The organism is Flavobacterium sp. DSR3-2, from assembly GCF_049896525.1.
GTDB lineage: Bacteria > Bacteroidota > Bacteroidia > Flavobacteriales > Flavobacteriaceae > Flavobacterium.
On sequence record NZ_JAFCUM010000002.1, the window covers coordinates 173,015 to 230,685 of the forward strand.

Annotated in this window: 40 protein-coding genes, 2 tRNA genes and 2 pseudogenes (2 of these 44 running past the window's edge); 17 read left to right on the plus strand and 27 right to left on the minus strand. The window is 35.2% G+C overall.

All coding sequences use genetic code 11. The features are described from left to right. The 5 genes from ACP7AV_RS04345 to ACP7AV_RS04365 form a co-directional block, all read right to left on the minus strand. Window positions 1-909: the 5' portion of an NAD(P)-dependent alcohol dehydrogenase gene (locus tag ACP7AV_RS04345; RefSeq protein ID WP_426090904.1), read on the minus strand. The gene continues 273 nt to the left of window position 1, outside the view; the window shows 909 of its 1,182 coding nt (coding positions 1-909); the start codon lies at window positions 907-909; its stop codon lies off the left edge, out of view. 251 nt (window positions 910-1,160) lie between these two features. Further along, entirely contained in the window at window positions 1,161-1,400 is a 240-nt protein-coding gene (locus tag ACP7AV_RS04350; protein WP_131477599.1) for a 4a-hydroxytetrahydrobiopterin dehydratase, read from the minus strand. A 104-nt stretch (window positions 1,401-1,504) separates the two neighbouring features. Beyond that, window positions 1,505-1,645, minus strand: coding sequence for a hypothetical protein (locus ACP7AV_RS04355; RefSeq protein WP_426090905.1), 141 nt, complete (start codon window positions 1,643-1,645; stop codon window positions 1,505-1,507). Window positions 1,646-1,849: 204 nt separating this feature from the next. Beyond that, window positions 1,850-2,041 carry a pyridoxamine 5'-phosphate oxidase family protein gene (locus ACP7AV_RS04360; RefSeq protein WP_426090906.1) on the minus strand — a complete coding sequence of 64 codons (192 nt, stop codon included), beginning with the start codon at window positions 2,039-2,041 and terminating at the stop codon, window positions 1,850-1,852. Between the two features lie 1,478 nt (window positions 2,042-3,519). Further along, window positions 3,520-5,037 carry a glycosyltransferase family 39 protein gene (locus ACP7AV_RS04365; RefSeq protein WP_426090907.1) on the minus strand — a complete coding sequence of 506 codons (1,518 nt, stop codon included), beginning with the start codon at window positions 5,035-5,037 and terminating at the stop codon, window positions 3,520-3,522. A 317-nt stretch (window positions 5,038-5,354) separates the two neighbouring features. Between ACP7AV_RS04365 and ACP7AV_RS04370 the strand changes: the two are divergent. Beyond that, window positions 5,355-5,925 (plus strand): annotated as a pseudogene (locus tag ACP7AV_RS04370) (IS91 family transposase); the annotation flags it as partial. A 223-nt stretch (window positions 5,926-6,148) separates the two neighbouring features. Here the strand turns inward: ACP7AV_RS04370 and ACP7AV_RS04375 are convergent. Further along, window positions 6,149-6,826 carry a CPBP family glutamic-type intramembrane protease gene (locus ACP7AV_RS04375; protein WP_426090908.1) on the minus strand — a complete coding sequence of 226 codons (678 nt, stop codon included), beginning with the start codon at window positions 6,824-6,826 and terminating at the stop codon, window positions 6,149-6,151. Window positions 6,827-7,227: 401 nt separating this feature from the next. On the opposite strand from ACP7AV_RS04375, the pseudogene ACP7AV_RS04380 reads away from it, so the two are divergent. Further along, window positions 7,228-7,827 (plus strand): annotated as a pseudogene (locus ACP7AV_RS04380) (IS91 family transposase); the annotation flags it as partial. Window positions 7,828-8,050: 223 nt separating this feature from the next. On the opposite strand, the gene ACP7AV_RS04385 reads toward ACP7AV_RS04380, so the two are convergent. The 3 genes from ACP7AV_RS04385 to ACP7AV_RS04395 all read right to left on the minus strand — a co-directional run bounded on the left by ACP7AV_RS04385 (window position 8,051) and on the right by ACP7AV_RS04395 (window position 10,470). After that, window positions 8,051-8,938, minus strand: coding sequence for an alpha/beta hydrolase family protein (locus ACP7AV_RS04385; protein ID WP_426090909.1), 888 nt, complete (start codon window positions 8,936-8,938; stop codon window positions 8,051-8,053). A gap of 964 nt (window positions 8,939-9,902) precedes the next feature. Continuing rightward, entirely contained in the window at window positions 9,903-10,250 is a 348-nt protein-coding gene (locus ACP7AV_RS04390) for a type II toxin-antitoxin system PemK/MazF family toxin (protein ID WP_426090910.1), read from the minus strand. Then, the gene (locus tag ACP7AV_RS04395) at window positions 10,240-10,470 is read right to left on the minus strand and encodes a hypothetical protein (protein WP_426090911.1); all 231 of its coding nucleotides are present in this window, start codon (window positions 10,468-10,470) and stop codon (window positions 10,240-10,242) included. Before ACP7AV_RS04395 ends, ACP7AV_RS04390 begins: the two co-directional genes overlap by 11 nt. Window positions 10,471-10,941: 471 nt before the next feature. On the opposite strand from ACP7AV_RS04395, the gene ACP7AV_RS04400 reads away from it, so the two are divergent. The 4 genes from ACP7AV_RS04400 to serB all read left to right on the plus strand — a co-directional run bounded on the left by ACP7AV_RS04400 (window position 10,942) and on the right by serB (window position 16,060). Next, window positions 10,942-12,267 carry a trigger factor gene (locus ACP7AV_RS04400; RefSeq protein ID WP_426090912.1) on the plus strand — a complete coding sequence of 442 codons (1,326 nt, stop codon included), beginning with the start codon at window positions 10,942-10,944 and terminating at the stop codon, window positions 12,265-12,267. 398 nt (window positions 12,268-12,665) lie between these two features. Further along, complete coding sequence (gene clpP, locus ACP7AV_RS04405; protein ID WP_091202765.1) at window positions 12,666-13,340, plus strand: ATP-dependent Clp endopeptidase proteolytic subunit ClpP; 675 nt, start codon at window positions 12,666-12,668, stop codon at window positions 13,338-13,340. An 86-nt stretch (window positions 13,341-13,426) separates the two neighbouring features. After that, complete coding sequence (clpX, locus tag ACP7AV_RS04410; protein WP_426063029.1) at window positions 13,427-14,659, plus strand: ATP-dependent Clp protease ATP-binding subunit ClpX; 1,233 nt, start codon at window positions 13,427-13,429, stop codon at window positions 14,657-14,659. 162 nt (window positions 14,660-14,821) lie between these two features. Next, window positions 14,822-16,060, plus strand: coding sequence for a phosphoserine phosphatase SerB (gene serB, locus ACP7AV_RS04415; RefSeq protein ID WP_426090913.1), 1,239 nt, complete (start codon window positions 14,822-14,824; stop codon window positions 16,058-16,060). Between the two features lie 278 nt (window positions 16,061-16,338). Here serB and ACP7AV_RS04420 read toward each other — a convergent pair whose 3' ends face one another. Beyond that, entirely contained in the window at window positions 16,339-16,539 is a 201-nt protein-coding gene (locus ACP7AV_RS04420; RefSeq protein ID WP_426090914.1) for a hypothetical protein, read from the minus strand. Between the two features lie 103 nt (window positions 16,540-16,642). After that, window positions 16,643-21,337, minus strand: a complete 4,695-nt coding sequence (locus tag ACP7AV_RS04425; RefSeq protein ID WP_426090915.1) for a LamG-like jellyroll fold domain-containing protein — start codon at window positions 21,335-21,337, stop codon at window positions 16,643-16,645. 483 nt (window positions 21,338-21,820) lie between these two features. Here ACP7AV_RS04425 and ACP7AV_RS04430 point away from each other — a divergent pair, with 483 nt between their 5' ends. Further along, the gene (locus ACP7AV_RS04430; RefSeq protein ID WP_426090916.1) at window positions 21,821-21,973 is read left to right on the plus strand and encodes a hypothetical protein; all 153 of its coding nucleotides are present in this window, start codon (window positions 21,821-21,823) and stop codon (window positions 21,971-21,973) included. Window positions 21,974-23,118: 1,145 nt separating this feature from the next. On the opposite strand, the gene ACP7AV_RS04435 is transcribed toward ACP7AV_RS04430, so the two are convergent. The 3 genes from ACP7AV_RS04435 to ACP7AV_RS04445 form a co-directional block, all read right to left on the minus strand. After that, the gene (locus tag ACP7AV_RS04435; RefSeq protein WP_426090917.1) at window positions 23,119-23,319 is read right to left on the minus strand and encodes a hypothetical protein; all 201 of its coding nucleotides are present in this window, start codon (window positions 23,317-23,319) and stop codon (window positions 23,119-23,121) included. 103 nt (window positions 23,320-23,422) lie between these two features. Beyond that, the gene (locus tag ACP7AV_RS04440) at window positions 23,423-28,108 is read right to left on the minus strand and encodes a LamG-like jellyroll fold domain-containing protein (RefSeq protein WP_426090918.1); all 4,686 of its coding nucleotides are present in this window, start codon (window positions 28,106-28,108) and stop codon (window positions 23,423-23,425) included. Between the two features lie 1,447 nt (window positions 28,109-29,555). After that, complete coding sequence (locus ACP7AV_RS04445) at window positions 29,556-31,079, minus strand: GH3 auxin-responsive promoter family protein (protein WP_426090919.1); 1,524 nt, start codon at window positions 31,077-31,079, stop codon at window positions 29,556-29,558. 95 nt (window positions 31,080-31,174) lie between these two features. Between ACP7AV_RS04445 and ACP7AV_RS04450 the strand changes: the two genes are divergently transcribed. Next, a complete protein-coding gene (locus ACP7AV_RS04450) occupies window positions 31,175-31,969 on the plus strand; it encodes a DUF2797 domain-containing protein (protein WP_426090920.1) in 795 nt (264 codons plus the stop codon). Window positions 31,970-32,213: 244 nt separating this feature from the next. Here ACP7AV_RS04450 and ACP7AV_RS04455 read toward each other — a convergent pair whose 3' ends face one another. Together ACP7AV_RS04455 and sppA are read right to left on the minus strand one after the other, a co-directional pair. After that, window positions 32,214-34,829, minus strand: coding sequence for an AsmA-like C-terminal region-containing protein (locus ACP7AV_RS04455; RefSeq protein ID WP_426090921.1), 2,616 nt, complete (start codon window positions 34,827-34,829; stop codon window positions 32,214-32,216). Window positions 34,830-35,023: 194 nt separating this feature from the next. After that, a complete protein-coding gene (gene sppA / locus ACP7AV_RS04460; protein WP_426090922.1) occupies window positions 35,024-36,784 on the minus strand; it encodes a signal peptide peptidase SppA in 1,761 nt (586 codons plus the stop codon). A gap of 138 nt (window positions 36,785-36,922) precedes the next feature. Between sppA and folK the strand changes: the two genes are divergently transcribed. Then, on the plus strand, window positions 36,923-38,059 hold the full coding sequence (folK, locus tag ACP7AV_RS04465; protein ID WP_426090923.1) for a 2-amino-4-hydroxy-6-hydroxymethyldihydropteridine diphosphokinase: 1,137 nt from the start codon (window positions 36,923-36,925) through the stop codon (window positions 38,057-38,059). Window positions 38,060-38,077: 18 nt separating this feature from the next. Here folK and ACP7AV_RS04470 read toward each other — a convergent pair whose 3' ends face one another. The 3 genes from ACP7AV_RS04470 to ACP7AV_RS04480 form a co-directional block, all read right to left on the minus strand. Continuing rightward, window positions 38,078-40,237, minus strand: a complete 2,160-nt coding sequence (locus tag ACP7AV_RS04470; RefSeq protein WP_426090924.1) for a T9SS type B sorting domain-containing protein — start codon at window positions 40,235-40,237, stop codon at window positions 38,078-38,080. 39 nt (window positions 40,238-40,276) lie between these two features. Then, window positions 40,277-40,813 (minus strand): RNA methyltransferase, encoded by a 537-nt coding sequence (locus ACP7AV_RS04475; protein ID WP_426090925.1) that lies wholly within the window; start codon window positions 40,811-40,813, stop codon window positions 40,277-40,279. A gap of 69 nt (window positions 40,814-40,882) precedes the next feature. Beyond that, window positions 40,883-41,332: a DUF1573 domain-containing protein gene (locus tag ACP7AV_RS04480; RefSeq protein WP_426063044.1), complete on the minus strand. Its 450-nt coding sequence runs from the start codon at window positions 41,330-41,332 to the stop codon at window positions 40,883-40,885. 160 nt (window positions 41,333-41,492) lie between these two features. Here ACP7AV_RS04480 and mutS point away from each other — a divergent pair, with 160 nt between their 5' ends. The 4 genes from mutS to ACP7AV_RS04500 all read left to right on the plus strand — a co-directional run bounded on the left by mutS (window position 41,493) and on the right by ACP7AV_RS04500 (window position 44,967). After that, window positions 41,493-44,129 carry a DNA mismatch repair protein MutS gene (gene mutS, locus ACP7AV_RS04485; protein WP_426090926.1) on the plus strand — a complete coding sequence of 879 codons (2,637 nt, stop codon included), beginning with the start codon at window positions 41,493-41,495 and terminating at the stop codon, window positions 44,127-44,129. A 148-nt stretch (window positions 44,130-44,277) separates the two neighbouring features. Then, window positions 44,278-44,350, plus strand: a tRNA-Gly gene (locus tag ACP7AV_RS04490). A gap of 15 nt (window positions 44,351-44,365) precedes the next feature. Continuing rightward, window positions 44,366-44,451 (plus strand) — tRNA-Leu (locus ACP7AV_RS04495). A gap of 168 nt (window positions 44,452-44,619) precedes the next feature. Then, window positions 44,620-44,967, plus strand: a complete 348-nt coding sequence (locus ACP7AV_RS04500) for a DUF1508 domain-containing protein (protein ID WP_426090927.1) — start codon at window positions 44,620-44,622, stop codon at window positions 44,965-44,967. A gap of 159 nt (window positions 44,968-45,126) precedes the next feature. Here the strand turns inward: ACP7AV_RS04500 and ACP7AV_RS04505 are convergent, their stop codons facing one another. The 4 genes from ACP7AV_RS04505 to ACP7AV_RS04520 all read right to left on the minus strand — a co-directional run bounded on the left by ACP7AV_RS04505 (window position 45,127) and on the right by ACP7AV_RS04520 (window position 49,426). Beyond that, window positions 45,127-45,360, minus strand: a complete 234-nt coding sequence (locus ACP7AV_RS04505) for a PG1828 family lipoprotein (RefSeq protein ID WP_091202735.1) — start codon at window positions 45,358-45,360, stop codon at window positions 45,127-45,129. A 193-nt stretch (window positions 45,361-45,553) separates the two neighbouring features. Then, the gene (locus tag ACP7AV_RS04510; protein WP_426090928.1) at window positions 45,554-47,728 is read right to left on the minus strand and encodes a S46 family peptidase; all 2,175 of its coding nucleotides are present in this window, start codon (window positions 47,726-47,728) and stop codon (window positions 45,554-45,556) included. 23 nt (window positions 47,729-47,751) lie between these two features. Then, on the minus strand, window positions 47,752-48,198 hold the full coding sequence (locus ACP7AV_RS04515; RefSeq protein ID WP_426090929.1) for a GNAT family N-acetyltransferase: 447 nt from the start codon (window positions 48,196-48,198) through the stop codon (window positions 47,752-47,754). Further along, window positions 48,191-49,426 carry a 3-deoxy-D-manno-octulosonic acid transferase gene (locus tag ACP7AV_RS04520; RefSeq protein WP_426091107.1) on the minus strand — a complete coding sequence of 412 codons (1,236 nt, stop codon included), beginning with the start codon at window positions 49,424-49,426 and terminating at the stop codon, window positions 48,191-48,193. The genes ACP7AV_RS04515 and ACP7AV_RS04520 overlap by 8 nt, the downstream gene beginning before the upstream one ends. Before the next feature lie 230 nt (window positions 49,427-49,656). On the opposite strand from ACP7AV_RS04520, the gene ACP7AV_RS04525 reads away from it, so the two are divergent. Then, window positions 49,657-50,787 (plus strand): DegT/DnrJ/EryC1/StrS family aminotransferase, encoded by a 1,131-nt coding sequence (locus ACP7AV_RS04525; RefSeq protein ID WP_426090930.1) that lies wholly within the window; start codon window positions 49,657-49,659, stop codon window positions 50,785-50,787. 81 nt (window positions 50,788-50,868) lie between these two features. Then, the gene (galE, locus tag ACP7AV_RS04530) at window positions 50,869-51,882 is read left to right on the plus strand and encodes a UDP-glucose 4-epimerase GalE (protein WP_091202726.1); all 1,014 of its coding nucleotides are present in this window, start codon (window positions 50,869-50,871) and stop codon (window positions 51,880-51,882) included. A 103-nt stretch (window positions 51,883-51,985) separates the two neighbouring features. Here the strand turns inward: galE and fabD are convergent, their stop codons facing one another. Next, on the minus strand, window positions 51,986-52,861 hold the full coding sequence (gene fabD / locus ACP7AV_RS04535) for an ACP S-malonyltransferase (protein WP_426090932.1): 876 nt from the start codon (window positions 52,859-52,861) through the stop codon (window positions 51,986-51,988). Between the two features lie 184 nt (window positions 52,862-53,045). On the opposite strand from fabD, the gene ACP7AV_RS04540 reads away from it, so the two are divergent. Continuing rightward, window positions 53,046-54,689 (plus strand): hypothetical protein, encoded by a 1,644-nt coding sequence (locus ACP7AV_RS04540; RefSeq protein ID WP_426090933.1) that lies wholly within the window; start codon window positions 53,046-53,048, stop codon window positions 54,687-54,689. Between the two features lie 40 nt (window positions 54,690-54,729). Here ACP7AV_RS04540 and ACP7AV_RS04545 read toward each other — a convergent pair whose 3' ends face one another. Further along, a complete protein-coding gene (locus tag ACP7AV_RS04545; protein ID WP_426090935.1) occupies window positions 54,730-55,053 on the minus strand; it encodes a DUF6370 family protein in 324 nt (107 codons plus the stop codon). A gap of 40 nt (window positions 55,054-55,093) precedes the next feature. Then, on the minus strand, window positions 55,094-55,456 hold the full coding sequence (locus ACP7AV_RS04550) for a DUF983 domain-containing protein (RefSeq protein ID WP_426090936.1): 363 nt from the start codon (window positions 55,454-55,456) through the stop codon (window positions 55,094-55,096). 92 nt (window positions 55,457-55,548) lie between these two features. On the opposite strand from ACP7AV_RS04550, the gene ACP7AV_RS04555 reads away from it, so the two are divergent. After that, complete coding sequence (locus ACP7AV_RS04555) at window positions 55,549-56,412, plus strand: AraC family transcriptional regulator (RefSeq protein ID WP_426090937.1); 864 nt, start codon at window positions 55,549-55,551, stop codon at window positions 56,410-56,412. Between the two features lie 94 nt (window positions 56,413-56,506). Here the strand turns inward: ACP7AV_RS04555 and purT are convergent, their stop codons facing one another. Continuing rightward, window positions 56,507-57,671 carry the 3' portion of a formate-dependent phosphoribosylglycinamide formyltransferase gene (purT, locus tag ACP7AV_RS04560; protein WP_426091108.1) on the minus strand. The gene runs 26 nt beyond the window's last position, so the window shows 1,165 of its 1,191 coding nt (coding positions 27-1,191); the start codon falls outside the window, past its right edge; it ends in the stop codon at window positions 56,507-56,509.

The window sequence follows — 57,671 nt, forward strand, 5'->3', positions numbered from 1 at the left end:
GCATGAAATATAATCTGACATCTCATAGGCATAAGGTACGGTTGAAATCATAAAATCCATTTTTCCAAACCATGGTTTTAATTTATCTGCCGAGTCCACAACAATAACTTCTCTTGCACCAAAACCTTTGATATCATTTACTTTTGAAGGCGAGGTTGTAAAAGCATACACTTCCGCACCTTTTGAAACAGCTAATTTAATTGCGATGTGTCCTAAACCTCCGATGCCTATTACACCAATTTTATCTCCTTTTTTGAATTTCGCTTTCATTAATGGTGAATAAGTAGTAATTCCTGCGCAAAGCAAAGGTGCTGCATATTGCAATTCTATGTTCTTAGGGATTTTGATAGCAAAATGTTCGATTACCACAATATTGGTGGAGTATCCGCCTTGTGTAATTCCTGTTGGTGATGATTTTTCGGGCGTGCCGTAAGTGCCTACCATGCCTGTGGTTTCACAATGTTGCTCTTCACCATTTTTACAACTTTCACAGTTCATGCAACTGTTTACCATGCAACCCACACCCGCTTGGTCTCCCACCTTAAACTTAGTTACATTTTTTCCGACTTCTGACACTATTCCTGCAATTTCATGTCCTGGAACTTGTGGATATCGCTGCTTTCCCCAATGTCCTTTTATGGTATGAATGTCCGAGTGGCAAATTCCGCAGAACTTGACGTCAATCATTATATCATTGTCGCCAACTGGTCTTCGTTCAAAATTCCAAGAAATTAATTTTCCCTGTTCATCTTTGCCGGCGTAACCTTTAGATTTTATATTCTTGCTCATCTTGTTTATTTTATTTGTTTGTGAAAAAAGTTTAAGTGGATTTGCCAGCAACACACCTGCTCCTACAATGGAAGTTTGCTGAATAAATTTTCGTCTTGATTGATGGTTTTTGTCTTGCATACTCCTCTATTTTTGTTTTGTGCGTTTAATTTTGGAAATATTAAATTCTCCTTCTTTTACTTTTGAAATGATTTGTTGAAAGATGATGTCATTAATGTTTTTAAGATGCTTTCAAAAAGAGGAAAGTTAAGGGCTTTCAAATCAATTTACCTGCTTGTTTTCCTTAAAATAATTTTGAAAATAAAGCGATAAATCATTGCTTTTTCTCCCTTCTATAACGCTGGAAGAAACGATAGCAATGTGTCTCATAATTATTCTTTATCGAAAATTTTATCTATTTCTTTTGAAAGTTTTACATCTTTTTCGGTAATGCTATCTTTGGCATCATGTGTAAATAGCAAGATTTCTACCTTGTTGTATACATTACTCCAATTGGGATGATGGCCCATTTTTTCAGCTGCAAAAGCAACCTTGGTCATAAAAGTAAAAGCTTCTACAAAGTTTTTAAATTCAAAACTGCGTTTTAATTGATTGTTTTCTTCTTTCCACATAATAGTTTATTTTTTGAATTGATTTTATAACTTGAACGGCATTAAATGGCTGATAAATTTTAATTTGTTGTAGTAGGCTTTTTTCAAGGTAGGTTTAACTTTTGTTATGTTTCCTTACCCCAATTTTTTTTCATATCATCATAAGCTTTTTTACTTACGGTTGATTTCCTTTTAGACTTAGAAGTACCTTCTTTCTTTTTCTTATTGATATTGTTTACCAAAGAATTTTTTTTTGCTGTCGCCATTGGTTTAAATTTTTATATCGTGATAGTTTCTTGAGTGCCCGTAACTAAATTATTTCCTGTGACAACCTATGCGACGATCTTAAAAGAGTTTATCATTCTGTTTAGTCCGGTATCCCAGCAGTAATCTTTGGTTGGAATTACTTTAATGATGGAAATATTGGGGTCTTCTTTATCTTTTTTGAACCAAATTTTTGCAATGAATGTCTATAATTCTTTAATTTTTTCTCTGTCTAAAATTATTTCTGCTTCACCGTTTACCACTAAGTAATTGGTTTCTGCAGGATGCGCAAAAAAGAGCTGTACATTTTTATCTGCAGCAATTGCTTTATTTTTATCACTGCTCTTTTTACCAAAGAACCAGATATTTCCCTGATTACAAACTTTGATTACTAACATAATTTGTCAAGTAGATCCATCATCTATTTGTAAATCGGTACAGAATAGACAAATAAATATATTATCAACTAAACTTTTTAGTTTATTAATGCTACTTTTTTGCTAAGATTTTCAATGTTACTTTTTTTTTATTAATTAATAATTACATTTTTATTATCTAATTAAAGAATGATTAAGGTTTGTGCGGACTGCAGAAGTAGTTGCACTCGCCCTTGTTTTCATGGTAATATCATCACCTTTTAGAACTACTTTCTCAAATAATGCAAGTACATGTTTGTGTCTGCTAACCGAAATATCGTGGTTTGTTTTTTAATATTTATTTCCTGATTTTTAATTTAGATTTCTCAAAGATAAATATAGGGGTAATTGGTAATCAGATTATTACGTAATTTATTAAATGAATTTCATAATTCACACGTTTTAAATGAGGAATGAGTTCATTGGTTTATAAACCACAATAGAATTAAAAATGGCAAACTATTACAGCTTCATTTTTCAGGACTGTTTACGTTTTTTTGTTTTATCGGGTGGCAAAAACACTCTTTAATTTTTTTTATCCAGTTTTGTGTAATGACAAAAAAAATGAAGATGTGTTTTATTTGTTGAAGATGATGGGCTTTTTTACAAATTTCATTGATACGTTTTTTACGGTAGCGCATAACGTCAGTTCGTTTAAAAACCATCAAATGAAGTCATTTTAGTTAATCAGTAAGTAAATATATATGATTTAAGCTACGATTAAAATTTTTTTTAAAAAAAAGAATTCTTCATTCTTAAAACAAAACAATCCGTAAAAAGCTTTAAAAACTGGTACTGGAACCCCAAAAACAAAGCCAATACTTTTAGATATTGTTTTTATAGATTTTGGTCTATTAAATTAAATATTCGACGCAGGTTGTAGGCTAAAAAATTAATCCAACATTAGCTGAGGCACGTTTGATGGTTTTCTTAGTTATGATATAATAAAAATCCCATTGGCGTTTTATTACTCTGTAGGGATGTTCCACGATGGCTTGCCTTCTGCCTTACACTTCATAATTATTTCCGATTCTAACCTTGTTTTGATAAATCAAATGGGCGAGTTGGGAGCGTTTAATGAGTCTGCCTTTGGCATTTTTAGTGCATTTTGTGAAGAGTTTGCAATTTGCACCGAATAAAGGTTTTTGAACAACGTGATCCTTCTTTAAGTTTTTTGGCGGCAGCCAAAACGCAATTTCCTAAGAAGACTTATTTTATGGGTTAGGGAACTTGTGTTTAAAAGTGAAGGGAAACACTTCACCAAACCTAAAATAGTTCATAAAAAAAAAGAAAACGAAATCCTCTTATAATCCCCTTTCACAATTTTACGAAAACTTTTTAGTGTTAACGGACGTACAATCGGTTCTCCCGTAAAAACGGGACAGGCTGTTTAACAGGAGTTTTATTGTTCGTGCTGCTAACGTAACGAAACTTTAGCTGTTAGGAAATAGTGCTTTTATTTATTCAAATATTCGATGTTTAAATAAATCTTTCATTTTTTCAAAATTCTGTTTTGGGTTTTTACAAATGTATATTCTCTGATACAGTTCTTCTTCGTTGTCTGCGTATGGATTATATATACTTTTGACAAGAGTTACTTTTTCAAAATATGGATTGAAAAATTCGCCAACTTGATAACTCAATGCAATTGCAGTATTTGGCATTTCTCCACCTGGTGTCCAACTATAATAACTTCCGTGATATGAAAATGCTTTTGGTAAGTTGTATTCTTTCCCAAATAAATTAACTGCTCCTGCTTGAGCATAATGTTTGCCCCAAATTTCACAATTTTGCTTTTCATTTTCTGGTAAACTATCAAAAACTTTTTTTAATTCGCTCATTGTTTTTTTCCATTTTTCCTGCGTATAATATTCATCATATTTCACACCATATTTTCCTCCAATAATATCTTTCTTTTCATATTTGTAAATGGAATGCAAATAATGATTGAAGGTATAAACGGGCATTCCGAATGAAATTAATATAGAACCTAAAAACAAAAGAAATGTTACGGGAAACATAACCCATTTATGATTTTGAATTACTTTTTGTTCCCAAAATATTGCTCCAAAGGGCAAAATTGTTAAAATGATTGGAAAGAAATAATACGATTTCCCATTATAGAATATCAATAAAAGAAAGGATAAAGTAATTGAAAATGCTAATGGTTTATAAAGTTCAGCTTTGTTAGATTTGAACATGTAAAATATTGCAGGAAAAATCAAAATTAGTGAAATGGGATTGGCTGCAAGAATTAAATTTTTCAAATTATCAATTCTCGAAATTTTATCTAATTGCGTTTCGTATAATCGGCTAAACATTTGCAATACTGGAAAATTGTTTACGTATTGCCAATAAATATTTGGCGAAACAATTAAAAGAGCAATTGCAATATGTAGCACAATATTTTGTTTCAAAATTGTTTCTCTTGTTCTTTTGAAAAAGAATAATGAAGATAAACCAAAAATAAAAAACAGAATATCATACTTGAATAAAAAACCGATTAATGCAAAAAATGTTAAATAGGTTAAATATTTTTGGTCAAGGTATTTTGTGTAACGAACTAATTGATAAAAACCTAAAGTCCAAAATAGTTGTCCAAAAACAACAGGTTGAAAAAGTTGTTGCGTACGTCCAAATGCTGGCGCAATGATTATGCATAATAAAGTTAAAAATAATGCTTTGTTTTTACCACCTAATTCAATTGTGATTTTTGCAACATAAATAACTATTAAAATGCAAGAAATATGAGAAAATAAATGATGAATATATAGAGAGTTGGAATTAAAAATATTTTGAATAAATGCTAACACTCCTATTAATGGTGGGAATTCCATATAACCAAATGCCAAATGTTTTCCGGTTTCGATATGTAATAATTCGTCACCTTGAAAACCCGAATGATAATCAGCAATTAAATGAAGGGTTAGTTTTATTATGCAAAAAAATGCAATTATTAGTTTATTCTGTTTTGTCATTTTTTGTTTTTGATTTTCTTTTTTTTCCACGTCAATCTCGCATTTCCTATGTTTTCAGTTCGTCTAAAAACCTTCGAACGAACTCATTTTAGTTAATCATTGAGTAAATATATATGATTTAAACTACAATTGAAATTCTTTTTGGAAAAAGGCATTCTTCATCTTTAAAATAAAACAATCCGTAAAAAGCTGTAATAAATGGTGTTAGAACCCCAAAAAGCAAAGCCAATACTTTTAAATATTGTTTTAATAGATTTTGGTCTATTAAATTAAAGATTCGGTGCAGGTTGTAGGCTGAAAAAATCAAACCGACATCAGTCAAGGTTTTGTCGAAAGTTTTTCAGTGCTAAATATTTCGAATAACTCCAGACGAAATGGTCTACCCAATACGAACAAATCCAGCCGGAATTATGGCAAAAACCATGGGTAGTATTCGCTAAGAAACCTTTTGGAAGTCCGAAGGCGGTGGTGGAATATTTGGGAAGATACACTCATAAAATCGCCATCAGCAATAATAGAATCAAGAGCATTGACGAGCAAAACGTGACTTTCGACGACAAGGATTACCGAGTAGCGGGCTTTAAAAAACAAATGACACTTACGCATCAGGAATTTATCAGGCGGTTTTCGTTGCATATTTTGCCCAAACGGTTTGTCAAAATGCGTCATTATGGTTTTTTGAGCAGCACTTGGAAGCGTCAAAAGCTGAAACTTTTGCAGGAAAAACTTAAGGTAAAAGTTTTAGAAAAAGCAGAAAAGAAGCCCTTTTTACCCAAGTGTCCTTGTTGTAAAACAGGCAATTTACACCGAAAAGCAGTTTTTGACCAGCGCGGTCCGCCTGCTTGGTATCTTGGCGGTAGCCAAAACGTTATTGCTTGTGAAAACTAATTTTACGGGTAAGGGAATTTGTGTTCAAAAGTGAAGGAAAATATGAAAAAAACCAAGGTTAAAATTAATCCAAAAAAACAGAGGGCCAAATTCTCATATACTCCTCTCTCACAATTTTACGAAAACTCCATAGTGTTGACGGCAGGTAGTCGGTTCCGTTCAACGCGGGTTTCATTGTTGGTGCTGCGCACGTAACGAAATCCTAGCTGTTGGCGGTAGTTCTTTATTGAGATAAAATATAAATCATAACTAATATAAAAGGTATGGAGTTATTTAAAATATGAAAAAAATATGAATGCAAAATATTATATTTATGAGTGATATAGCAAAGGAATATTCCACTGATTATTTTCTCAAAAATACTTATCAAATTAATCCATTCAAAATTTTCAAAATTTGTCAAATGCATAATTCCAAAACATATTGACGAAATAAAAATTAAAATTTTTAAATTATTTGTAATAAAATTAATTAGTAACGGATACCAATTTTTAAATAATAGGAATAATAATCCAGTAATTATCATCACTATTACCATAATTGCTTTTATCGTGTAATTACTAACAAAAGTTATCAATAATATTATATAAGAAATCAAACTAATAATAAATATTAATTTTGATCTGAATTGTAAAAAACCTCTAAAAGCAAATTCTTCAATTAAAGGAATTAAGAAAATAATTGGAAAAATTTTTGAAAAAGTAAAATTAGGCAAGTCACTCGACTCTATAAATGGTTCTTTTGTGACTATTCCTTTTACAAATAAACCAAAAAAATTAAAAAATGTCAGTATTACGAATATTATAAAATCCTGTTTGAAATTACTATGAAAAACTTGATTAGGATTTTTTATAAAGCATATAAAATCTTTACTTAAAAGGTTCTTAAAATTTTTGTTCATTTATCACATTATATTTTTAAAACCGTAACCAAATCTTAATTAGTATTTTGTAAATTAGCATTTTTTTTTCTTATTGATTTCTTCTATTTTTCACTTTTCTGCAGTTAGATTGCCTATTTCGGGTGGTAGTTTGGAGGAATTACTCTTAACGTCAGTTCGTCTAAAAACCTTCAAACGAACTCATTTTAGTTGATCAGTAAGTAAATATATATGATTTAAACTACAATTAAAATTCTTTCTTGAAAAAAGCATTTTTTATTCTTAAAACAAAACAATCCGTAAAAAGCGTTAAAAACTGCTTTTAAAACCCCAAAATACAAAGCCAATGTTTTAATAGATTTTGGTCTATTAACTTAAATATTCGGCGCAGGTTGTAGGCTGAAAAAATCAAGCTGACATTAGTCAAGGTCTTGTCAAAAGTTTTTAGGGCTAAATATTGCGAAAAACTCAAAGCGAAATCGCCTACTCAATATGAATAAATCCGGCCGGAATTATTTCAAAAACCATGGGTGGTATTTGCCAAGAAACCTTTTGGAAGTCCAAAATCGGTGGTGGAATATTTGGGACGATAAAGCCATAAAATCGCCATCAGTAATAATAGAAGCGAGAGCATTAACGAGCAAAACGTGACTTTTGATTACAAGGATTACCGCGTAGCTACCGTTAAAAAATAAATGACTCTCCCGCACCGGGAGTTTATCAGGCGGTTTTCGTTGCATATTTTGCCCAAACGATTTACTTCGTCAGTTCGCCCTTTGGGCTCGGGTGTGAAAATCCGTCATTATGGTTTTTTGAGCAGCACTTGGAAGCGTCAAAAGCTGAAACTTTTACAGGAAAAACTTAAGGTAAAAGTTTTAGAAAAAGCAGAAAAGAAGCCCTTTTTACCCAAGTGTCCTTGTTGTAAAACAGGCAATTTACACCGAATAGCAGTTTTTGACCAGCGCGGTCCGCCTGCTTGGTATCTTGGCGGTAGCCAAAACGTTATTGCTTGTGAAAACTAATTTTACGGGTAAGGGAATTTATGTTCAAAAGTGAAGGAAAATATGAAAAAAACCAAGCTGAAACCACTACGCAAAAAAAGAGGAACAAAATCCTCTTGACAATACCGCTACAATCTTTACGATAACTCCATAGTGTTGATGGCAGGAAATCGGTTAGGTTCAACACGGGTTTCATTGTTGGTGGTTCGCACGCAACGAAATCCTAGCTGTTAGCGGTAATTCTTTATTTTGACACTTTAGACTTCTGAATGTTCACAGCTTTCTGTTTTATCCATTGAATTGAAATATCAACTGGTGCTGTAATATTGCCAGAAGAAGTATTGTGTCCTAATGTTGAAAACAAGGTATATTCGAAAGGTTTGCCTAAAGCTTTCAAAGTATTTAATTGCTCCATACACAACTTTACTGGAATCTGTATATCTTTCTCACCAAAAAGCCAAAGTCCTGGAATTGAAAGAGTATTCAGAGAAATTTTTGGGTCAGTCGCCACGAATTGATACCTGTCTGGGTCATCTTTCGTATGTTTACGAGCATCAGATTCTGTGTGATTTTCCCAAAAGTTATTTTTTTCATTAGTATAAAACTGAAATCGAAGTTGTTCCAGCGTAGTGATTGTAGGGCAACTAAATAAAACCATAAATTCTATTTGTGGATTTTTATTTGCAGCAATTGGGATTATCCATCCTGCTTGACTGAAGCCAACTAATCCAATTGGTGTTTTTTTATCTTTCAAATATGTTCGAAATGCATTTACTGCTGAACTTGCATCCTGAGATAATAAATTAAGATTAGTAGTGTCAATATTATTCGTGCCAACAGATGGTCCTACATATACACCGCCAGATTCTCCAACTCCACGTTTATCATATGTCAATACAGCAATACCTTCTTTGGCAAGACGTTTAGCGAACTCCATTTCTCTTTTTACAGGATCGGACCCATGAACAACCACAACTGCTGCAAGTGTTTTTTTAGGCGTTAAAATCGAGCCTGCTAGAGTGACGCCTTGACTTTCAAACTTTACATCGTGAATGGTAAAGTCGGCAGATTGAGAAAATACCATTTCTGGTAAGGTTATTAATAATGACCAAAGAAATAAGTTAATGTTCATTTTGGTATAAGTTGAAAATTGTTTTGAATTGTCTCGGTCTTCGTTAACATTACCTATAACGTCAGTTCGTCTAAAAACCTTCAAACGAACTCATTTTAGTTAATCAGTCAGTAAATATATGTGATTTAAACTACAATAGAAATTCTTTTTGGAAAAAGGCATTCTTCATCTTTAAAATAAAACAATCCGTAAAAAGCGGTAACAACTGGTGTTAGAACCCCAAAAAGCAAAGCCAATACTTTTTGATATTGCTTTAATAGATTTTGGTCAATCAGGTTGTAATTCGGCGTAGTTTGTCGAAGGTAAAAATCAATCCTACATCAAGTAGTTTGAATTTGCAATCCGTGCCCGTCAAAATAATCAATGATATTATGTTTTACTTTATCTGTTTGAAATTTCCAAATTGCGGATTTTATATGTCGATGCACAATGAGTACATGGATTATTAATGAGCTATCGTTACTTAAAAAATGATAGATGAGCACTTCGGGTATAATGCAATACCCGTAAATTTCCATTGCTTTATTTTTTCTGCAAAAGTCCAATGATTCTATGATATTGCCAAAATACGTTTCTCTTGTAAATACATCTATCCAGTTTACTGTGGCAAAGCTTACAAAAAAGCTCCTGTACTTTCTCCAAATTTATATTTTGTGCTCATAGATTTAGCTTTTTTTTCTAACTCTTGTTTGCGGGCACGAGCGGGACGCTCGCGCTAGCAGGGGAGGCAAAAAACGGGAGTTGGTTTCTATTGGTTCCGTTACTGAATTTCATACTTAAATGTACAAAAAATACAAGCAATCAAAAAGAAGGTTATTAAACATTTTGACGTTCGCGCGCCAGACTTAGTCGCGGCTTGGGAAATGAGTTTTCTCCATTAAGAGAAAACGAAAATAGGAAAAATAAACCAACAATGAACTGAAAACCAGCGATTTCATTTGACGGGTTTTGTGCTGTCGTGCTTCTAATCCAAATCAATTATTATGGAAATGTTTTCTTTGATTCTGTCAATTAATTCAATTGGCAAGTTTCCAACTTTTTTAATCAATCGTTTATTGTCAATTGCTCTAATCTGATCAATCATGACATCACAATTCTCATGTAAATTTGCCATTCCTTTTTTTAAATGAACTCTTAAAATATTAGAATCTTTTTGAACTTTCGTTGTAATTGGACAAACAACTGTTGACGGATGCGGAATCTTATTTAATAAGTTTGTCTGAACAACTAAAACTGGTATAGTTTTTCCAGTTTCAGTGCCTATTTGTGGATTTAAATTGGCAATCCAAATTTCATATTGATTAATCTGCATAGTCAATTTTTTCAAAATCCTTTAAAATATTCATTGAATCTTTTTTGACTAAGCTAGATTCAATCTCAAGTCTTTTCTCTAAAATTTGCCTTTTTTGTACTTTGTTATAGTATTCAATTGCTTCGTTAATATATCTATTTCTAGGTATACTGATACGAGAAAGTATTTTTTCAGTTTCTCCAAATATTGAATCGTCTATTTTTAATGATACTGTTTTCATATGCTTTTAAATAATATTACAAATGTATATCTTTTTAGTATATCATAATCTCTTTGTGCGGATTTTTTCCAACATGCGGTACAACTTGCATATGGCCGCTGCAAAGTATAGATTATAAACCCAATTTTGGTTGGCTTTGCGTTACTTGGTTTGATCTTAACTAATTTAAAATATATAAATAAATCATTACAAAATTTCAAAGCAACTTTATATTGTCGTATACCACAATTTGCGTGAAGGATGGCAGTGAAGCTCTTTTACAGGCTGCCTTTTTTTGGCAGGCGATAAAAAGCGGGAACGTACAGCCTGACCCGCAGTTTTTACGGAGGGACACGCCCAAATTATTTTTCTTTTCCAGCCTGTGATTTTGTCAAATAACTGCCTAAAATTCAAAATGGTAAAATACTTGTTTGGGTTGCAAAAATTTTATAATTTTGCAGTCCAATTTTATTATGTAAATTAAAGAAGAAGATGGATATCAAAAGAGTAGCAATAGACGCTGTGAATGAAACAATTGTAATGACTGTTGTTCACATGGATTACAAAGGACAAGTAGCAAAAAGAATAAACGAAAAAATGCCTTTGGCAACGGTTAAAGGATTTAGAAAAGGTGCGGTGCCTAAAGATCTTGTTGAAAAACAATATGGTAAAGCAATCAAACAAGAAGAAATTCAAAAAGTGGTTGACTTAGCTTTGGAGCGTTTTGTACAATCAGAAAGATTAAACCTTCTTGGAACGCCACTTCCTAAAGTAGACGAGCATTTTTCTTGGGATGCTGAAGAACTGGTTTTCGAATATGAAATTGGTTTGGTACCTAACTTCGAATTGGATTTAGAAGCTAAAAATGACATTGTAAAATATGTGGTTTCTGCGGATGATAAAATGATTGAAGGTCAGGTAGAACGTATTCAAAAACAATTTGGAACTGCGATTCCTCAAGAGGTTGTTGCTGCAGATTCAGATGTAACGGGAACTTTCACAAACGAAGAAAAAGAAATTAATAACGCGACGACTATTGCTGCTGATCTTTTTAAAGACAAAGCGACTTTTGATTTATTCATCGGTAAAAAAGTAGGAGATGTTGTGACTGTAAATACAAAAGATTTATTTGAAGACGTACATCAATTGATGGACGTGTTGAAAGTAAGTCATGAGGAAGTTCACGAATTGGCGGTTGACGTAAATTTTACAATCGAAGCGATCAACACTGCTGAATTGGCTGAATTGAACCAAGAATTATTCGACAAATTGTTTGGAGCCGGAACTGTTTCTTCACTTGGAGAATTGAAAGCAAAAATCAAAGAAGATGCTGAGACTCAATTTGCACAACAAGCGGATCAAAAATTATTAGGGGATGTAACGGAATTTTTAATCGAAAGTACAAAATTTGATTTACCGGCTGAATTCCTTAAAAAATGGTTGCAAACGGTTGGGGAGAAAAAATTGTCTCCTGAGGAAGCAGAAGTAGAATATGTACGTTCTGAAAAAGGACTGCGTTTTCAATTGATTGAAGGTAGAGCAATGGCTCAATCGGATATCAAAATCACTTTTGAAGACTTGAAAACGTTCACTACAAAAAACATCCGTCAACAAATGGCGCAATTCGGGCAAACAAATCCTACTGACGAAGAAGTTCAAGGAATTGTAGCCAGAGTTTTGTCAAACCAAGACGAAGTGAAAAGACTTTCGGACCAAGTTGTTGCTGAAAAATTATTGGAATTGTTCAAAGAAAAAGCAAATCCTACCACTAAAGAAGTAACGTACGACGAATTTATTGCTGCGTCTTACGGAGAATAAATAGGAGTTTGTACTGTCATAAAGTTGAAAGTCAAAAGCCTTGAGAACGCAAGTGATTATTAAAATTTTATGATTTTATTACAAATACGAAACAATAAAAAATAGTTATATTTGAGCGTCAGAAAAAATATTTTTTGGCGCTCTTTTGTTTCAATTAATTGCAGGAGCCAATCCAGCTGTACGTTACAAGTTTTTTCTTCCGTTTCAGTTTTTTAAATTCCTGCAAGAGCTTCTTTCAGTCGCTTTGCACGAATAGAAAAACTAAAAAACGGAATTCAAAAAGCTTTTTACTTCCATCGGGGCTAAAAATAAGACATATTGACATCATTTAGAAATAGGTATGACCTTTGCATTAACTCGAATCACAAGATATTACGTAAAACTTAGAACAAAAAAATATGAACTACGGTAAAGAATTTAAAAAATTTGCTACAAAGGACCACGGCGTAAACTCGATGTACTACGATAAAATCGTAGGCGCAATGACTCCTAAAAACATGACTCCATATATCATCGAAGAACGTCAGTTGAATATTTCACAATTAGACGTTTTTTCCAGGCTGATGATGGACAGAATTATATTCCTTGGAACAGGAATTGATGACCAAATTGCAAACATCGTTCAGGCACAGTTGTTGTTCCTTGAAAGCGCTGATGCTTCTAAAGATATTCAAATTTATTTGAACTCTCCTGGAGGAAGCGTTTACGCAGGATTAGGGATTTATGACACAATGCAATACATCAAACCAGACGTAGCAACGATTTGCACAGGAATGGCAGCTTCTATGGGAGCAGTGCTTCTATGTGCCGGAGCAGCAGGAAAACGTTCGGCATTACCACATTCAAGAGTAATGATTCACCAACCATCAGGTGGGGCGCAAGGAGTTGCAACAGATATGGAAATCAACTTACGTGAAATGTTGAAACTGAAAGATGAGTTGTACAAAATTATCTCTCAGCATTCCGGACAAACTTTCGATAAAGTTCATACGGATAGTGAACGTGATTATTGGATGATCGCTGAAGAAGCAAAAGCATATGGAATGATTGATGAAGTTTTAATAAGAGGATAAATTATTGGTCGAAAGTCAAAAGTCGGAAAGTCAAAAGCATTGCTCAGACTTTACGACTTTTGACTTTATGACATTAGACTATAAAAATGGCAAAAGTAGTATTAGAATGTTCGTTTTGTGGAAGAAAGAAGCCAGAAACCCAATTATTGATTGCTGGGATTAATGCTCATATCTGTGATAAATGTATTGAACAAGCGCACGGAATTGTTCTTGAAGAAATAAAATCCAGCGGAAGTTCAAAACTGGTTGGAGATTTGATTTTGAAGAAACCAAAAGAGATCAGAGCGTTTTTGGATCAATATGTGATTGGACAGGATCAAACTAAAAAAGTAATGTCGGTTGCGGTTTACAATCACTACAAACGTTTGATGCAACAGCAATTAGACGATGAGGTTGAGATTGAAAAAAGTAACATTATCATGGTGGGACAAACTGGAACAGGAAAAACATTGGTGGCTAAAACCATTGCGAAAATGTTGGATGTGCCTTTAGCGATTGTTGATGCGACAGTTCTTACTGAAGCAGGTTATGTGGGGGAAGATGTCGAAAGTATTTTGACGCGTCTTTTGCAAGCTGCCGATTATGATGTTGCCAAAGCAGAACGCGGAATTGTATTCATTGACGAAATAGATAAAATTGCGCGTAAAAGTGACAATCCGTCTATTACACGTGACGTTTCTGGTGAAGGTGTGCAACAAGCACTATTAAAATTATTAGAAGGAACAGTTGTAAATGTACCACCAAAAGGAGGACGCAAGCATCCAGACCAAAAATTTGTTGAGGTAAATACACAAAACATTTTGTTTATCGCCGGTGGTGCTTTTGATGGAATCGAAAGAATTATTTCGAAACGATTGAACCGTCAGGCGGTGGGTTATTCTACTTCAAAAAATGTGGACAATATCGACAAAGACAATTTGCTGCAATACATTATTCCAAAAGACATCAAAGATTTTGGATTGATTCCAGAGATTATTGGTCGTTTGCCAGTATTGACACACATGGATCCTTTAGACAGAGAAACCTTGCGTGCGATTTTGACACAACCAAAAAATGCGTTAATCAAACAATACGAGAAATTGTTTTTAATGGATGATGTTGAATTCACTATTACCAACGCAGCACTTGATTTTATTGTGGATAAAGCGTTAGAATACAAGTTAGGCGCTCGTGGATTACGTTCCTTATGCGAGGCCATTTTAACAGATGCGATGTATGAATTGCCGAGCTCTGATGATAAAACATTAGAAATTGATGTAGATTATGCCAAAGAGACGTTGAATAAAAATTTATTGAAACGTTTAGAGATTGCATCATAATAAATGCATTTTTCTTAAAAATACAAACCTGTTCATTCATTTGAACAGGTTTTTTTATGGGTAATTTACACTATTTGTTATTGTTTGATAAAAGGAAGATTATTTTTTTTTATCAACGTCAGATTGTCGATTTTTGTGCATTCTAAATTAAATAATTGTAGCATGCAAGTAGAAGAGATTGAGGTTATTTTATTAAAAGTTTCTGGTCAGGACAAACCTGGTGTAACTGCTGGTCTGACATCCATCTTGGCAAATTATGATGCCATCATTTTAGATATTGGTCAAGCAGATATTCATGACACGTTATCTTTAGGTATTTTATTTGAAATAAAAGCGGGCTCTTCTTCTGGACCTGTTTTGAAAGATTTGTTGTTTAAAGCCTATGAATTGGGTGTTAAAGTTAAATTTATTCCTATCTCGATTGCAGATTACGAAATGTGGGTAAAAGCACAACGCAAACAACGCTACACCATCAATGTATTGGGAGAAACACTGACCGCTGTTCAATTAGCGGCTGTAACCAAAATACTGTCCAACCAAAATTTAAATATTGATGCGATCAAAAGGTTAACGGGTAGGGTTTCTATTATTGAGAAAGAAGAATTTCCACGATCTTGCATACAATTATCAGTTACAGGTACAATTGTAGATAAATCGTTTATGACCGCCAGTTTTATGGAAATTTCCAGAACTTTGGATGTGGATATTTCTTTTCAAGAAGACAATATGTATCGAAGAAACAGGCGTTTGGTGTGTTTTGATATGGATTCGACGTTGATTCAAACGGAAGTAATTGATGAATTGGCTGAATTGGCTGGCGTCGGAGAGCAAGTAAAAGCCATCACAGAAGCAGCGATGAATGGTGAAATCGATTTTAGCGAAAGCTTCAAGCAACGTATGGCTTTGTTAGAAGGTTTGAGCGAAGAAGTTCTGCAAACTGTTGCTGAAAATCTGCCTATAACCAAAGGAGCGCATCGCCTGATGAAAGCCTTAAAATATTACGGCTATAAAACCGCTATTTTATCCGGAGGCTTTACCTTTTTTGGAAAATACCTTCAAAAAGAATTAGGTATTGATTATGTTCATGCCAATGAATTGGAAATTAAAGAAGGAAAATTGACAGGCAACTATATCGGAGAAATTGTCGATGGTAAAAAGAAAGCAGAATACCTTCAAGCCATAGCCGATAAAGAAGGCATTCACATCAATCAAACTATTGCCGTGGGCGATGGTGCCAATGATTTGCCAATGTTGAATTTAGCAGGTTTAGGAATTGCTTTTCATGCTAAACCTACGGTAAAAGAAAAAGCAGAAAGTTCTATTTCCAGCTTAGGTCTCGACGGTGTTTTATATCTCTTAGGCTACCACGACAGACATATTGATATGATGGAGGAGGAGTAAATAAGCGAGATACTTATTTACTTTTTATTTACTAAGTTACAATCATACTTAATTTTTAATACAGATAATTTTCTAATAATTACAATTATACAAAATATAAAAAACCTCGAAAATAGTGGTCAAAAAACGGCGTATAATATCTTGAATGCCCTAGTCAACAAAGTATCCATACTTTACTAAGTTTATATGACAATTTTATTTTTTAGGAGAGCAACATTCAAAGCTAAGTCGAAAAATAGACGCTCCTTATCGTGATAATCTGGCTAGAATATTTTCGATTATAAATTTTTTCTGTCATCAATAAAAAATAGTTCAATATGTTCGGCATTCAATTCTACGTTGTTAAATTGCATCATAAACATGGCTTTATGCAGTTTTTTTTCTCGAATTTCTTCTTTATACTTATCTATTCCTTTTTTAATAGTGTGCACTTTTTCTAAATAATCCTTTTCGCCTGTTTTTTCATACCGTTCATCCAATTGTCAATTCTCAAAAAAAATATCCGGCAAATCAAGATCCGGTTGATCCTATATCCAAACGTGTTGCCTTCTCATACAGTTTTTACTTTTTTTTATTATTTCTTTAGTTATGTATAATAATTTTTTTACTAAAATTTCCTTTAGTGGTTTGAATTTTTGCAATGTATACACCGGCACTTATTTTTTTAATAGGGAGCTGAATGTTGTGTTGTTCTTGATTTTCAATCTTCCAACTAGTGATTGATTGGCCAATTGTGTTAAATAATGAAACTTCTTTAACCATTACATCTAATATATTATTGTTGATTATTAAGCTGTTTGAGTTTTTTAAATAGGCGGTAATATCATTGTTATTAATGGTGTTGTCACCTATACCTAAGGTTTTATCTGTAAATCGTAATGAAAAACGAGTTTTGTTTTCTCCTTTTGTGAGGTTTGTTTCAAATGCTTCATTGCGGATATTGTGGTATAAACCTGTCATGTCATCATAAATATAAAAAGCCTGTTCCTTATCGAAGTTTTCTGAACTATCAATCATGAACTTTACTTTTCCTACAGTATCTGTTTTTACACCAATAGGGTAGGAGGCATTTGCATCAAAAAAACCTTCTCCTTCAATTACCAATTGTTCTTCTCCATTCAATAAATACATGTCGTTTGGAAAATCATCGTTGATATAGCCGTCATAGCCATCATCGATTCCACTTGTGGCTTTTTCATCCATGAAAGCTAATAAAACCTGTCGATGGTAATTATTATTGGAATCAAATCCCAATCGAATTCTTTTAAAAGTATCATTAATTGTTGGATCACTTTCATTTTCTGTTGACTTTTTGCTGTTTTTAACATTGGGGTTAATTTTAAATAGGGTATTGCTTTCAGGATTATTTTCTTTCGCCAATAGCCTTTGTCCGTTGTTAAAAACAACCTTTTTATTTTTACCAGAGCCAGTTTTTCCATATACAAAGAACCCTTGTCCAACAGGGATATAATATTTTGGTCTTTTCGTACTCAATCCTTTCCCCCTAATTACACTGGGTGCAACCGCTGCAATTCCTCCTGATAAATTTAGTACAGCAAAACCCCCTAGATAATTGGATAAAACATGTGAATTGTTGTCTGACGAATGTTCCCAAAAATATAAAGTCCCATCTACACCAACATCCTGTAATCGATCAATAGAATTTATATTATCGGCTATAAAAATTCTAGCGTCAATAGCGGATGGATACGGGTTTCCCACAAGTAATAATTGGTCCGCGCTGATGGTATTTGAATCTACTAATCCATTGTTAGGTTTTCCGACAAATGTAAAGTTTGTGGCCGCTCCACTTCCTTTTAAGGTGTATCCTTGACCTGCTCTAAGTTCACTGGTCTCTGTTATTTGTATCCAATTAGCATAGGCTTCAGTATTAGGTTCAAATTTATATAACCAATATCTAGCTAAACTTACTGGTGTCCCTGTGTCTCCGGATGTACCATCGTAACCGGAAACCCAGTTGATGTTTCTTGGCACAGCATTAAGACCATCTTTCATAACACCAGTAACAGTGTAGTTGGTATTATTGGCGGCTGGGTTGATTGGACTTACAGGAGAGCTCCAGTAATTATAATTGTATTTGTTAGACTGACCTTGCTGGTCTCTTTCTATTGATCCAGTGCTTAAATAATCTAAATCGCTTTCAATAGTTTGTAATAATTGTGACTTGCTCTGTAAATCTATTTTCCCATCTAATTTTAAGTACCAGTCATTTTGTAAATTGGAGTCATTCATCGTAATTTTTTTACCGGAATCAACAAGCATCCCCAAATCAACATTATCAAAGGGTTCGGTAATATCATTTTGTACTTTCACAATAGACCAATCATAATCCATAATATCAGCTCCTCTAATTTGTTTTGTTGGACTATCGACTGCTGTTGCAAAACCCCCGCTTCGTTCTGTTATGAAAGGCATAGGTGCTTGTTGCGCATAAATATTTTTATGATTAAAGATTTTCATTCCGGTTACCAAGTCGACGCTGGTTGTGGTTAAGTCATCTACAATATCGTCTTTATAAGTATCCATTTGGTAATAGCGAAGCAAATCAGTAAATGAGATTGCTGTTTCAGTCGATTTGGCAACAACTTTAGGGATTACTTTACCTCTTAATTGTGGACTTGTTTCGTCAATTTCCTGATAGACCATTCTTTGCAATTGGGAATCAGTTAGCGCAACATTAAACACGCGTACCTCATCTATTTTTCCTTTGAAATATTTGGTATTCGTGCTTGGATCTTTCCCTAAAGTGAAAAGAGAAGCATCATCATTGATTTTTCCAGATGCGGCAACTGTTTGTATTAACTTTCCATTCAAATACAATTTTAAAAAACCTCCGCCGTATACGACTGCAACATGATACCATTGTGAAAATGTTAAGGGAGTATTATTTACAGCTGTAATGCCATTTACCACTGCTTCTAATTTTTTAGCAGATGTAATCCGTATTTGAAAATTATTTTGTCCTACGATGACTCCGTCAGAAGAAAATGCTGAATTCAAATTGATCCATGCCATAAATGAAGCATTGGTTAATCTTCCTAGAATTGGTGTACTTTGTCCATAATCGTTTCTGCCGTCAAAATCCAGAAATAGTTTAGAACGAATATCCCTTGGAGAACCAAAATAAGCAGTATTAGTATCAAAGGCATCTAAAATGCCATCTTTGTCAATATCTGTGTTGTAGCCCGCAGCACCAATGATACCGTCATTATTGGTGTCTATATCTTTTGGTGCGTAAATTAATTTATTGTTGGCAATGTCTAAAGCGCCGCCGGATTGTGATGTAATATCTAAATAATCAGGGATTCCATCTGTATCTGAGTCTTTAAGATAGGTAGTGGCAGTTCCTTGGTTTAAATTTCCATATACTCCGGCCGAGTAATCAAAAATGTCTAATATACCGTCTCCAAAACCTTCGTAAATTCCATCTCCATTATTGTCTTTGTTTCTAATTTTTTCTGATTCCACTCCGTCTCCACTCCCGTCTCCATTTATGTCTCCATCCCCATTAACATAATTTGAGGCCGCATTGCTATTACCAGCTCCCGATTCATCCACATCAAAAAGACTGTCATTATCGCTGTCTAGATCAATATAATTAGGAATTGCATCATTATCAGAGTTTAATGCAGCTTGATTAGCTACAGAAGCTGCACTGTCAAATAATCCGTCTCCATCTCCGAATGCCACATCTAATTTCCCTTTTCCATTGCTTAAATTTCCAAGTCCAGCTTCAACAACATCAGGTATTCCATCATTATCACTGTCTAGATCAAAATAATTAGGTATTAAGTCCCCATCAGTATCCCCACAAATAGGAACAACAAATAGCTGAATTTTATCCATAAAATTCCCAGAGAACTGACTACCAGAAGCCGTTCCAAGCACCGTAAAAGTTAAACGGGTTGTGGTTTGACCTGCGGGTACAAGATATCTTCCAGTATATTCTGTCCAGGAAGCATCTGCTGCTGAAACAAAATCTCCCTGACTTGTTAAAATGCCAATTGGGTTCCCAATTAATAGTTGTGCTACATCTTCGTTGGCACTACCAGCATACCCTTTCCGTTTGCGATGTGCAAAGGACCATTGAAGTACATCTCCAGGAGTGGTTGCAATATCTTGATAAAAACCATCATCGCTGGAGGCGTTTATCTCGGCATATTGAATTCCTGAAAAAGCTTTACCATTTATGTCATCTACAGGATCATGAGAGTTATGCCATATTTCCAAATAATTGTTTGCAGCGTCAGCGCTTTTCCATGCGGGTATCAGACTCGCATCGCCTTTCCAAATGCCCATTGTACCACTACCTGTTTTATCTGTTGGACCATTATCTAAACCTGAGGTAATAATGTTTTTATCTTCAAAATCGGCATTTAACAATCGGGGCTTTACAAAGTCGGGGCATTCTGTTGTGTCTAAAATACCATCATTATCGTCATCAATATCCACATTATCACGAATACCATCACCGTCACTATCAAAAAATGCATCAGCGACCCACGTTACAATTACTTGGCCGCTATAGCCGTTACCACCTGTTCTTGGGGTACTACCAGAATTACTATTTTGACCGCCGCCACCGCCGCCACTGAGTGCTGTTGCCGCATTACCATTTCCACCTGTACTTGAATTTCTTCCTGAAGCACCATTTCCTCCTCCATAATTTCCGCCTAACCCTGCGGTGCCTTCTGAACTATTGAATCCAATGCTTCTGTATCCCGCACCGCCGCCGCCGCCGCCGCTCGTTCCAACAACAGTTGTTGTTGAATTCCCGGTACCTCCCGCACCTCCTATAAAGGTGTGGAACACGGATGTTGTTGCAGCTCCCGAACCATTAAGGGGACTGCTTCCTGTATTAACATTTCCGCCATTACCACCTCTTGCTGTTGCTATTGGTGTTGAGCTAAAAAATGAATTGCCTCCTGCATTTCCGTTAGCACCGGATACCCCAGTTCCACCGAGTCCAACAGTAACATTAATTACGGCCAAAGCAGTAACATTTACGTCAACAATTTTGTTGTAATTTCCGCCTCCGCCTCCGCCTCCGGTAGCAAAATTGATATTTGTACATCCACCACCAGCACCACCTCCGCCCCAAAGTTGGACAGTTACTTTGCTAACACCAGAGGGTACTTTGAAAGTGCCATTGCTTGTAAAAGTTCTGGATTGGGTCTGTGAATTCGCGATAAAACATGAAAGGATTAAAAACGAAGTAAGAGTGTACTTCTTAGTAAAGAGAGTAGTTTTTTTCATATGATTTGGGCAATATAATGAATAACTAATTTTTAATCTTTGATAAAAAATCAACTGTCATATGTAGGTAAATGGAGCAGTTGACTTGAATTGGTATTAATATGTAATCTATTCTTTATCAAATATATACATATTATTTTAACAAGAATTGTTTACCCGATTAAAAGCGTTTGGCATCGATAAAATGCAATTACGAACTAAATATGTAAGTTTTATTGTAGGAAAATTGAAGTTAATGTTTTTTTGCAGATGTAAATCTATTTTTATAGAGGGTTGTGAAGTATGCTGACGCCCAAAATTTGGACAATATATGCTGACTAATTTAGATGGGACTAAAAGCCTTAAATTAGCACTATTATATCCAGATTGAAAAGAACATTAGAGAAAAACTTCAAAGCCAAAGTTGTTTTGGAAGCCTTAAAAGAGAAAGATAAAATTGTGGTATTAGCAAAAAAATAAAAGTTGCTGACCAACTAAATTTCAATGTGTAAGACGGACGCCATACGGAATCTTTCTGCGGTTTTTTCTGCAGAAAAAACGGTCTTCGCCAAAGATGAAATTCCAATAGCGAAACGCTATGCTCAAATAGGTCAGCTAACTTTGGAAAATGACTTTTTAAAAAAAAGTCTGGGTTAGTACCCATCCGTGAGCGAGTGAAAATCGTCGATATTAAAAATAAATTGAGCATTGTCAAACAATGTCGATTATTAGAAATTCATCCTGGCGTCCTTTATTGCAAAGCAAAATAGGAAAGTTTAGAGAACTTGAAAACAATGCAATTACTAGATCAACAGTATTTTAATACTTCCTTTTATGGCTGCAGGAAATTGACGTTGTAGCTCAAGGATTTAGGTATTACAATGAATCGCAAACGGGTAAAACGATTGCTTTAAATCATCAATTGGCAAACCATTTATAGAGAACCTTAAACAACAATAAGTGATAAAGAACATAAGAAATACCCTTATTTACTCAAAGGTTTAAAGATTACCCGTAAAAATAAAGTGTGGGCAACAGGTATCACCTATATTCCTATGGCAAAAGGATTTATGTATTTTACTGCGAATATAAATTTGCATACAAGATTTATTTTGAACTGCAGTGTAAGCAACACAATGAGTGCCGATTGGTGCGCCTGAAATTTTCAATACAGACCAAGGAAGTCAATACACCAGTGAGGTTTGCACCAATGTGCTATTAAACAATGAAATAAAAATTTCTATGGACGGTAAAGGACGAGCTATTGACAAAATTTTATAGAAAGATTATGGAGTACAGTCAAATACGAGAATGTATATTTACAAGAATATGCTGACGGAATCAGTCTTTATAAAGGACTTAAAGGGTATTTTGAATTTTATAATACACGGCAACTTCATCAGTCATTAGACTATGGAAAGGCTTATGACAATTATTACAAAAAAAAAGCAGTGGCATAAAATTAAAATAACTTTTTTTGGCTTTTTATAATAGCCAAAAGTTGTCTCCGATTTTAACCAAGATAATAGAATATCAAACTACAAATCTATCTTAAATCGTGGAGATTTTTGTCTAAAAAATGGGTACGACGTAAAAAGACATATAAAAATTATACAAAATATAAAAAACCTTGAAAATAGTGGTCAAAAAACGGCGTATAATATTTTGAATGCCCTCGTCAACAAAGTATCCATACTTTACTAAGTTTATATGACAATTTTATTTTTTAGGAGAGCAACATTCAAAGCTAAGTCGAGAAATAAACGTTCCTTATCGCTATAATCTGGCTAGAATATTTTCAATTATAAATTTTTTCTGTCATCAATAAAAAATAGTTCAATATGTTCGGCATTCAATTCTACGTTGTTAAATTGCATCATAAACATGGCTTTATGCAGTTTTTTGTCTCGGATTTCTTCTTCATACGGATCTATTACTTTTTCAATAGTGTGCACTTTTTCTAAATAATCCTTTTCGCCTGTTTTTTCATACCGTTCATCCAATTGTCAATTCTCAAAAAAAATATCCGGCAAATCAAGATCCGGTTGATCTATACCCAAACGTGTTGCCTTCTCATACAGTTTTTACTTTTTTTATTTTATTTCTTTAGTTATGTATAATAATTTTTTTACTAAAATTTCCTTTAGTGGTTTGGATTTTTGCAATGTATACACCGGCACTTATTTTTTTAATGGGGAGCTGAATGTTGTGTTGTTCTTGATTTTCAATCTTCCAACTAGTGATTGATTGGCCAATTGTGTTAAATAATGAAACTTCTTTAACCATTGCGTCTAATATGTTATTGTTGATTAACAAGGTGTTTGAGTTTTTTAAATAGGCGGTAATGTCATTGTTATTAATGGTGTTGTCAGCTATACGTAAGGTTTTATCTGTAAATCGTAATGAAAAACGGGTTTTGTTTTCTCCTTTTGTAAGGTTTGTTTCAAATGCTTCGTTGCGGATATTGTGGTATAGACCGGTCATGTCATCATAAATATAAAAAGCCTGTTCCTTATCGAAGTTTTCTGAACTATCAATCATGAACTTTACGTTTCCTACAGTATCTGTTTTTACACCAATAGGGTAGGAGGCATTTGCATCAAAAAAACCTTCTCCTTCAATTACCAATTGTTCTTCTCCATTCAATAAATACATGTCATTTGGAAAATCATCGTTGATATAGCCGTCATAGCCATCATCGATTCCACTTGTGGCTTTATCATCCATGAAAGCTAATAAAACCTGTCGATGGTAATTATTATTGGAATCAAATCCCAAGCGAATTCTTTTGAAAGTATCATTAATTGTTGGATCACTTTCATTTTCTGTTAACTTTTTGCTGTTTTTAACATTGGGGTTAATTTTAAATAGGGTATTGCTTTCAGGATTATCTTCTGTTGCGAATATTCTTTGTCCGTTATTAAAAACAACCTTATTATTTAAACCTGAGTCAGTTTTTCCATATACAAAGAACCCTTGCCCAACAGGGATATACCATTTTGGTATTTTCGTACTCAATCCTTTGCCGCTAATTCCACTGGGTGCAACCGCTGCGACCCCTCCTGATAAATTTAGTACGGCAAAACCCCCTAGATAATTGGATAAAACATGTGAATTATTGTCTGATGAATGTTCCCAAAAATATAAAGTCCCATCTACACCAACATCTTGTAATCGATCAACAGAATTTATATTATCACTTATAAATTTTTTAGCATCAATAGCGGATGGATATGGGTTTCCCACAAGTAATAATTGGCCCGCGCTGATGGTATTTGATTCCACCAATCCATTGTTAGGTTTTCCGACAAATGTAAAGTTTGAGGCCGCTCCACTTCCTTTTAGGGTGTATCCTTGACCAGCTCGGAGTGGAGTGGTCTCTGTTATTTGTATCCAATTAGCATAGGCTTCAGTATTAGATTCAAATTTATATAACCAGTATCTAGCTAAACTTACCGGTGTTCCTGCGTTTCCGGACGAACCATCGTAACCGGAAACCCAGTTGATATTTCTTGGTACAACATTAAAACCGTCTTTCATGACACCATTGACGGTGTAGTCAGTATTATTGGCGGCGGCATTGATTGGACTTACAGGGGAACTCCAGTAGTTAAAATTGTATTTGTTAGACTGACCTTGCTGGTCTCTTTCAATTGATCCGGTAATGGTTGTTTCCAGATCGCTTTCAATAGTTTGTAACAATTGTGATTTGCCCTGTAAATCTATTTTACCATCCAATTTCAAGTACCAGTCGTTTTGCAATTTGAAGTCATTGCCAATTGTTATCTTTTTATCGGCATTGACAATCATTCCTAAATTAGTTAGAGCGGAGGTGGTGTTTACATCATGTTTAACAACGATAATGGAAAATCGACTGTCAACTGCATCCTGACCTCTAATTTGATCCAGTGTAGAACCAACAGCGGTAGCAATATCTCCTGTTTGCTGGGTTATAAATGGCATTGGTGCTTGTTGTATTTTTAGGTTTTTCACATTATAAATTTTAGCTCCGGTTGTCACGTCGATTGCTGCTGTTGTGTGATTATCGATTACATCGTTCTTGAAGTTGTCCATTTTGTAATAGCGTTTCAAATTTGCCCAAGGAAGTCCCGTGATGTCTTTTGGGATTATTTCACCCCTAATCTGTACACCGTTAGCCTTAATTTCCTGATATACCATTTTCTGTAATTGTGAATCAGTTAAGGCAGTGTCGAAAACACGAATTTCATCGATGCTTCCTTTAAAGAATTTGTCGTTTGCTGACGGGTTTTTTCCAATTGTCAAAAGCGAAATGTCCGCTGGCAAGGCACCTGATATGGCGGCGCTGTTTATCATTGTTCCGTTTATGTACAGTTTTAGTAAACTATTGCTGCTGTCATAAACCACGGCTGCGTGAATCCACTGCATAGTGGTAAGCGCAATTGGCGCCGCAATTGTTGTGGCACCAGCAACTGCTTGTAATATCTGTGAACTGTTTACTTTTAATTGGAACTTATCCTGCCCAACAATGATGCCTTCTGCAGAATAAAGACTGTTGAGGTTGATCCAGGCCATCAGGGTGGCATTGGGCAATCCGTTAATTACAGACATATCCTGACCGTAATCATTTCTTCCATCGAATTCAATAAATAATTTACGTTCTAAATCTCTTGGAGAACCAAAATAGGAAGTATTAGTATCAAAAGCATCCAATATGCCATCTTTGTCGATGTCTGTTGCGCCAGGTATTTTACCATTCCCATCATCAATAACTTTTGGAGCATATATTAATTTGTTATTTGCAATGTCAAAAGCGCCGCCGGGTTGTGATGTAATATCCAAATAATCGGGAGTCGCATCTCCATCACTATCTTTTAAGTAGGTAGGGTATGCAGTACCTTGCCCCAAATTGCCATATACTGCGGTGCCATAATCAAGAAGGTCTAATATACCGTCGCCAAAACCTTCGTAAATCCCATCTCCATTATTGTCCTTGTTTCTAATTTTTTCTGATTCCGGTCCGTCTCCCCGCCCGTCTCCATTTATGTCTCCATCCCCATTAACATAATTTATGGCCGCATTGCTGTTACCAGCGCCGGATTCATCCACATCAAAAAGGCTGTCATTGTCGCTGTCTAGATCAATATAATTAGGTGATGCATCATTATCAGAGTTTAATGCAGCTTGATTAGCTGTAGAAGCTGCACTGTCAAGTAATCCGTCTCCATCACCGGATGCCACATCTAATTTTCCTTTTCCATTGCTTAAATTTCCAAGCCCAACTTCAATAACATCTGGTATGCCATCATTATCACTGTCTAAATCAAAATAATTAGGTATTAAATCCCCATCAGTATCCCCACAAATTGGAACAACAAATAATTGAACATTGTCCACGAAATTACCAGAGCCTGCACCACCATTGGATGTAATAGCAGTAAAAGTTAAACGTGTTGTGGTTTGACCTAGTGGAACAAGATATCTCCCTGTATATTCTGTCCAGGAAGCATCTCCGGCTGAAACAAAATCTCCTTGATTTGATAAAGGCAATGCATTTGGATTCCCTATTAATAATTGCATTATATCTTCATTAGCACTTCCAGCAAAACCAGTTCGCTTACGATGGGCAAAAGACCATTGAAGTATATCTCCTGGTGTGGTTGCAATATCTTGATAAAAACCGTCATTAGTTAAGGCATTTATCTCGGCCCATTGAATTCCTGAAAAAGCTTTACCATTTATATCATCTGCAGGATCATGAGAATTATGCCATATCTCCACTTGGTTGTTAGGTGCGGCACTTTTCCAATTAGGGATGAAACTCGCATCACCTCTCCAGATTCCCACTGTACCAGGATTGCTTGTTTTATCTGTTGGACCTCCGTCTAATCCCGAAGTTAAAATATTAATATCTTCAAAATCGGCATTTAATAACCGGGACTTTACGAAGTCAGGGCATTCTGTTGTGTCTAAAATACCATCATTATCATCGTCGATATCAACATTGTCACGAATACCATCTCCGTCACTATCAAAAAATGCATCAGCGACCCACGTTACAATTACCTGGCCTCTATAACCAGCACCACCTGTTCTAGTGGTACTACCAGAACTACCATTTTGACCGCCGCCGCCACCGCCACTGAGGGCTAGTGCCGGATTTCCATTACCACTTGTGCTTCTTCCCGAAGCACCATTTCCTCCTCCATAATTCCCGCCTATACCTGCGGCGCCTCCTGAACTACTTAATCCAACGCTTCTATACCCCGCACCGCCGCCGCCGCCGCCGCTAGTTCCAACAACAGTTGTTGTTGCATTTCCGGTACCTCCCGCACCTCCTTTAAATGTGTGGGACACGGCTGTTATTACAGCTCCCGAACCATTTAGGGGGCTAGTCCCTGTATTAACACTTCCGCCATTTCCTCCTGTTGCTGTTGCTAACGGTGTTAAAGGTGGTCCAAATAATGAATTGTCTCCTGCTTTTCCATTAGCACCGGATACCCCAGCTCCACCGGCTCCAACGGTAACATTAATTACGGCCAAAGGAGTAACATTTATGTCAATAATTTTATTATAATTTCCGCCTCCGCCTCCGCCTCCGGTAGCAAAATTGATATTTGTGCATCCACCGCCGGCACCACCACCGCCCCAAAGTTGGACAGTTACTTTAGTTACTCCCGACGGTACTGTGAAAGTGAAATTACCTGCAGTTATAAATATTCTGGATTGGGTTTGTGAAATACCGCTAAAACTTGAAAGGATTAAAAACAAAGTATGAATGTACTTCCTAGTAAAGAGAGTAGTTTTTTTCATATGATTTGGGGAATTATATGATGAATATTCTAATTTAGATCTTTGGTAAAAATCAACTGTCATCTGTAGGTTAATGGAGCAGTTGATTTAAAATAATATTAATTTGTAATCTATGTATTATCAAATATACATATATTATTTTAACAGGAATTTTTTACTCGATTAAAAGCGTTTTACATCGATAAAATGCAATTATCGACTTATTATGTAAGTTTTATTATATAAATTCAATAAAATGCTTTTTTGCAGATGTAAATCTATTGTATTGAAAGTTGTGAAGTATATTAGATTTTTTTTGTTTAGATATTTATACTGCTCCTTACCATTTTACCTTCTAAAATCGTAATGATTCATCAGCTTACCACTGTTGTAGATGCCTCTTATCGCTTTTACCGGGGCTTTTAATAACTGTCTTAAATTAACTTAAATTATTTATATGTGTGTTGAAAAGCAAAATCAATAAATCTTGGGATTAATATTTTTCGGTTTTTGTACTAAAAAAGTATTAATTTTATATTAAAACTTAAAATACCCTTATTTTTTTTAACTGCTACGACTATTTTTTTATCTCCGCCATTATTATTCACGAGTACATTTTTAATATGCGTTTTTTTTTCTTTTTAACACTTAAGGAAAGAGCAAGGTGGTTTGGCAGCTTGTTGCTTTTTATTTTTTGAGCTAGTAGCGCTACAATTTGATGATCCAAGGTTTCAAAATCCAATATTTTCTTGAAGATATCCTTTTACATTGCGGTTATTGTAGCACTGTAAAGGATGGCTCCCATCATAATAGATTGGTAGGCAGGTATCAATCCCTTTGCGTTAATATCATTTTTTTAAAATGAATCCTTTTGGATTAATTTCTTGTATTGCACGCGTAATAGCTATAGGTTCTTTGTGCATGGTGAGTAGAATTATTTTGCAAGCGGAAAAATAAATTTTAATTAGTTTAGCTAAATCATTGCTGGTATAAAGATTTTTAGATTGGAAAGAAGGTAAACTAATATCTAAAAAAGCAAGGTCCAATGTTTTTTGCTATTAATACATTTTTTGTAATTTTTAAATAGGCCTCTTCGCAGGAATAAGTTGTAATAAAATCAATGGGTGTATTATGATAATTATGGTTCTTAAGGATATTTACATACCCACCATTAGTAATGGGATGGTCGTTAACTAATAGCAGGTTGTTCTTATCGTTAAATTGTGTTATTTCTAGAACAAGGCATATTCAATTACACATATAATACTTACAAATATTTTTAGATTTTTAACTTTTTTTTTAGGACTTATTCAATAAATTATAAAGACCTGTACCGGTTTTTAAGCATAAATGTCATATTGTTAGGTATTTACAAATTAACCTAACGCAATAATGCATTTTGTAAATTGAACAATAACTTTACGTCACGATTGTTGTAATATTCCTAAAGTATTTTATATCACAACTTTTATACAGTTTGAAATTGCATGTTTTTTAATTGTTCCAGATAATCTCTTTGGTTTGATAGTCTCGGAATTTTGTGTTGCCCACCCAATTTGTCTTTGCATTTTAACCAATCGTAAAACAAATTTTTTCGTGCTACATTGATTATCAACGGATTTAATGTCATGTTGTTGTAGCGTTTCGCTTCGTAATCTGAATTTAGAGACTGTATGGATTCATCTAATGCTTTCTGGAATTGCGATACGTCAGTCGGATTATCTTTAAATTCAATCATCCATTCATGGGCGCCTTTTTCTTTGCCTTCCATAAATATAGGCGCAACCGTATAATCAACTACTTCTGTTTGGGTCATTTTACATGCGTTGGCTATAGCCTGATCGGTATTTTCGACCATTAATTCTTCACCAAAAACATTAATGTGATGCTTGGTTCTTCCTGTAACCCGAATTCGATATGGATTCAATGACGTAAACCGAACAGTATCGCCTATCAAATAACGCCACAAACCTGAATTGGTAGTAATTACCAAAGCATAATTTTTGAAAAGTTCCACATCTGCGAGTCGAATTACTTTTTGATTTGGTGTTCCAAAAGTATCCATCGGAATAAATTCATAGAAAATTCCATAATCCAGCATCAACAGTAAATCACTGGAATTATTTAGATCCTGAATGGCAAAAAAGCCTTCAGAAGCATTGTATATTTCGTAATATTGAAACTCCTTTTTCGGAAGTATTTTTTTGTATTGCTCTCGGTACGGTTCAAAATTTACGCCGCCGTGGAAGTACACTTCTAAATTAGGCCAAAGTTCAAACAAATTTCCCTTTCCGGTTTCTTCCAGCATTTTATTCATTAAAACCAACATCCAGGAAGGAACTCCGGCAAAACTGGTTACATTTTCGTTTTTGGTTTCGTTTATTATCGCAGCAATTTTGGTTTCCCATTCGCTCATTAGGGAAATCTTGTTGCTTGGCGTACTACTGAACTCCGCCCAAATGGGCATGTTTTCGATTAATATTGCTGATAAATCGCCAAAGAACGTGTTGTTGTCTTCATAGATTTGCGAGCTTCCGCCTAGACGCAGACTTTTTCCAAGAAACAGTTCTGAATCTTCGTTGTTATTCAGATACAAACACAGTAAATCTTTACTCCCTTTATAATGACAATCTTCCAGGGCTTCATTGCTTACCGGAATAAATTTACTTTTGGCATTGGTTGTTCCGCTTGATTTGGCGAACCATTTTATAGGTGTTTCCCAAAAAACATTTTGTTCTCCTTTGCGGGTTCTTTCAATCAGTGGCTGTAATTCTTCGTAACTAGAAATAGGAATTCTTTCAGCAAAAGTAGCGTAGGAATGTATCGAGGCATACTCATATTCTTTGCCCAGAGCAGTATTTTTGGATGACTGAATTAAATTCATAAGCAATTCTTCCTGAACTTCATTTGGATATTTTAGGAAGAGTTCGATCTGATGAACTCTTTGTTTTAATACCCAAGAGGCAAACGAATTGATTATGGTTAGCGGCATTTTTAAATTATGAATTATGAATTATGAATTATAACTTTACCAAAAATAACAAAATTTGTTTAACTAAATGTGTTAAACTTGAAACTTTAGATAGAATGACTTACGAAGGTGTACTTAAAAAAATGCAAACCGAATTTGGAAACCCAATTCAATATTACTTGGTTTTTGACAATAGTTTTTTGAATGTGAATCAGTTGTTGAATAAAGAACTGGAAATCAATTTTGTGGGGTACCAATGTTTGAATTGTGGCAAGAAGAAAAAAATATTTCGTCAGGGATTTTGTTATGATTGCTTCTATTCCAGTCCAGCGGTAGGCAATTGGATTATGAAACCAGAGTTAAGCACAGCGCATCTTGGGATTCAGGATCGTGATTTGGCTTATGAAGAAAAAGTACAATTGCAACCGCATATCGTCTATCTGGCTTTGTCGAGCGAAGTCAAAGTAGGAGTGACCAGAACAACACAAATGCCAACGCGTTGGATTGATCAGGGTGCAACTCAAGCGATTTCGATTGTGGAAGTTCCCAATCGATACTTAGCAGGAATTACAGAAGTTGCGCTGAAAAATCATTATGCCGATAAAACTAATTGGAGAAAAATGCTGACAAATAATGTCGAACAAATTGACTTAATCGCGGAACGATTAAAGGTTAAAAATCTTATTCCGACTGAAGTTCAGGAGTATTTCTATTCGCAAAAGAATGATTTATATACGATGCATTATCCTGTAATGCAGTATCCAATTAAAGTAAACAGTTTGAGCTTGGATAAAACACCTCAGTTTCAAGGAAAACTTACCGGAATAAAAGGGCAGTATTTGCTTTTTGAAGATGGAACAGTCTTTAATATCCGTGGTTCAGAAGGGTATAGGGTTACAATTGCGGTTTAAGTAATACAATTTTGGGCGTACCCTTTTTTAAAAATAAAAATTTTAAAAAAAAGGTCAGGCTGTCCGCTGTATCTTTTACTCCGCTGCGCTTCATAAAAGGATGCCGCTACCATCCCTTACGCAGGTACAGCTACACAACAACATCATGCTGATATAATCACAAACCACAAATAATGTAGCTGGCCAAAAAAAAGAGGAATTCTATCACGTAAAATTCCTCTTTGTTATATTTTGTAAAGTTGCTTTAGTTTACTTTTATCGTATCGGCCGCTTTTCTTTTCTTATTAAACAATCCATTTAATAATTCTGTAGCCTTGGCCTTTACCTCTTCTTTTGTTGCGGGAGTGGCCGTTTTTGTCGTATCTCCAGGTTTTTTGTTTTTATTAATATAATCCGTCAAAGCCGACGTTCCTTGTTTTACTAGTCTGTCTTTTTGTTGGTTTACTAATTGAGTAGTCAATTTAGTCACCGCGCTATTGATGTCGGTTGTGATTTTTGGATTTGTAAAATTACCCACTAACACAGCATTTATCGGAAAGCTTTCTAATTTTGCAGCATCGGCAGCCGATAATTTTGCTGTCAAAGCATTCGCCTCTGACCCCAAATATTTAGCGGGAACATTAAATTTCAGATTGTAATTCATGCTTTGGTCAAAACCATGCGTACCTCCAATAGTCGCTTTGATGTCTTTGTACTTGATATCAAATGGTTTGACATTTACTTTTCCATCTTTGAACGTTATTGCCGCTTTCAAATCATTCAAATTGATTTTACTTACGTCAATAAATTTCAAGTTAGCACCTAAAGCGTTCAGCAAAGTCGAATTGCTTGAATTGACTGTCGTTGAAAGCAGTTGCCCTAATAAATCTCCGGTTAGCGTTGCCAAGTCTGGAGTCAATTGTGTTGCATCAAGATTTCCATTCAATTTGATGCTTGAATTTAATTTTCCATTGATTATTCCGGCGATTGGTGCAATTTTTTTCAGCATATTTAATTGGGTGAACGATTGTGCAATATCAACTTGATTTAGTTTCAAATCCATATTGAATACCGGCGTTTTTCCTTTTGTGGAAACAGCACCATTTATGCCAATTGTTCCACCAAAAATAGATGTTTTTACATTTTCTAAAGTCACTTTTTCGTCTTTCACGATGAGTTTTCCCGAAACATCTTTCAGAGTCAGATTATCATATAGAACTGTAGTTGCTTTTGCGGTAAGCGTACAATTTAAAAAAGCAGGAATCTTCATTGCGTCTGCTTTTTTAGTTGCTGTTTTAGTCCCAACTTTCGTAGTTTCACCAGTTGTCATAAAATCATCAACGGCTAATTGTTTAGAATTCATGTTGAAGTTTCCCTTCAATTCTTGGTTTCTAAATATAAAACCGTAAAAATTCTCTAAAACTCCCGTTACACTAATGTCACTTTTTCCTGTGGTTGCGTTCAACTCTTTCAAATTGACCTGATTGGGATTAAATTGAACCAGCGCATTGCTGATATTCATTGTTTTTCCGTTTTCATCCATGTAGTTGAAACCAGACAAACTCATCGTTCCTGCATTGTTGATATTTTGATATTGGCTTTTTTCCACCGACTCCATATCAAATTTAGTAGTGACATTAGCATTTAAAATCCCCGACAATGGTTTGTATAACTTTATAGGATAGGCCTTGGAAAGACTGGCTAAATTGATAGTTCCTTTTAAAGTGGCATCAACAATTGCATTTTGTGTTATGTTGCGGATGTTGGCTTTAGCATTGAAAACATCTTGGTCAATTTTGAAAGAGAGCTTATCCAAATTGACATACGTGTCATTTAGAATTCCTGTTTCGTTGATGATTTTAGTGTCAATAATTATATTTTGAACTGTTTTTGGTAAGTTAGGATACTTAAAGGAAGCGTTATTTGATGTGATTTGAACATTAAATTTTGGCACCGTTGTATCTGTGTAAAAGCCTTTTGCAAAACCCATCACAGTAAAATCTCCGGTTGTTTTCACGTTATGCAAACTCGCGGCATACGCTGCAGGGATAATTCCCAAGAAATTCTTGAAGGAAGAAGTTGGAGTTTTAAATTTCAAATCATATTCTTGACCGGCCTCGACCATTTGAATAAATCCATCAAATTCCAACGGCAATTGATTGATTAATGCCTTGTTTTCTTTGAAGGTGTATTTACTTTTTTCTAAATCAATTCCTAAAACTGCGTTCAGCGTCAAGGCAATATCTTTCATGTAATTGACTTTGTCGATGTCCAACGTAATTTTAGCAGTTGACTTGGTAACTAAATCCAGTTTTTGTGCTGCAAAATCTCCTATGCCTTCATGATTAATGCTGTCAATAACCATTTTGATTTTAGATTTTTCGTCAAAGTAGCGAAACTTATAATTCACAATGTTGTAATTCTCAATCTTCAATGATAAAGGTCCGTTTTTGCCGCTCTTTTCATTTTCTTTATTTTTTTTTGCGATGTCGTAATTTCCGATTCCATCTTTATTGAAAATGATATTGATTAATCCATTTTTTGAAGTAATTCCATCAATATTGATGGCTTCCTCTTTGCCTTTAAATAATTCTTTGATGGACATTTTTAGATCCACTTCGCCTAATGAAACTAAAGTATCTCCTTCAAAAGGTGCTTTGTTTATAATTACTAATTGATCCAGCGAAACATTCGCACTGGGAAAACTTTTAATTAAACTTAAATCCACATCCGAAAAAGTAACTTTTGCATCCACTTTTTCATTGATAGCTTCGGCAATTTTAGCTTTTATCTGATCTTCAAAAAAGTAAGGAATAGCAAATAATGCTATAAAGAATAGGATAATCAGGACTACAATAATTTTTAAAATTGTTTTTAGCATAATTTGATTCTCTTTAGATTTATAAATTCAGCAAAAATAATGCCCGCTCTCGATAAAAATAGTGGTTTATGATTAAGAAAAAAGTATTCATTGCATTAGTAGCGGTATGTCTGCTTTTAATGTGTATTCTTGAATTAAAAAAAAATCCGTTCAAATGATCATTTAAACGGATTTTCATCAGGTATTTTTAAAAATTAATTGATATTAATTTCAAACGGCATGATGGCTTGGATTCCTTTTCGTGCTTGCAGTTTTTTTATTTCCTGCATAATACGATAATTTTCTTCCCCTATTTCTTCTTTTATGAAATCAGCTTTCGATTTTGCAAAAGGAAGATTAGCTAAAAGATCATCAAAATTCTTCTCATATTCTGGATAATTTTGGGTGCTGTAGCTTTTTACTTTTGCCAAAGAAGCTGCTTTTGCAATCGCATCATCTAAACCTCCAATTTTATCTACAAGTCCAATTTTTAATGCTTCTGCACCAGTCCAAACTCTGCCTTGAGCAATAGCATCAACTTGAGCAAATGTCATTTTTCGACCTTGAGCTACATGTGTCACAAAAGTTTTGTAAATGTGCTCCACACCTTCTAATGTAACGGCTTTAAATTTCTCATCGATTGGCACAAATGGACTGTAATTAGCGGAATTTTCATGTGTTTTAACTTGTTCCGTGTAAATTCCTATTTTAGTAGCCAATGGTGTAAAGTTTGGTAATATTCCAAAAACACCAATAGAACCTGTTATTGTATTTTCTTCGGCAAAAATAGTGTTGGCATTACAAGCGATGTAGTATCCGCCCGAAGCCGCATAATTCCCCATAGAAACTACTACGGGTTTTACTTTTTTAGTCAGTTCAATTTCTCTCCAAATCAAATCTGAGGTCAAAGCGCTTCCACCCGGACTGTCAATGCGAAGTACAATCGCTTTTACATCTTTGTTTTTTCTGGCTTCTTGCAACGAGCGTCGCATAGAACCTTCTCCAATAATGTTTACATCACCTTCGCCTCCCAGAATTTCTCCCTGGGCATAAATAATGGCAATTTCGTCTTTACTGTCGAAATTTTGCGATGTAGTAGCTACTTTTTGAGCATAATCTACAATAGCTACTTTATTGTAATCTTCGTCATTGCCTACTTTAAGCGCTTTTTTTATCGCTTTATGATACACGTCTTCATAAGCAATGATGTCAACTAATTTTTGGGATTTTGCCATTTCTGGAGTTCGGGCAAGAAGTCCATTTGCAATTTGATTCAATTTGGCCACAGATATATTTCTGCTTTTGGAAATGTCAGCGGTGATGGAACTCCAAACTGAATTTAACAAGGCGGTAGTTTGTTCTCTGTTGGCATCGCTCATTTTATTTTCTAAAAATGGCTCAACGGCACTTTTGTATTTTCCATGACGTATTACTTCTATTTTCAATCCTGATTTTTCCTGAAAGTCTTTAAAAAACATAATTTCAGAGGACAATCCCTTGAAATCCATTTCTCCAACGGGATTTATATATATTGGATTGGCAACGGAATTTAGGTAATATTCTTTCTGAGAATACGAATTGGCATAAGCCATAACGAATTTCCCAGATTTTTTAAAGCTCTCCAACGCATCTCTTAAAGCTTTGCTTTGCGCCATTCCTAATGACGAAGCATTGTTTAATATAGAAATACCTCTTATGTCATTGTCCGTTTTGGCTTCTTCAATGGCATTAATAATGTCTGACAGACCTACTTTTTTGTTTTCTGAAAAGATAGTCATCCACGGATCTTTATATTTTCCGGCGTAATCATTTCTTATGTCTTCCAAATCCAATTCGATAACCGAATTGCTTTTTACCGTTACACCTTCAGATTCACCTTCAAATATAGCTCCTATTAGGATGACTCCAAAAAAGAATAACATAAAAAAAACAAAAATACCTACAAGTGTCGCTAATACATTCCCTAAAAATTTCATAATTATATTTTTTTAATAGGTCGCAAAAAACGTAGAAATGTTACAAACAATTAGTTAGAATTTCCAAGTTTAATTATCAACACAGGATGCAAATATATTGCTAATTCTAAAATTCTTTTAGTTAATTTGCACTCAATTATGAAATCACAACATCAGGTCATTTTATCGATAGGAAGCAATCAAGGCAATCGTTTGGAAAACATCGAGCGTTGTTTAAAATTGATACATCAAGAAATTGGCACTGTAATCAAAGTTTCCAGATTATATGAGTCTCCGGCTTGGGGTTTTGAAAGTGATGCTTTTTATAATTGTGCGCTGGTTTTACACACATTTACGTCAGCACATAAAATTCTGGCTCAAGTTTTAAAAATCGAAAAGCGTTTGGGTCGCTTGCGAAATAAAACTCAAGAATACCAATCGCGTACGATTGACATTGATTTAATTGCTTTCGATTCAGAAATTATTGCTACCGAAAAACTCCAAATTCCGCATCCTCTAATGCAAAATAGGAATTTTGTTTTGCTACCAATTCAGGATTTAAATTTAGATTGGAAACATCCCATTCTTCAAAAAAATATTTCGGAATTATTGGTGTTGTCGCCGGATGAAAGTATTTGTACAATTGTTCAGAATTTGGAAAATCCATTGCAGAGTATTCCGTTGGAGCAATTTAATTATGTTGCTTTTGAAGGGAATATTGGTGCGGGAAAAACAACGTTGGCTACAAAAATTTCCGAGGATTTTAATGCGAAAACAGTATTGGAACGTTTTGCCGACAATCCATTTTTACCCAAATTTTACAAAGATCAAAATCGATATGCGTTTCCACTTGAAATGTCATTTTTGGCTGACCGATACCAGCAATTATCAGATGATTTGGCGCAATTTGATTTGTTCAAAGACTTTCTGGTTGCCGATTACCATATTTTTAAGTCGTTGATTTTTGCCAAAATAACTTTGGCCGAAGACGAATATCGTTTGTACCGCAACCTGTTTGATATTATCTACAGAGAAATGCCAAAACCGGATTTGTATATTTATTTGTATCAAAATTCAGAAAGGTTGCTACAAAATATTAAGAAACGCGGCAGAAGCTACGAACAAAAAATTCCAGCCGAATATTTGGACAAAATCAATAGCGGTTATTTGGATTATATTAAATCACAAAATGATTTGAATGTTCTGATTATTGATGTTTCTGATAGGGATTTTGTAAAAAATCAAGAAGATTATCTTTATATTTTAGATGAAATTCAAAAGAAGATTAAGTTTTAGAATTTGAAGTTTTATAAATTATCTTTTGAGGGAAAAATGGCCCCTTTTTTCAGGACTTCCCGCATCAATTTTTAATACATACCAATAATCCGAAGCGGGTAACAGTTTCTTATTAAAAGTTCCGTCCCAAGAGGGTTTAGCTGCGTTTAATTTCGTAATTAATTTACCATACCGATTAAAAATGGTTACTTCTGCCTCAGGATAATTTATCAACCCTTTTATTTCCCACACATCATTGTATGAATCGTTATTTGGCGTAAAAAACTTTGGAGCTATCAGTATAGTAAATGCTGCACTATCAATTCCGCATAAATTTATTTCTTTTGCAAACGCGGTTTGCAAACCGCTCGTTACATTAAAAAACACATTCGAACTTTGATAATTGATTCCGTCAACAGAAAATTCAAAATAGTCTTTTGTATTTTTTAAATAAATTACAACCGTAGTTTCGTTGACGTCGATTCTGTCGATCTCCGGAGTATCATGTTCAACTACAGTGATTTTTTTGGTACTGCTACAGTTGGCACTATTTGTTATTTTTACATTATAAGTATTGGGAGTTGTAACCTGAATTGTCTTTGTGGTTTCACCGGTGGACCATGAATAAGTCATGTTAGGGATTACTGCATCAAGAGTTAAGCTGCCAGATTTACAAAGTATTAATTCTTGGTCAGTAACTACCGGAGAATCGTAAATTATAATGTCAACAGCAACTCGATTCCCATTAGTACATCCGTCATTTACGGCTTCTGCGTAATAGGTTGTGTTTTGAGTACTATTTGGAACATCTAAACTTGTTCCAGTTCCTAGAATTGCACCGCCGGTTAAACTTGAATACCAGTTTATATTTCCGGTATCAGTGGTTGCTTGAAGTGTTACAGCTCCTGCTCCACATCTTGAAACTGTCGCATTGGTTGATGTTATGGTAGGAATTTTGTTTATGGTGGCTGTAACTGCAGTTCTGTTTGTGGGGCAGCCGGCATCAACATAATAGGTTTTTGTTGTGTTTAAAAAAGGGGTGTTGTACGTGTTGCCAGTGTATAAAAAGTTCCCACCGCTTGCCGCGTCATACCAATTTATGGTTCCGCCAAAGGCAGATGCTTGAAGTGTAACAATCCCTGAGTTACATCTTGACGCAGGAGTTGTTGATATTATTTGAGGAATTGTTATAATGGTGCTCGCTGAGATTTCAAGAGTTGGGTCATTCGGCATACCGCCGTATTCCACAATATATCCTTTGGGTTGATAATTTCCGTTTGCATCGCCATTTAATTGTAAATCATTCCAAGATCCCGGTGTTCCAACACCTGGTGCAGTTATGTGAGCATAGTGTTCTATACCGTTGCTATTGTTTGGTTCTCCAATATTCCAAAAAGAAAAAGTAGGACTTGATCCATTGATGGCTCCATTCCAAAACGTCACTCTGTCAACTGCTGGTCCCGTTACCCATTTCCAAACACCTTCTGTTTCTGTATCGCTACCACCAATCCATCCCGCACCAGGAGCTTGTTTTCCTGCTAATTGTGCTTCATCAGCGGCGGTGATTGTTGCTAAATATCCTTGAAGTCCAAAATACACACTCGTTTCAGCTGCTGCTTTTGCCGAATTCCAATTAATTCCTAGATTTGAAATATATTGATAATAATGACCATTTCTGGGTAAGTAGTTAGCTTGTCCAAGAGTGATTGAAAAGTTTCTGGTACCAGATGGAGTAGCCGAGGAATTACTGAAAGCAACATCTTTGATGGCTTTTACAAAGTCAGTATATAGTACTTTAGTTCCCGGAATTATATTGGATAATTTTAGTTTTCCTTCAAGAGGAGCCCATTCTGAGGCAATATTGGGGTGGAGTGCAAGATTATTTAATCTAAGTTCGTCCTGTCCATTAATATATCCTGAAGAAATTTGAATGTAGATTTCTTCAGTTCCGGTGTCAGTGGCATTTGCACCAGTTATATTTACGTCTGTCACTATTTTTAGTGCAGTTTGTGGACAGTAATTTTGATTGCCGGTGGCGGTGATTCTTGGAGCATTAGCTGTAATAGATGATTTTATTATTTCTTGTGGAGTGATAAAGCAGTTTTTATCACAGTTACAAAAGGGAATGGCAGAATAAGTAGCCATTGGTGCAAATAATAAAAAAGCTATTGTTATTATTAAGAAAGTATTATTTCTCATACGATACAGTATTGCGGTCCCTATTTTTTTTAAAATCTTTTATTTCGGCCAATTCATTTTTTGAAATAAATCCCAAACCACAATTCCTGCACTTACGGAAATATTTAAAGAATGTTTGGTGCCTAATTGTGGAATTTCGATACATCCATCACACAATGCAACTGCTTCCTGAGAAACACCATAAACTTCGTTTCCAAAAACTAAAGCATATTTCGCTCCTTTTACAACTTCAAAATTTTGAAGAAAAACGGCACTTTCTACTTGTTCTATGGCCAGAGTCATTATATCTTCCGTTTTTAATTTTTCGATAACTTCAAGAACATTTTCCCGATGTTCCCAAGTCACTGTTTCTGTTGCGCCAAGTGCTGTTTTATGAATTTCCTTGTTGGGAGGTGTGGCTGTAATTCCACACAAATATATTTTTTCAATTAGAAACGCATCGGCAGTTCTAAAAACAGAGCCAATATTATGTAAACTTCTAATATCATCTAATACCAAAATAAGTGGTGTTTTTTCAGATTTTTTAAAAGCTTCAATGGATTTTCGTTCCAGTTCGCTGTTTTCAAGCTTTCTCATACTTTGTAAATTATTCAAAAAAAAAGCTTCCGAAGTTAATGGAAGCTTTTTTGTGTATTTAATTATAATTTAGCTTTTCGATGCGTCAGCAGCTAAAACATTTCCTTTTATTGTAAGTGTTTTACTTGGTACAACTGCATTAGTTGTCAAGGTAACTGTTTTTGTAAATGCCTGACCCGCTCTTGACGTGTCATATTTTACTCCAATAACACCTTTTGCACCTGGAGCAATTGGCTCTTTTGGATACGTTGGTACAGTACAACCACAAGAACCTTGAGCATTAGTTATGATCAATGGCTTGTTACCGTTGTTAGTAAATACAAATTCACGACGACCGTCAGAGTTGTATGCAACATTACCGTAGTCAATAGTTTCTGTAACGAAAACCATTCCAGCACCATTTACTTTAGCAGTGGCGGCTTTAGTATTTGTTGCTTTTAATTTTTTTGATGTTTCCTGCGCATTAGAAGTAGTAACTCCTAAAACAACTAGCATGGCTAGAGCAATTATTTTTTTCATGTGTGTTTAATTTTAAAAAGATTTACAAATGTATATAAAAATTAGAATCTACGCCTTAATTTTTTCTTAAAAAAATAGTTTAATTTTTTGAAGTGGTAACATATTTATTTAAAAATCGATAAATTCGCCCAATATTTTTAATTTTTCAAACAGTAAACCATTGGCATCTAAAGATAAAATAGTTAAGGAGACACCGTTAATGAAACAATACAATGAGATTAAAAGGAAGTATCCTGATGCTTGTCTTTTGTTTCGTGTGGGCGATTTTTATGAGACATTTGGAGAAGATGCTGTACGTGCTTCTAAAATATTAGGAATTGTATTAACCAAGCGTGGAGCGGGTTCTGAGACAGAAACTGCCCTTGCCGGTTTTCCACATCACTCCTTGAATACGTATTTGCCCAAATTAGTCAAAGCAGGTCTTCGTGTGGCAATTTGTGATCAGCTTGAAGATCCAAAAATGACTAAAACCATCGTAAAACGTGGTGTTACAGAACTGGTAACTCCAGGGGTTTCCATGAACGATGAGGTTTTGCAGTCGAAAACTAATAATTTCTTGGCTTCCATTTATTTTGCCAATAAATCTATAGGAATTTCCTTTCTGGATGTTTCCACTGGAGAATTTTTAACGGCGCAAGGGAACGCCGAATATATTGATAAGTTGTTGCAGAATTTTAATCCCAGTGAAGTTCTGATTCCAAAAAATAATAAGAGTGATTTCCGGGAAATTTTCGGAGACGATTATCACAGTTTTTATCTGGAGGATTGGATTTATAAAGAAGATTACGCATTCGAAACCTTAACTAAGCATTTTCAGACGATTTCGTTGAAAGGCTTTGGAATCGAAGAATTGAAAGAAGGAATTATTGCCTCGGGAGCCATTTTGTATTATTTGTCGGAAACACAACACAATAAAGTTCAACATATCACAGCGATTCAGCGTATTGCAGAAGATGCTTACGTTTGGATGGACCGTTTTACCATTCGCAACCTGGAGTTATATCATAGTTACAATCCAAACGCGGTTACGCTGCTGGATGTGATTGATAAAACGCTTTCGCCAATGGGTGGTCGTTTGTTGAAACGTTGGCTCGCGTTACCGTTAAAAGACAGTCAAAAAATTCAGAGTCGGCACCAAGTGGTTTCGTATTTAAAAGAGAACCAAAGCGTTCTGAAAAACATTCAAAATCAAATAAAGCAAATTTCAGATTTGGAACGTTTGATTTCGAAAATTGCAGCTGGAAAAGTATCGCCTCGCGAAGTGGTTTATCTAAAAGAATCGTTAGATGCTATTATTCCGATAAAAACCTTGGCATTAGAAAGTCCGCAAGAAGCAGTAAAAGTTATTGGAGACAGTTTGCACAGTTGCGAATTGCTTCGGGAGAAAATAAAAACGGTTTTAAATCAAGATGCGCCTGTGGCTATTGCCAAAGGGAATGCGATTGCCAAGGGAATCAATGCCGAATTAGATGATTTACGAGCGATATCTACTTCCGGGAAGGAATTCTTGGAAGGAATTGAGAAACGAGAATCACAGCTAACGGGAATATCCTCTTTGAAAATTTCCTTTAATAATGTTTTTGGATATTACATTGAAGTCAGGAATATGCACAAGGATAAAGTGCCGACTGAATGGATTCGAAAACAAACCTTAGTCAATGCGGAACGCTACATTACTGAGGAATTAAAAGAATACGAAACTAAAATCCTGGGTGCCGAAGAGAAAATTCATAAAATAGAAGTAGAGTTATTCGAACAATTAGTCAATTGGATTGCGACGTATATTAAACCCGTTCAAATGAATGCCAATCTGATAGCCCAGTTGGATTGTTTGTGTTCTTTTACCCAATTGGCTATTGAAAATAAATATGTTTGTCCAGAACTAGACGAAACATTTGAACTGGAAATTAAGAACGGAAGACATCCTGTTATCGAAAAACAATTGCCGGTTGGCATGCCTTATATCGCCAATGATGTTTTCTTGGATCGTGAAACGCAACAATTGATTATGATCACGGGGCCTAATATGTCTGGAAAGTCGGCTATTTTGCGTCAAACTGCATTAATTGTGCTCTTGTGCCAAATGGGGAGTTTTGTCCCTGCTGACAGTGTGAGAATGGGAATTGTCGATAAAATATTTACCAGAGTAGGAGCCAGTGATAATATTTCGATGGGAGAATCTACTTTTATGGTTGAAATGAATGAAACAGCCTCCATCTTAAACAACATTTCCGATAGAAGTTTGGTGCTGTTGGATGAAATTGGAAGAGGAACGAGTACCTATGACGGAATTTCAATCGCGTGGGCAATTGCAGAGTTCTTACACGAACATCCTTCGCAACCCAAAACATTATTCGCAACGCATTATCATGAGCTGAATGAAATGAGTGAATCACTACCAAGAATTCAGAACTATAATGTGGCTGTCAAAGAATTGAAAGATACGGTGCTTTTTATTCGAAAATTGGTAAAAGGAGGAAGTGCCCATAGTTTTGGAATACATGTGGCAAAAATGGCCGGAATGCCTCAAATCGTCATTTTGAAAGCGCAAAAGCTTTTGAAAAAATTAGAAAAGAGCCATTCCAGTGATGCGCTGAACGGAATTAAAGCTGCAAAGGATGGCTCGAGCCTGAAAGGCGAACAGGCGGAGCAAATGCAAATGAGTTTCTTTAATCTTGATGATCCTTTATTGGAGGAAATCAAAGAAGGGATCTTAAATCTGGATATCAATACCATTACACCTATGGAAGCTTTGATGAAATTGAATGAGATTAAAAGAATGTTGACCAGAAAATAGTTTATTTTGTTTTAAAGTTGAGGTTATCAGAACATTAACTTTAATCTGCGATTTTTTTGTAAAAAAGGCTTGTATAATTCAATAAATGTCCTAGATTTGCATCCGCAATACAGAACAAGTATCGCGGTCCGTTCTAAAAATTGAAAATGCGAAAATAGCTCAGTTGGTAGAGCGCGACCTTGCCAAGGTCGAGGTCGCGGGTTCGAGCCCCGTTTTTCGCTCTAACACCTCATATTGCTCGGATGGTGAAATTGGTAGACACGCTGGACTTAAAATCCAGTGAACAGCAATGTTCGTGCGGGTTCAAGTCCCGCTCTGAGTACTAAAAAAGCTTCAAACTTTGTTTGAAGCTTTTTTTATTTTATAATAAATCCACTTAAAATTTTACGACACTCATATAATCACTTAAAGTTGTATTGTTTTTTGATGCAGGGTTAAAATCGTTATTGTGTGATTAGTTTTAATGTTACAATTTATTTCAAAATAAGTTATGGGTGCGTTTGTAATTAGTAAAAGATATAATGACGAATATAAGTTTGTTTTTACTTCCAGAAAGGGAAAGGTTGTTTTTACAAGCTTAAGTTATGAACTGAAATTTGAATGTGAGGAAGACATTGAAAGGTTTAAAGCAGATATTGAATCGGCTAACTTTTTAAAGTTCAAGTCTTCCAGTGGGAAGTTTTACTTTAAATTGATGTTAGGAGGCAATCATTTTGCAACAAGCAGAAAATATACTACTTCATTGCGTTTGCAAAAGGGAATTGATGAAATTGTACGCTATGGATCACTATCCGAAACATTAGACTTTTCAGCTAATGATTTTGTTTTTATCGATTGAATCTTTTAAATAAAGACATAAAAAAAGAGAGTCTCGGTTAGTTGCTGAGACTCTCTTTTTGTTTTTGAAAATCTGTTTCTCGAAAGAGGAGGATTTACAAATTAAAAAAGCCATCTCGCATAGCGGATGGCTTTAAAATTTTTAGAATTTGAGTTCTAATTATTTTTTTACTTCAGCAGCAGCATCAGTTGCAACAGCAGCAGCGTCAGTAGCAGCAGCAGCAGCAGAATCAACAACTTGTGCAGCAGAATCAACTACCATAGCAGCAGAATCAACTACCATAGCAGCAGAATCAACAGCAGTTGCAGAATCCTCAGCAGGAGCGTCAGCTTTTTTACATGATACAACAGTCAATACAGCAACAGCAGCTAAACTTAAAAATACTTTTTTCATCTTAATTTAATATAAAAGGTTAATTATTAATTCGTGGCAAAGATATAAATTTTTTAATATGTAAAATATTTTTTTATTTTTTTTTTAAAAAATAATATTTTTTGTCAACGCTGATACAAAGCTCAATTATTGTGCCAGTTAGAACAAATAATCAATAAATGAATAATATCGTTCTCTTACGCCTCTTTTTTGACTATTTTTGTTTTAAGTTTTTCTTTTTCAGGGATTTACTTTTCTTAGGGTGTACTAATTTTAATTCGCTGATTAAGTTTGTTGCCCCGGCATATTTATCCATAATGAACAAGATATAGCGTACATCGACCATTATATTTCTACAAATACTTGGATCATAGTAAAGGTCACTCATCGTTCCTTCCCAAACCCTGTCAAAATTAAGTCCGACTAAGTTTCCTTGAGCGTCAATTGCTGGGCTTCCTGAATTACCGCCAGTAGTGTGATTTGTGCCAATAAAGCAAACAGGCATTTTGCCATTTGCTCCATACGGTCCATAATCTTTGGTGTTGTATAAGTCCACTAATTTTTTAGGAACATCAAATTCATAATCCCCAGGGATGTATTTTTCCATAACGCCGTCTAAATACGTTATTGGAGTATAAACGGTAGCATCTTTTGGTTCATATCCTTTTACTTTTCCGTAAGTTACTCGTAAAGTACTGTTGGCATCAGGAAAAATGCGGCTTTCAGTATTCAATTCTAATTGGGCTTTCATATACGTGCGTTGCAATGCCGTTATAGTTAAGTTAATTTCATCGTATTTTGGTGCAACTTCTTTTGAATATTTATCGGCTAATTCTTTTACAAGCAGGAAACCGGGATCATTATTTAAATTCGTTAAAACAGTTCGGGTATCACCAGACAGCAATTGTTTTAGACCAGCATAATTTTGAAGTTTGGATTTTGTATATATTTCCGAAGCCAAATTTTTAGCATTCACTTTTGCCAAACTTTGCGGTAAAAATTGTTTTGGAGATTTTGTCGCATACAATTCAATCAATTGCTCAAAAACTTTTTCATCTACAGTTGCATTGAAATTTTTATAAAAATCAGCCAATGCGGTTATTAAATTGTTTTTTCGGTCTGTGAAGGATTGTTCTCCTTTTGCTTTAAAAACTTGTTCCAATTGATACAACTTGTAACCTGTACTGAGCAATTCGGTATTACGCAATACCACTTCCGTGAAATATTCTCTTGATACTGCGTAAGGAGCGATTTCTGCGTAGTATTTGTCAAAATCCGCCAACAGCGTTCCATATTCTTTTTCTTTGCCCGCTTTTGCTATTTTTTGCTGAAAAGCCTTTTCAGTTTCTCTTTTTACGGCAACAGCATTTGATTTTTTTAATCCTTGAGTTTCGCCAATCCATTTTTTCCAATAATTGGCAATACTCGCGTATTTTGAAGCGTACTGAATTTTAATGGCATTGTCTTTTCGCATAAAACCATCGGCAACTTTCAAGGCTTTGTCCCTGATTTCGATTTTTGCAGGATTCAGTTCGTTTACAATTTGTTCAATCGCAACCGAAGGTAAATATTCGCTTGTTTTTCCCGGATATCCAAAAACCAATGTAAAATCATCTTCGGCTACGCCATCCAGTGAAATAGGGAAGAAATGTTTGGGAGTGTAAGGCACATTGTCTTTTGAATAGGCAGCTGGGTGATTGTTTTTGTCAGCATAAATTCTAAACAAAGAAAAATCTCCGGTATGACGCGGCCAAACCCAGTTATCAGTATCAGAACCAAATTTCCCGATAGAGGACGGCGGCGCACCAACTAAACGCACATCAGTAAAGGTTTCAGTCACAAATAGCATGTATTGATTGCCTTCATAAAAGGTACGAATTTTGTTTTCCTGCCAACTTTCCTTTGGCAAAGAGCTGGATAATGCTGTAATATTTTCTTGAATTTTCTTTTGTTTTTCGGCTTCGTTGCTCATGGAAGCAGTTCCTGCCAAAACCAAAGTGGTTACATCTTCAATTTTTACCATAAAAGTAACTGTTAAACCCTCGTTCGCCAGTTCATCTTCCATTTTGTAAGCCCAAAAACCATCGGTCAGATAATCATGGTCTACAGTGGAATGCGATTGAATTTGTGAAAATCCGCAATGATGATTGGTCAGGATCAGTCCTTTTGGGGAAATAACTTCTGAGGTACAGCCCCCGTTAAAATGTGGAACCGCATCTTTCATGCTCGACTGATTTACATCATAAATGTCTTTTACGGACATTTTCATGCCCAGATTTTTCATTTCGGTTTCATTCATTCCTTTCAGCAGCGAAGGAATCCACATGCCGCCTTGCTGGGCTTGTAGCTGAATGACAAATAGTAATAGGAATAATTTTAAAAATTTCATGGTAGCAAATTTAGAGTGTAATTTTAGTTGATTTTGTACTGCATCAATTGCCTTTTGTGTGAGTCAAAACCATTGACAAGATACAATTTTTGTGCATTTTCATTATGCGGTTCCACTTCCAGATAAATCAGTTTTAAAGATAGTTTGTGACTTTCGGTTTTAATAAACGCAATAGCTTCGCTGCCAATTCCTTTTCCTCTCGCTTTTTCGATTATATACAATTCATCTAAAAAACCTATTCTTCCTTGGTATTCAAAACTAAAAATAAAGGTTAGAATTAGATATCCCACAATTTCGTTGTCGGATACAATCAGCCAAGCTTTTCCCAGATTTTCATTGGAAATAAATTCTTGAAACAAAGCTTTGGAAACTTCGACGGAAATGGGATAATCATCAATGGTATAGAATTCCTGCATCATTAAGACGATGGTTTCGATATCAGGAGCAGCCAGAGGTTTAAATTCAATCATGCAGAATGTTTTTTAAAATGATGGCAGTGGCGCCTTTATTCATTTGTACAAAAGTACTGCACATGTGTCCTTTTTCATTTCGGATGTCAGCATTGCGTATCAGGTTTTCAAGGGCTTCATCCAATTCTTTTTGATTGGCAACCGCAACGCAGGCATCCATATTGACCAGCGCGATTGCTTCAGCAAAATGGGAATAGTGGGGTCCAATAATTATTGGAACTCCAAAAGTTGCCGGCTCTAATACATTGTGAACTCCGGGATTTCCAAAACCACCACCCACATAAGCAATATCCGCATAACTGTAGATTTTGGTCAAAATACCAATCGTGTCAATTATAAAAACATCGAAATCAGCGAGATTCTGTCCTTCTTTTCCAGAGAATAAAACAGTTTTTTTGGTGATGCTGTTTTTTAATTGTTGAATTTGTTCGTCCTTTATATTATGTGGCGCAATAATAAATTTGACATTGAAAGTATTCGAATTGATAAAATTCACTATTAAATTTTCATCTTTTGGCCACGAACTTCCCACGACAATAGTGAGTGTGTTGTCTTTAAAATCAGAGATAAAATCCAACGAATTGTCTTTTTCTAAAATTGTGGACACGCGATCAAATCGTGTGTCACCAGAAACAGCAACGTTTGTTTTGCCTAACTGCTGCAGTAATTTTTTTGAAGTTTCATTTTGAACAAAAAAGTATGTGAACGCATCCAGCGCCTCTCGGTAAAAACCGCCATACCATTTGAAAAACAGTTGGTTCTTTCTAAGAATTCCAGAAACCAAATAGGTTTTGATGTTTAATTTTTTGAGTTCTGCTAAATAGTTAGGCCAGTATTCATATTTGATGAAAAACACTAAATCAGGATTTACAAGTTTCAAAAATTGTTTTGCATTTTTCTTAGTATCTAGTGGCAAATGCACCGTAACATCAGCAACGGTATTGTTTTTACGGACTTCATAACCCGAAGGAGAGAAAAAAGTCAGCACGATTTTGTGCGCAGGGAACTGCTCTTTTACCTTTTCAATGACGGGTAAGCCTTGCTCGTATTCGCCTAAGGAAGCGGCATGAAACCAGATTGTTTTGTCAATAGGTTTTATTTTTTGTTCCAAAACAAGAAAAACTATTTTCCTGCCTTCCACAAAAAGTTTCATTTTTGGACTGAAAAACGCTATGATTTCTAATAAAAATCCAGCAAATAGAACCATTAAATTATAGAGAAAAAGCATCATCAAAATTTTGAGGCTAAAATACGTTTTCTTTATATGAATTTCTTCCGCAGCAATATTTAAATTTAAGTTGTCAGGATCTCCCTATTTTATTTCATTGGAATATTATCTTTTTTTACTGTGGGTTGCATTGGTTTCAACTCATAAATAACTATTTTTGTTCTTCGTTTTGAGAAAGTATTTACGGTTTTTAGAAACGGTAATCTTTCGAACATTAAACAAAAATTGCAATGAAAAAAATCCAAATGGTTGACTTGAAAAGTCAATATGAAAAAATAAAAGACAGCGTTAACGTTTCTATTCAGGAAGTTTTAGACACTAACACTTATATTAACGGACCTCAAGTTCATCAATTTCAAAAATCCTTAGAAGAATATTTGGACGTAAAACATGTAATTCCGTGCGCCAACGGAACCGATGCGTTGCAAATTGCCATGATGGGACTGGATTTAAAACCCGGGGATGAGGTAATAACTGCTGATTTTACTTTTGCTGCAACAGTGGAAGTTATTGCTTTACTACAATTGACACCCGTTTTAGTTGATGTGGATATGTTTAATATGAATATTTCCATTGAAGGAATTAAAAAAGCGATTACGCCAAAAACAAAAGCGATTGTGCCGGTACATTTGTTTGGTCGTGCCGCCAATATGGAAGCTATAATGGCAATTGCCAAAGAATACAACTTATATGTTATAGAAGATAATGCGCAAGCGATTGGTGCCAACTGTAAATTTTCGGATGGCACTAAAAAGAAAGCGGGAACGATTGGACACGTTGGAGCGACTTCATTTTTTCCTTCTAAAAATCTTGGATGTTATGGAGACGGTGGAGCGATTTTTACCAATGATGATGCTTTGGCACACAAACTTCGTGGAATTGTAAATCACGGAATGTATGAGAGATACCACCATGATGTAGTAGGCGTAAATTCGCGTTTAGACAGTATTCAGGCAGCAGTTTTGAATGCAAAATTGCCTTTATTAGACGAGTATAGTAAAGCCAGACAAGATGCAGCCAGAAAATATTCAATTGCTTTTGAAGGTCATAAAAATATAGTTGCACCAAGTATTTGTTCCATTTGTGACTGTCACGTTTTTCATCAATATACATTGCGAATCATTGATGCGGATAGAAATGGCTTGATGCAACATTTATTGGATAAAGGAATTCCTTGTGCTATTTATTACCCAATTCCTTTGCATTCGCAAAAAGCATACGCGGATTCCCGTTACAAAGAAGAAAATTTTCCGATAACCAATCAATTAGTATCGGAAGTGCTTTCGTTGCCGATGCACACCGAATTAGAAGACGAGCAAATTAAGTTTATCACAGATTCGGTTCTAGAATATTTAGGATAATTTTAGGAGAGACGCGATTTATCGCGTCTTTTTTATAAAATTTAGGACTTACTAAATCGTATTTGTACAAAATAAGAAATCATGAAAATATTAGTCACAGGTGGTTTGGGTTTCATAGGATCGCATACTGTAGTAGAATTGCAAAACGAAGGATATGAAGTTATAGTTGTCGATAATTTATCAAATACTTCCTTAAGTGTTTTGGACGGAATTCAGAATATCACGGGAAAAATTCCGGCTTTCGAAAAATTAGATTTGCGCGAGAAAGAAAAAGTGCAGGATTTTTTCAAAAGGCATCATGACATTTTAGGTGTCATTCATTTTGCAGCTTCAAAAGCAGTGGGCGAAAGTGTTGAAAATCCATTGTTGTATTATGAAAATAATATAAATGCATTAGTTTATGTTTTGCAGGAACTGCAGCAAAAACCGGAAGCAAATTTCATTTTCAGTTCATCTTGCACGGTTTATGGTCAGGCCGAAAGTATGCCAATTACTGAAAATGCTTCAATTCAAACCGCGATGTCACCTTATGGAAACACAAAGCAAATAGGAGAGGAAATCATTACTGATACGACCAAGGTGACTAATATTAATGCCATTTTGTTGCGTTATTTTAATCCAATTGGGGCGCATCCTTCAACTGAAATTGGGGAATTACCTATTGGAGTTCCTCAAAATTTAGTGCCGTTTATTACGCAAACCGGTTTTGGATTGCGAAAAGAACTTTCGGTTTATGGAGATGATTATCCAACTCCGGATGGAACTGCAGTTCGTGATTATATTCACGTAGTCGATTTGGCGAAAGCCCATGTAATCGCTTTGCAACGTTTATTAAATAAAAAAAACACGGCCAAGGTAGAAACGTTTAATCTGGGAACCGGGACGGGTAGCTCGGTTTTAGAAGTCATTCATACTTTCGAAAAAGTGAGCGGTAAAAAATTGCCCTACAAAATTGTAGGTCGCAGAGAAGGTGATATAACTTCGGCTTACGCCAATACCGATAAAGCGAACGATATTTTGGGATGGAAAGCACAATCTACGCTAGAAGAAGCGATGGCAAGTGCTTGGAAATGGGAACAGAAGATTCGTTCATAGAATAATCCGTGTTCCGTTTTTATTATTCAATATAAAAATAGAATCCCAAATTATCGTGATGATAATTTGGGATTTTTATTTTCTAGATACTCAGGACTATTAATTAAGCATTCGCGGTAACCGCTTCTTTATCTATTTTTCCAATTAATCCGGCTAATACTTTTCCAGGACCTACTTCGGTAAACAAAGTTGCTCCGTCTTTTATCATTTGTTGTACGGATTGTGTCCATTTTACGGGAGCAGTCAATTGAATAATTAAATTTTTCTTGATTTCGCTTGGGTCAGAAACGGCACTTGCTGTTACATTTTGGTACACTGGACAAATAGGAGTTGAGAACGTCGTTGCTTCTATAGCAGCGGCCAGTTCTTCGCGAGCCGGTTCCATCATTGGAGAGTGAAAAGCACCGCCAACAGGCAACAATAATGCACGTTTTGCACCAGCGGCTTTCATCGCTTCACACGCTTTTTCTACTGCTGATGTTTCTCCTGAAATTACTAATTGTCCCGGGCAGTTATAATTTGCAGCTACTACAATTCCGTCAATGGAAGCACAAACTTCTTCAACGATATTGTCAGCCAATCCTAAAACGGCGGCCATTGTTGAGGGTTTTATTTCGCAGGCTTTTTGCATTGCCAAAGCGCGTTGTGAAACCAGTTTTAATCCGTCTTCAAAAGATAAAGCACCATTTGCTACTAAAGCTGAGAATTCACCTAATGAATGTCCCGCTACCATTTCTGGTTTGAAATCCTCCCCTAACGTTTTTGCTAAAATCACCGAATGCAGGAAAACGGCCGGTTGTGTCACTTTAGTTTCTTTTAATTCCTCGGCTGTTCCTTCAAACATGATGTCTGTGATGCGAAAACCTAAAATTGCATTGGCTTTTTCGAATAATTCTTTTGCGAGAGCGGAATTTTCATATAAGTCTTTACCCATTCCTGTGAATTGCGCGCCTTGACCTGGAAATACGTATGCTTTCATGTGTTTATTTTAAAGATTAAAAAAAAATAAAGACTGAAAAATAAATTTCAATCGGAATGCAAAAATACTATTTTTTGCGGTATTGTAAATAGGGTTGTTGTTTTCTTTAAAATTGACACTTTTATTAGTGTAACATTTAGAAATATTAAAGACTAATATCAAACATATCAAAGATTTAAATATTATGCGAAAAATATTCTCAGTTATTTTCCTGCTCTTTTTTGGTTTTTTCTTGTTTTACAACAATCTTCCCGTGATCAATTATGGATTTACTGGTTTTGCTTTTATTTTATTGCTGTTGTTGGTAATAGGGATCTTATTTTCTGCAGGTTTTACTATTTCTCAGCAAACAAAGCAAGTCAAGATTGTTTCCAAGCCCAGCAAGATTTTGTTTGTTTTGGTAGGAGTGCTTTTAGTTTATTGTATTGCGCTACCTTTTGTGACCAGCTTAAAAATGTTTAGAAGCGATTCGTATCAAAAATTAATAGGCGAGGTTAAAAACGGCCAAAAAATAACCAACCACATTGCTCCAATTTCTATTGATAAAATCCGTGTGGTCGATGAGGAACTAGCCCATCTTTTGGGAGAGAAAATTTTAGGTTCCCAACCAGCTTTGGGAAGCCAAGTAGAATTAGGTGATTTTTGTATACAAAAAGTAAATAATAACCTGTACTGGGTTGCTCCATTATTGCATTCGGGTTTTTTGAAATGGTTTAACAACCAAGAGGGAACTGCGGGATATGTTATGGTTTCTGCAACAAATGAACGTGATGTGAAATTAGTTCAGAGTGTAGGAGGGAAGAACATTAAGATTAAATACCAGCAAGGCGCTTACTTTCAAAGTGATATTCACAGACACGTTTATTTTAATGGAAATGCTACAGTTGGCCTGGCTGATTTTACTTTTGAGATTGACGATGTTGGAAATCCGTTTTGGATTGTCACTAAATATGTGAAAAAAATTGGTTTTTCAGGAAAAGACGCAATAGGTGTTGTAGTGGTTGATGCACAATCTGGAGCAATAAACGAATATTCAATTGCTAAAACGCCAAAATGGGTGGATCGAATTCAGCCTTTGGATTTTATAGAAAATCAGTTGAATGATTGGGGTGAATATGTTCACGGCTATTGGAATTTTTCTAATCAGGATAAACTGCAAATTACAGAGGGAATGACATTGGTATATGGAAAAGACAATAAATCTTATTGGTACACAGGATTGACTTCGGTTGGGAAAGAAGAATCTGCAGTAGGTTTTGTTTTGGTGGACACCAGAACGAAGGAAACTACTTTTTATAAACAAAGTGGCGCGACGGAATATGCGGCTCAAAGTTCGGCACAGGGGAAAGTTCAGGAAAAAGGGTATAAAGCATCTTTGCCTATTCCTTATAATATCAATAACATTCCCACGTATGTGATGACGCTTAAGGATAACGGTGGATTGGTGAAAATGTTTGCGATGGTTGCCATTTCAGATTATACAATTGTTGGCGTAGGCAATACGATGCGAGAAACCTTGACCTCGTTTAAAAACGTCTATAATATGGCGGATAATAAAATAAACCCGAATAGTTTGTCCAATAAAAAATCGCTGAAATCAATTGTAACCCGAATCCAGAATGATGTAAAAAACGGGAATAGTTTTTATTATTTTAAAGTCAAAGATTATCCTAATATATTTGTGGGTTCTTCACAAATATCCAATCAATTGCCGGTAACAATTGTAGGCGATAGTGTAAATATTTCTTTTGATGTAGATTTGGAAGAAGTTATTGATATTTCGAGTTTTGAGAATATCAATCTGAAGGTGACTATGAAATTGAAATAACTAAAAAATGGCTTAAAGAATTTTCTCTAAGCCCTTTTTTTTATTTTTTTGGCAGTAATTTAAAAGAGGTGACTTTGAATTTATTGTCAACCACTTTACCCACAACTTCCGCTTTTCTAATAGCAGCACAAAAACCATCACTGGCATGCGCATCGCCATGGGAATCAATAGAACTTCCGTCAACAAAATAGGATTTTCCATCAATGCGAACGGCTAATTCACAACCGTGTCCTTCCATCCCAAACTGGCATTGCCCGCAAGAAGCTTCAACGATTTGGGGTTTTGGCTCTTCTTTTTTATCTTTATCCTGAGCACTTACAAGTGTTGCAGAGAATAAAATAGCTAAGTATAGTATCTTTTTCATAAATGATTAAATTTTTACTTTAGCTAAGATACTGGTTTTTTTACATCGAATAATTTTTAAACATGTAAATCCACAATAATCTGGAAAGGCGAAGATTGATAGAAGCCATTGCGATAATCACAACAGCAATAATTGGAATAATTCTTAAATCGAAAGTTTCGGTAAAGAAAAATTGGGCAATAACATATGTAGCAATTCCTTGGGCTACTGTTAAACCATAATTTACATACATAGCTCCAAAAAAGTAGCCTGGTTCCTTTTCGAATTTATAATTACAATGAGAACAATATTTGTTCATTTTTGGAAATCCAAAATTAAAAAATATACTTTTTTCATTGAAAACTTTGCCTTTAAGGCAATGAGGGCAATCATTATTCAGGATGTGTACAATACTATTTGACATCGTCATTATTTTTTTCAAAGGTATTTCTTATTCCTGTCATGGATGTTTTCTATATTCGCTACTTATAGCACAATAAAGACATTTAGCGAAAGATGAGAAAATATCCTATTTATAACATTCAGCGCTTTAACTGTAATTCAGTCAACAGTGATTTATATATCAATACCTTTAAAAATCACCTAATCGACCATAATTTTTTGGAGGAACCGCACCGGCATAATTCCTATGTTCTGGTCTTTTTTACCAAAGGATCAGGAACACATGAAATTGATTTTGATATTTTTACGATTCAGCCGGGCAGTATGTTTTTTTTGCAACCCGGACAAATGCACCATTGGGACTTATCCGATGATGTTGAAGGTTTTGTGATTTTCTATTCGCAGGAAATGTATAACCTTTATTTTGGACAAAAAACTATCGGCGAATATCCGTTTTATTCTTCAATGGATAATAAGCCTGAAATGTTTTTTGACACATCTGAATCGAAGGCGATTCTCCCTTATTTTGAGAGTTTAATTTTAGAAACTCAGACAATTCAGCTGCTGAAGCAAGATAAAATCATGAATCTCTTGGATGTCATACACATTGAAATTGCCCGAAAATATAGTGAAACCTATTTCCATGAAGCGCATTCGTACAATGTAAAAATTAAAAATTTTGAAGTGCTTTTAGAGCAAAATTTTAAAATAGAAAAAGCAGCTTCTTTCTATGCTTCACAACTTAATATTACTTTAAAACACTTGAACCGGATTTGCAATGAAATCCTGCAAAAAACCACAACTGAAGTAATTACGGATAGAATCATTCTCGAAGCCAAACGCATGTTGATGGATAAAAAGTTTACCATCAATGAAATCGCAAGCGAATTAGGATTTGATGATTATTCGTATTTCACACGATTGTTTAAAAAACATACTGGAATGACTCCGACAAACTTTCGAATGGTTAGGCGATAACTCACAAGATGATAAAAGGGAACGCTGATGACACTCATTTAGCGGGTTTTTTCATCTTGTTTTCGTTATAATTTTGGAACTTTATTAAATGTAATTACGAATGCACAGTAATCAACGAGGCTGCATTTTTTGCTTTTTCTACCACTTCTTCAATTGGAGTTTCTACGGTATCACTTACTAAAGCCACTGCCATTCTGCGGTACGGTCTTGAAGTTGGTTTGCCAAAGATTCTGAAATCAGTTTTAGGTAAAGCCGCAATTTTTTCGATGCCAGAGTACGTTGGATTTGTGGAGTTTTCCGAAGCTAAAATGACTGCACTGGCTCCCGCTTTTTCTAATGTAATTTCAAAAATAGGCAAACTTAAAATAGCGCGTAAATGCAATTCAAATTCATTGAAGTTTTGTGTTCCGGCCAAAGTTACCATTCCGGTATCATGCGGACGCGGCGATAGTTCCGAGAAATAAACGCCGTCATCAGTCAAGAAAAATTCGACTCCAAAAAGTCCTGCACCGCCCAAAGCTTCGGTTACTTTTTCGGCCATGTCTTGCGCTTCGTATAAATCCTTATCGGAAATTCTGGCGGGTTGCCAGCTTTCCTGATAATCGCCTCGTTCTTGTCTATGGCCTATTGGCGCACAAAAAAGTGTCGGATTATTGTTCTGAACTACGGTTAATAAAGTGATTTCCGAATTGAATTTGACAAACGCTTCTACAATCACTTCTACGACATCTCCACGGGAACCTTCAACGGCATACTTCCATGCTTTTTCGATATCGGCTTCGGTTTTTATGGTGGATTGTCCTTTTCCGGACGAAGACATTAATGGTTTTACCACGCACGGCATTCCAACGGCTTCAACGCCTTTTTGTAATTCCTCAGCAGTGGTGGCGTAGCGATAATTTGCGGTTTTTAATCCTAATTCTTTAGATGCTAAATCCCGAATCGCTTTCCTATTCATCGTGAAGTTCGCCGCTTTCGCAGAAGGAACTACGGTAATTCCGTGCTTTTCGTATTCATAAAAACGCTCGGTTCTGATGGCTTCTATTTCTGGAACAATAAAATTAGGTTTATGTTTGGCAACGATTTTGTCTAACGCTTCTCCGTCAAGCATGTTGATGACTTCAAAATCATGGGCAACTTGCATGGCTGGAGCATTTTCGTAACTGTCCACCGCAATTACGATTTGCCCGATGCGTTGTGCAGCGATTGTAAATTCTTTTCCTAGTTCGCCTGAGCCGAGAAGTAGTATTTTCATTTTT

Excerpts from the sequence above, each read along its gene's own strand:
- ACP7AV_RS04350 (WP_131477599.1), bottom strand. The coding sequence starts at position 1,400 with ATGTGGAAAGAAGAAAACAATCAATTAAAACGCAGTTTTGAATTTAAA.
- ACP7AV_RS04355 (WP_426090905.1), bottom strand. The coding sequence starts at position 1,645 with ATGGCGACAGCAAAAAAAAATTCTTTGGTAAACAATATCAATAAGAAA.
- ACP7AV_RS04360 (WP_426090906.1), bottom strand. The coding sequence starts at position 2,041 with ATGTTAGTAATCAAAGTTTGTAATCAGGGAAATATCTGGTTCTTTGGT.
- ACP7AV_RS04365 (WP_426090907.1), bottom strand. The coding sequence starts at position 5,037 with ATGACAAAACAGAATAAACTAATAATTGCATTTTTTTGCATAATAAAA.
- ACP7AV_RS04375 (WP_426090908.1), bottom strand. The coding sequence starts at position 6,826 with ATGAACAAAAATTTTAAGAACCTTTTAAGTAAAGATTTTATATGCTTT.
- ACP7AV_RS04385 (WP_426090909.1), bottom strand. The coding sequence starts at position 8,938 with ATGAACATTAACTTATTTCTTTGGTCATTATTAATAACCTTACCAGAA.
- ACP7AV_RS04390 (WP_426090910.1), bottom strand. The coding sequence starts at position 10,250 with ATGCAGATTAATCAATATGAAATTTGGATTGCCAATTTAAATCCACAA.
- ACP7AV_RS04395 (WP_426090911.1), bottom strand. The coding sequence starts at position 10,470 with ATGAAAACAGTATCATTAAAAATAGACGATTCAATATTTGGAGAAACT.
- ACP7AV_RS04400 (WP_426090912.1), top strand. The coding sequence starts at position 10,942 with ATGGATATCAAAAGAGTAGCAATAGACGCTGTGAATGAAACAATTGTA.
- clpP (WP_091202765.1), top strand. The coding sequence starts at position 12,666 with ATGAACTACGGTAAAGAATTTAAAAAATTTGCTACAAAGGACCACGGC.
- clpX (WP_426063029.1), top strand. The coding sequence starts at position 13,427 with ATGGCAAAAGTAGTATTAGAATGTTCGTTTTGTGGAAGAAAGAAGCCA.
- serB (WP_426090913.1), top strand. The coding sequence starts at position 14,822 with ATGCAAGTAGAAGAGATTGAGGTTATTTTATTAAAAGTTTCTGGTCAG.
- ACP7AV_RS04425 (WP_426090915.1), bottom strand. The coding sequence starts at position 21,337 with ATGAAAAAAACTACTCTCTTTACTAAGAAGTACACTCTTACTTCGTTT.
- ACP7AV_RS04430 (WP_426090916.1), top strand. The coding sequence starts at position 21,821 with ATGTGTAAGACGGACGCCATACGGAATCTTTCTGCGGTTTTTTCTGCA.
- ACP7AV_RS04440 (WP_426090918.1), bottom strand. The coding sequence starts at position 28,108 with ATGAAAAAAACTACTCTCTTTACTAGGAAGTACATTCATACTTTGTTT.
- ACP7AV_RS04445 (WP_426090919.1), bottom strand. The coding sequence starts at position 31,079 with ATGCCGCTAACCATAATCAATTCGTTTGCCTCTTGGGTATTAAAACAA.
- ACP7AV_RS04450 (WP_426090920.1), top strand. The coding sequence starts at position 31,175 with ATGACTTACGAAGGTGTACTTAAAAAAATGCAAACCGAATTTGGAAAC.
- ACP7AV_RS04455 (WP_426090921.1), bottom strand. The coding sequence starts at position 34,829 with ATGCTAAAAACAATTTTAAAAATTATTGTAGTCCTGATTATCCTATTC.
- sppA (WP_426090922.1), bottom strand. The coding sequence starts at position 36,784 with ATGAAATTTTTAGGGAATGTATTAGCGACACTTGTAGGTATTTTTGTT.
- folK (WP_426090923.1), top strand. The coding sequence starts at position 36,923 with ATGAAATCACAACATCAGGTCATTTTATCGATAGGAAGCAATCAAGGC.
- ACP7AV_RS04470 (WP_426090924.1), bottom strand. The coding sequence starts at position 40,237 with ATGAGAAATAATACTTTCTTAATAATAACAATAGCTTTTTTATTATTT.
- ACP7AV_RS04475 (WP_426090925.1), bottom strand. The coding sequence starts at position 40,813 with ATGAGAAAGCTTGAAAACAGCGAACTGGAACGAAAATCCATTGAAGCT.
- ACP7AV_RS04480 (WP_426063044.1), bottom strand. The coding sequence starts at position 41,332 with ATGAAAAAAATAATTGCTCTAGCCATGCTAGTTGTTTTAGGAGTTACT.
- ACP7AV_RS04500 (WP_426090927.1), top strand. The coding sequence starts at position 44,620 with ATGGGTGCGTTTGTAATTAGTAAAAGATATAATGACGAATATAAGTTT.
- ACP7AV_RS04505 (WP_091202735.1), bottom strand. The coding sequence starts at position 45,360 with ATGAAAAAAGTATTTTTAAGTTTAGCTGCTGTTGCTGTATTGACTGTT.
- ACP7AV_RS04510 (WP_426090928.1), bottom strand. The coding sequence starts at position 47,728 with ATGAAATTTTTAAAATTATTCCTATTACTATTTGTCATTCAGCTACAA.
- ACP7AV_RS04515 (WP_426090929.1), bottom strand. The coding sequence starts at position 48,198 with ATGATTGAATTTAAACCTCTGGCTGCTCCTGATATCGAAACCATCGTC.
- ACP7AV_RS04520 (WP_426091107.1), bottom strand. The coding sequence starts at position 49,426 with ATGCTTTTTCTCTATAATTTAATGGTTCTATTTGCTGGATTTTTATTA.
- ACP7AV_RS04525 (WP_426090930.1), top strand. The coding sequence starts at position 49,657 with ATGAAAAAAATCCAAATGGTTGACTTGAAAAGTCAATATGAAAAAATA.
- galE (WP_091202726.1), top strand. The coding sequence starts at position 50,869 with ATGAAAATATTAGTCACAGGTGGTTTGGGTTTCATAGGATCGCATACT.
- fabD (WP_426090932.1), bottom strand. The coding sequence starts at position 52,861 with ATGAAAGCATACGTATTTCCAGGTCAAGGCGCGCAATTCACAGGAATG.
- ACP7AV_RS04540 (WP_426090933.1), top strand. The coding sequence starts at position 53,046 with ATGCGAAAAATATTCTCAGTTATTTTCCTGCTCTTTTTTGGTTTTTTC.
- ACP7AV_RS04545 (WP_426090935.1), bottom strand. The coding sequence starts at position 55,053 with ATGAAAAAGATACTATACTTAGCTATTTTATTCTCTGCAACACTTGTA.
- ACP7AV_RS04550 (WP_426090936.1), bottom strand. The coding sequence starts at position 55,456 with ATGTCAAATAGTATTGTACACATCCTGAATAATGATTGCCCTCATTGC.
- ACP7AV_RS04555 (WP_426090937.1), top strand. The coding sequence starts at position 55,549 with ATGAGAAAATATCCTATTTATAACATTCAGCGCTTTAACTGTAATTCA.